The sequence below is a fragment of the Novosphingobium sp. ZW T3_23 genome, from assembly GCF_044987305.1.
GTDB lineage: Bacteria > Pseudomonadota > Alphaproteobacteria > Sphingomonadales > Sphingomonadaceae > Novosphingobium.
The window spans coordinates 1-57,671 of record NZ_JBJDRF010000024.1; the positions used below are offsets into that span (position 1 = coordinate 1).

A 57,671-nucleotide genomic window follows, 5' to 3' on the forward strand; every position below is an offset into this window, starting at 1 on the left:
GCGGGCGGGCCTGCTGGTCATTCCGATGGCCGTGCCGGTGCTCGTGTTCGGCGCCGGAAGCCTCGGCAGCGGGGGCGAAAGCGGGCTGGCGCTCACCGCTGCGGCGAGCCTGATCCTGCTTGCCATCGCCCCTTTCGCAGGCGGCGCGGCGGTCCGCGCAGCGAGAGGGTGAACTCGCGGGATTCTCGATCCCGGCGACGAAGAATGGGGTAGCCTGACGATATACGTCGTCCCGGACTTGATCCGGGACCGCTGGCCGGGAACAGCCCAACCCTCAGCAAGGCGCGGACCGGCAAGGTTGCGCCTAAAGAACTGGCAGCGGTCCCGGATCAAGTCCGGGACGACGTTTCAGGTGAGGCCCATTGCCCCCTTCATCGCCACGGCGGTTGGCGCAGCCGCGCCCCACCTCGCATAGTACCAACCCGATCCGGCCGGAAACGAGCCGGACGCCGGGGAGAGCGTCATGCAGGGTTATCGCCAACTGATCAACCGAGCCAGAAGCGAGACCGGCCTCGACGACTTCGGCGGTGATTCGTTTCGGGAAGGCCTCGAAATCCTGGTCGATTCGCTCGGGCGCGAGGCGCGGCTCAATGCACGGGGCGAGAGCGCGCTGGCGGAACGGATCGTGCTGCATCTCAGGCAAAGGCTGGAAATCGAGGACTGGTACAGGCGCCATCCGGAGATCGCGGAGGAGGAAATCCGCCAGCCGCTGTTCGGGGTCAGCCTGCCGCGCACCGGCTCTTCCGCACTCTCGTTCCTGCTCGCGAGCGATCCGGCGATCCGCTACCTCCGCGTCTGGGAGAGCAGCCGCCCCTCCCCGCCGCCCGGCACGGTCGCAGGGCCGGATCCGCGCCGGGGCGTCTCGGCCAGCAGCGCCGACGAAAGCCTCAAGGGCGGACACCGCACCCCCACCGGGATCGACGGCGCGATGGAATGCCAGGACCTCATGGCGCTCGATTTCAAAAGCCAGATCTTCCAGGCCTTCGCCCAGGTTCCCCGCTATTCCGACTGGCTGCTCCAGGCCGACCTTGCGGAGACCTACGCCTACCAGAAGCGCGTGCTGAAACTGCTTCAGTGGCGCCAGCCTACCCGGCCCTGGCGGCTCAAGGCGCCAAGCCACATGCTCTATCTGGACGCGCTGGTTTCCGCGTTTCCCGACGCCCGCTTCGTGATGACGCACCGCGATCCCAGCGAGGTGATCCTGTCGGTCGCCACCGTCTATGCCGACATCGTCGGCAAGTTCACCGACGCCATGGACCACGCCTATCTCGGCGATCTCAACCTGCGCATCTGGTCCGAGGCGATGCGCCGCGCCATCGCCTTCCGCGATGCGGGGAACGACCATCGGTTCCACGATATCCACTTCCGCGCCATGCACCGCGATCCGCTGGGGCAGGTGCGCGAACTCTATGCCTGGCTCGGCGAGTCGGTTTCTCCCGAATTCGCACGGGCGATGGCCGAGTGGTGGGCCGCGAACGAGGGCGGCGAGCGGCTGGCCAAGCCGGATCCCGCCCGGTTCGGCCTCGATCTCGCAAACGTGCGTGGGATGTTCGGGGACTATCTGGCCCGCATGGACCGCTGGGCGCCGTCCAGCGAAGCCGCATGACCCATTTACAGAAAAGCAGGTGATGACAGATGAGCGAAATAACCAGCGGCCCGGTGCAGTTCGACGCCGCGGCGCGAGAAGCGCAGACGATAGCGGGGGGCCCGCGCTATGCGCCGCTGCGCCTCGATGAAGTGAGCCCCGAGGGTCAGGAGCAGGTCGATGCGATTCGCGCCGCTTTCCAGATCCCCGAGAGCCGCCCCTTCCCCGATGTCAGCCTTATCACCCTGCGTCATCCCGGCATGTTCAAGGGCCAGATGGTGCTGGGTATCGAACTGGCGGCGAAGGGAGCGATCCCCGGCCGCGAACGGGAATTGATGATCCTGCGCCTGGCGCTTCTGGCAAGGGCGCCGTTCGAATGGTGCGAACATGTGGATATCGGCAAGGTCTTCGGCATCGGCAGCGAAGAGATCGATCGGGTTATCGCCGGTTCTTCCGCTCCTGGCTGGACCGACCACGAATCGGCCATGCTGCGCGCGGTCGAGGAACTCGTCGCGGATCACTGCATCAGCGATTCGACCTGGGATATCCTGGCGCGCACCTGGGATGAGAAGCAGATGCTCGAAGTTCCCATGCTGATCGGCGCCTATCTGATGACGGCGATGCAGCAGAATTCCCTGAAAATTCAACCGAAGGGCGGCTTCGATTATCGCTGATCCCGATCTGCGCGATTCGCCCGACGACATGCGCGGCGATTCGTCGGACTGAAAGCCGCTGATTCGTTTCCGAATCGAAAAGCCGCCGCCCCACGGGACCGGCGGCTTTTTGCTGCCTAGATATCACCCGTTTTCCTGCACGTTTCATCGGCGCCCTCAGCCGCCCCGCTTGTGGAAAAACCGGGCAAAAGCCGCGGATAACTGCGGCATAACTGGCGGAAATGCGGGGGAAAAAGTGGGCCGGGGCGGTTTCTCGCGCATAGCGTGAAATCGCCCCGGCCCAGTCGACAGGAAGGGCAGGACGGCGCCCCATGACAAGCGCCGGCCCTAGGTCCTTGGTGCAGACTTGACGGGCAAGACAAGCTGCGTAGACATAGCTAATGATAATCATTCTCAAATACAAGCCCATGGAGAACCAGGCATGTATCAGTACGTCGATCGCCCGCTGAATTCGCTCGACGAGGGCTGCCGTTTCCTCGTCTGGTCCATGCGCGCCTGGGTCACGACGCTGGCACGCCGGCAGTGCCCCGCCCAGGCTCTGGCACCCGCTTTCGCCAAGTGGCGGATGATCGGTGGCCTGCAACCTTTCCACCGCGCCATGCTGCTGTTCAACCGCGATGCGCTGGAGACTTTCGCCTTCTGCCCGATGGCATGCAGCCACGTATCGGAGCATGAAGCGGTGATTCTCGAACTCATCACCTCGCTGCGCGATCGCGGCCCCCAGCAGACGCGCGCCACGCTCGAACTGGTGGTCTCGGAAGACAGCGTGGGCGATGTGCTGGAAACGCTGTCCAAGCTAGGCGCGGCTATGGCGATCGCGGGAATCTTTCCTGGCGAGCCGGTCGAAGCGAAAAACCAGCGGCATTGAAAGATCGGCAGGGTCCGGGGGTAACCCCGGAACCCTCTTTCCTTCAGGCTCCGATCAGTTCGCGTCCGATCAGCATACGCCGGATTTCGTTCGTGCCCGCGCCGATATCCAGCAGCTTGGCATCGCGCAGATAGCGCTCGACCGGCCAGTCCCGGGTGTAACCGGCGCCGCCCAGCGCCTGCACGGCCTCTCCGGCGACGCGGAAGGCATTCTCGCTGGCCAGCAGGATCGCACCCGCCGCGTCGAAGCGGGTCGTACGCCCGGCATCACAAGCCCGCGCCACGGCATAGACATAGGCGCGGGCGGATTGCAGCGCCACGTACATGTCCGCCACTTTGGCCTGGATGAGCTGGAACGTGCCGATCGCCGCGCCGAACTGACGACGCTCGCGCACATAGGGGATCACGGTATCGAGGCAGGCCTGCATGATGCCGATCTGAAGCCCGGCGAGCACCACCCGCTCGTAGTCCAGCCCGCTCATCAGCACTTTCACGCCGCCGTTGAGCGGCCCCATCATGTTCTCCTCCGGCACGAAGCAATCGTCGAACACGAGTTCGCAGGTCGGCGAACCGCGCATGCCCATCTTGTCGATCTTCTGGCCGATCGAGAATCCCGGCATGTCCTTTTCGACGAGAAAGGCCGTGATGCCCTTCGAACCGGCCTCGGCATCGGTTCGGGCATAGACCACCAGCACGTCCGCACAGGCGCCGTTGGTGATCCAGAACTTGGTGCCGTTCAGCCGGAACCCACCCGCTACCGCTTCGGCCCGCAACTTCATGCCGACGACATCGGACCCTGCCCCCGCCTCCGACATGGCAAGGCTGCCGACGTGCTCGCCGGAAATCAGCCCGGGCAGATACTTGTCTTTCTGCGCGGCGCTGCCCCAGCGGCGGATCTGGTTGACGCAGAGATTGGAGTGGGCGCCGTAGGACAGTCCGACCGATGCCGAAGCCCGGCTAACCTCCTCCACTGCAATGACATGTTCTAGGTAGCCCAGCCCGATGCCGCCCCATTCCTCTTCCACGGTGATCCCATGCAGGCCGAGATCGCCCATCGCCGGCCAGAGTTCGCGCGGGAACCAGTCTTCCGCGTCCACTTTCGCGGCGATCGGCGCGATCTGTTCGTCGGCAAAGCGCGCGACGCTTTCGCGGATCATCTCGGCCGATTCGCCCAGCGCGAAGTCGAAGTCGGGGGTTGCCTTCATGCCCTTGCTCCCATTCTCTGTTGAACTGGCCCGCAGTTTCACCGGGTCGACAGCCGCTGCCCGGCCGTCCGTTCTTGATCCGCAAGGTAGTGCCCCCGTGTTCTTCAAACAAATTGAAACTTCCATCGCCATTGGATAAATTTTTCCAATGATAAAGCGCGCGCATGTTCGCCATTTCCTGGCCGTGGCCGATTCCGGCAGCTTCAAGCAGGCGGCGGCGCGGCTGCATGTCACCCAGCCCACGGTGTCCACCAGTATCGGCGAACTGGAGCGCCTGGTGGGTTCGCCGCTGTTCGTCCGCGATCGTCGCCATGTGCGGCTGACCGAAACCGGCGGCGCCTTCCTGCCCATCGCGCGCGACCTCGAAGCAGGCTTCCGCCGCGCCGACCAGTTCGGACGGCCGATGCCCGAGCAATGGCCCGGACTGAAGCTGGGCGTGATCCCGACCGTTTCCGGACCGATGCTGGAGCGGATCGCTCACGAACTGGCGCGGGATTTCGGGATCGAGCTGGTGGAAGGGCCGGACCGGGACTTGCGCGGGCAATTGGCGAGCGGGAAGATCCAGCTGGCGCTCACCCTGCTCGACGAGACTGAGGGCGACGACCAGGACGAGGCAGCCAGCCGTGTCCATCCCCTGCTGGACGAGCCTTACGTCCTGGTCATGCCGGAGAGCCACCGCTTCGCAAATGCTGCCGAAGTTGCGCCGCAGGACATCGCCGGCGATATCATGATCGCGCGGCGCTCCTGCGAGGTGCTGCAAAGAACCAGCCGGTTCTTCACGGATGCCGGCGTGCGACCGCGCTTTGCCTTGCGCAGCGAGAACGAGGACCGCTGCATGCGCATGGTATCGGCCGGGCTGGGAATTACGGTGGCGCCGCTGTCGCTGGCTCCGGCGAGGACGGCAACCGCCGATATCGTCGGATATGGACTGCGCCGCCGCCTGGGTCTGGTTCGGGGCCCGGCCTTTCCGGAAGAAACGGCGGAACGACTGACGGCGACGCTGGAGATCGTCACCGCCAGCCTTCCCTCCCTGGCCCTTCGGTCAGGCCATGTCCTTCCTAACCTGCCCTGAACCCCGACCTTTTTCCGCGAGTGGGGGCGCCCTTGCACAGGGTGTCCCTTTTTACTCCCGATGCAGGAAGTGCGCCCCCAACCGCCGCGCGGTCACGCGCCGGTCCGGCCCCGTTGGGAGGAGAGGCCGGACCGTCACGGTCGCACGTTTCGGTGTTGCCGTATGGGTAAAGAGATGACAGGTAACGATCAAACGCAATGAATATGACACGGCGTTGCAAAAATTAGCGCAGGTGGAATGATCCGAAATGCCCGCATTTTCGCGTTTCCTTCGTTATTTCATGGCGGTCGGCCGTCTCGGCTCGATCCGGAAGGCGGCCGACGAGCTCAACGTCTCTGCCTCCGCGATCGACCGGCAGATCCTTAACGTCGAGGCGGAACTCGGGCTGCCGCTGTTCGAACGCCTGCCCACCGGACTGCGACTAACCGCAGCGGGCGAGATGATGATGGCTTCCGGCGTCCAGTGGCAGCGGGGGATGACCAGCCTTCGCGGCCGGATGGAGGACTTGCGGGGGCTCAAGCGCGGCCATGTCGATATCGCCGTGATCGACGCGCTCGCCACGGGCCATATTCCCGCCGCGCTCTACGCGATCCAGGAGCGCTACCCCGGCATAACCCTGGGCGTGAAAGTGCTGGGCAACGATGCCGTTCGCCGCGCCGTGACCGATGGGGAAGTGGATTTCGGCATCCTGTTCGAGCCCCAATCCTATCGCGATCTCTCCGTGCGCGCCTTCACCGAAGTCGTGCTGGGCTTCGTTACTCCGCCCGGGCATCCCCTGGCCCACCTGCAAGAGGCACGCTTCTCTCGTTGCGTCGGGGAACCGATGATCGTTCCGGCCAGACCGCTGGCCGGCTACCAGCAGATCGCCGTGCTGGAAGGCGCGACGGACATTTCGCTCGACCGCAGGGTGAGTTCCGATAATATCCGGATGATAACCTCGCTGATCCTGCAAGGCGCCGGCGTGGGCGTGCTGACTTCGCTGGACGTGCAGACCGAGGTGCAGCGCGGCATCCTGGCCTTCACCCGCATTTCCGATTCGCTGCTGAGACCGATGACCCTCGCCCTCTGCACCGCTTCCGCGCGCGCGCCGTCCCACGCGGCTGCCCTCGTGCTGGGCGAGTTCGAGAATGGCTTTGCGGCACTTGGCCATTTCGCTTCAAAGACTTAGCCGACGTTCTGAAACCATCGAACCGGATCGGCGCATTCCCACGATTGCGGATTTCGCAAGAACGCGGTAACCGGGGCAGCTTCCTCCCCAGATTGCCGTCAGGATATGCTGCAAATGAGTGAAGCTTCCGAGCCTCAGCTCCACTTTCTCGAATATTACGAAGATTTCCTCGCCAAAGTGCGCCAGCTTTCCCGGCAGGTGCAGCAGGGCGCGTGGAAGCCGGATTTCATCATCGGCCTCGGTCGCGGCGGACTGGTCCCGGCGGTCTATATCTCGCACCAGCTATCGCTGCCGATGCTGTCGATCGATCATTCCTCCAAGATCCCCGGTTTCGCCGACGAGCTTCTGGCGAAAGTCGCCACGATGAGCGCCGAAGGCACGCGCATGCTGTTCGTGGACGACATCAACGATACCGGCGGCACCATCGAATATATCCGCGGCCAGCTCACCGAGAGCGGCTGCGACCATGGTAACCTGCGGTTCGCGGTGGTGATCAACAACAAGAGCTCCAAGGTCGAGGTCGACGTCTGGGCGGATGTGATCGACCGCGCGGAGGACAAGCGCTGGTTCGTGTTCCCATGGGAGTCGGTCGGCACGCGCGACAGCATCGTCGAGGAAGCGCTTTCGGTGCCGGAACGGCTGGCCTGAAGTAAGGGAAGAAGCAGGGGAGCATAGCCCCCCTGCACCCCCAGGAATGTCGATGTCACGCGGACCGACCGCGTCCTGCACCCATGGCGGCGTCGGAAGACAAACTGGCTGCGCCGCAGGGAGCGCGCATTGGATCGGTCGCGCACAAGGTCGACATTCCGAGGGTCTGGGGGATCATCCCCCAGGACTTCCTTTCACCTTCAAGACCTCCAACAACCCGGCATCATCCAGCTCCGCCAAATCAAGCATCGCCCGATAGGGATCACCCTTCAGCCCCAGCACCCACGCGAAGGCTGGCTCCGTCTTGGCACCTTGCCGCCGCGCGTTCATGACGGCCTCGCGCAAATCCTCGCCGCCCAACCGCAGCAGGCGCTTCTCTACCGAGAAATGCCGCCAGCCATCCTGCTCCCGCACCGGCCGCGCCTCCCCGAATATCTCGAACGGCACACCCGCCACGGAGAAGCTCGCGATCACCGGACGATCCGCCTTCTGCCCCAGTCCCTGCCACTGCCACTGCCACATCGCAAAGCCATCGAAGTCCCCACATCCTGCCCACAAGGCAGCAGCAAACGCATCGGCATCGGGGGCATGGCAGAGCACGTCGATATCGCTGCCGGGAACCGCGAGACCCAGCGGAAACGTCCCGGCGACGCGCGGATCGAAACGGGCGAGCCGCCGAAGAACGCCGCTGGCGTCCAGTGCCGCGCGCCAGTCGGGCCCGTTCAGCGATGCGTCTCCAGATAGGCATCCAGTCGATCGAGATGATCCGCCACGGCCTCGGCGGGCAGGAACGAGCCGGTGAAGCTGTTTCGCGCCAAAGTCGCCAGCGCATCCCGGCCAAGGCTCCGTGCCGAAGCGACGGCGCGATAGTTGTCCGCCACGTAGCCTCCGAAATAAGCCGGATCGTCGGAGTTGATCGTGGCCTTCAGGCCGTGCGCCAGCATGGCGTCGATGGGATGATCGGCCAGGTCGTCCACGACGCAGAGCTTATGGTTCGAAAGCGGACAGACGGTCAGCGTCATCTCCTCTCGCACCAGCCGTTCGACGAGCGCGGGGTCTTCCAGCGCGCGGTTGCCGTGGTCAATCCGGTGGACGCCGAGGAGGTCGAGCGCCTGGTGGACATATTCCGGCGGTCCTTCTTCTCCGGCATGGGCGGTGATGCGCAGGCCCTTTTCGCGCGCGGCGGCGAAGACGCGGGCGAATTTCTCCGGCGGATGCCCCACTTCCGACGAATCAAGCCCCACCGCCGCGATCCGGTCCAGCCACGGCTCGGCATCCGCGAGCGTGGCGAAGGCGGCCTGTTCCGGAAGGTGGCGCAGGAAAGAGAGGATCAGGCTGCTGGAGATGCCGTGCTCTGCCTGTGCGGCCTCCATCGCGGAAAGCAGGCCTTCGATCACTTCCGCGAACGGCACGCCGCGATCGGTATGGGTCTGGGGATCGAACATGAGTTCGGCATGGACCACTCCGTCCTCCGCCGCCCGCGCGAAATAGGCGGCGGCGAGGTCGTGGAAGTCCTGACGCTTCAGCAACACGTTGGCGCCCGCGTAGTAGATGTCCAGGAAGTCCTGGAGACTGGAGAAATCGTAGGCCGCGCGCACGTCTTCCACGGTAGCGAAGGGGATCGAAACGCCGTTGCGCTCCGCCAGTGCGAACATGAGTTCCGGCTCCAGGCTGCCCTCGATGTGAAGATGAAGCTCGGCCTTGGGAAGCCCGGCGATGAAGGTGTCGAGGTCGGTCATTTCATGTCCCTGTTCCAGGCGCAGCGGCCCAGCAGATAAGTGCGCGCCACGGCGCGGTCGTCCCCCAGCACCTGCAACGCAAAGAGGCGTTCCGCAAGATCGGCGTGGCGCGTCCTTCGCGCGAGAAGTGGCGTGGCCTGTGGATCGAGCACCAGGAAGTCGGCCTCCTGCCCCGGTTCCAGGCTACCCACACGGTCGCCGATGTGAAGCAGGTCGGCGCTACCGGCAGTCGCCAGCCAGAGCGCGCGGAAGGGATCCAGCGTAGTCCCCTTCGCCTGCGCCGCCTGATAGGCCAGGCCCTGGGTATGGAGCAACGAGAACGTCGTCCCCGCCCCGATGTCGGTCCCCAGGCCAAGGCGCAGGCCGTGCCGCTCTGCCTGTGCGAAATCGAAGCAGCCGGAGCCGAGAAACAGGTTGGAACTGGGGCACACCGCAATGCCCGCTCCGCTCTGCCCGAGACGCCCGCAGGCTCGATCGGGCAGGTGGATTCCATGCGCGAAGATCGATCGGTTGGTCACGAGGCCGAAGCGGTCGTAGACGTCGAGGTAGTCCGCCGCCTCGGGGAAGCGCGCCGCCACTTCCCCGCATTCGCGCAAGTTCTCGGCAAGGTGGGTGTGCATCAGGACATCGGGATGTTCGGCCAGCAGCACGCCCGCGTCCGCCAGTTGCGCATCCGAGGATGCCAGCGCGAAGCGGGGCGTGATCGCGTAGCCGAGCCGTCCGACACTACGCCAGCGCCGGATCAGCGCCTCGCTCTGCTCACGGCCGGAAGCCACCGTGTCTTTCAGGCCGTCCGGCCCCAGGTCCATCAGTACCTTGCCCGAGATGAGCCGCATGTCCCGGTGCAGGGCGGCCTCGAACAGAGCATCGACCGATTGAGCGTGGACCGTGGGGTAGACGAGCGCGCTGGTGGTGCCGTTCCGCAGCAGTTCGTCCAGGAAGAACGTGGCCACCGCATCGGCATGGGCCTTGTCTACGAAGGCCTTTTCCGCAGGGAAGATGTGCCGCTCCAGCCAGTCGAGCAGCTGCTCTCCATGCGCGGCGATGCGGTCGGTCTGCGGGTAGTGGACGTGGGCATCGACGAAGCCCGGCACGACGAGACCCGGCAGCGTCTCCACCGGAACCTGCGCGTATCGGCCGGACAGTTCGGCATAAGGCCCCCGCGCCGCGACCACGCCGTCCTCGATCACCAGCAACCCGTCGGGCTCATGCCGCACGGCTTCGGGATCGGTGCCGGGATCACGGGAGATGGAGAGGATTTCGGCGCGGAAGGCTTGGATCATCCATGCACCCTAAAGGGATGCCGATGCGAAGGCGAGTGCCGGGTGCCGCTCAGCCGCCGGCCAGCCAGGCGAAGCGGGCAACGAAGATCAGCGCCAGCACCAGCAGGAACCAGTCCTTCCGCGTGATCGTACCGCGCACCAGCTTGAGCAGGGCATGGGCGGTGATGCCGAAGGCAAGCCCGTTGGCGATCGAGAAGGTGAAGGGGATCATCGCCACGGTCAGGAACGCCGGGATCGCCGCCAGCGGGTCTTCCCACTGCACCTCGGCCAGCGGCAGCAGCATGAGGCCGCCGACCACGATCAAGGCCGGAGCCGTGGCCGCCAGCGGAATGACCTGCGCGTAAGGGGCCACGAACAGCGTGGCGAGGAACAGCAGCCCGGTCACCACCGCAGTCAACCCGGTGCGACCGCCTGCCTGCACCCCCGCCGCGCTTTCGACATAACTGGTGACCGTGCTCGTCCCCGCCATGGAGCCGACGATGGTGGCGGCGGCGTCCGTCACCAGGATGCGGTTGAGACGGGGAATCCTGCCCTCCGCGTCGATCAGTCCGGCGCGCTTAGTGACCGCGACGAGAGTGCCGATATTGTCGAACAGATCGACGAACAGGAACACGAAGAGGATCTCGAACAGTCCCAGCCCATGGCTGCCCGAAAGGCCGAACACGCCCGCAAGGTCCAGCTTGAAGGCGGTACCCGTCAGCGCATCCAGCGAATAGGGCTCGGGATGCACCGATACGAGGCCGCAGAGCCATCCCAGCGCGGTCGTGGCAAGGATGCCGATCAGCATCGCGCCGCGCACGTTCCACACGGAGAGCCCGCCGATCAGCACCAACCCGAACAGCGCCAGCGCGGCGCCGGGCGCCTTCAGGTTGCCGAGGCCGACGATGGTTGCCGGGTCGGCCACGACGATGCCCGCGCTCTTCAGCCCCACGAAGCCGATGAACAGACCGATGCCGCCTGCCACGGCCGCGAACAGGTATTGCGGTATCGACGAAATGATCAGCTGGCGCACGCCGGTAACGGTCAGTGCCAGGAAAGCCACGCCGGACAGGAACACGCAGCCCAGTGCCACCGGCCAGGGAACGCCCATCTGCTGGACGACGGTGAAGCTGAAATAGGCGTTAAGCCCCATGCCCGGCGCCAGCGCGAGCGGGACATTGGCGACGAGGCCCATCAGGATCGAGGCGAAGGCGGCCGCGAAACATGTGGCCGCCGCCACCGATGCCACCGGCATGCCCGCGGCGCCGAGGATCGCCGGGTTCACCAGCACGATATAGGCCATCGTCAGGAAGGTGGTCGTGCCCGCCAGCACCTCGGTGCGAACATCGGTGCCGCGCGCGCTCAGGGCGAAGCGGCGTTCCAGCAGACCTGCGCCGATGGAATCGGCGGACGGATTGTCACTGTGCATCGGCCGGCCGCCCTTTTTGATCCCGCGCGATCCGGCGCGACGACCATCATGCCCGTGCGCGAAGAGGCCGACAAGTCGCCTGTCAGGTCTCCGCCACCCACTCCCGGCGCAAGGCCGGTCCGGCCAGGCTCATCAGCAGCGCGGCCAGCAAGTAGAGCCCCAGGGCGAACAGCATGGAGAAGCGCAGGGACTCGGTGCCGTAGAACGGGGAAAGCGCTTTCGACAGCGCCCCCAGGGCATAGATGCCGCCGCCGAGCCCGATCAGGTTGTTGATGAGCAGGAACAAGGCCGATGCCGTCGCGCGGGCCGGTGGGGCGACGAGGTGCTGGATCGCGCTCGTGACCGGGCCCAGCCAGACGTAGGCGAGCGCCTGCGGCAGCAGGAACAGCAGGAAGGCCAGCGGCACGTTGGAGGTCCATATGCCGCCGGCGAAAAGCGGAACGGCGACGACGTAGGCCAGCGCGGGAACCCGTCCGTACCAGGCGCGGTCGGCTTTGCCGAGGCGGTCCGCCAAGAGGCCGCCCATGAGCACGCCCACCGTCCCGCCGATCAGCAGCACCGCGCCGATGAACCACGATGTCTCGACGAGATCGAGGCCGAAGCTGCGCTGGAGCAGGCTCGGCAACCAGAAGGCAAGGCCGTAGCCCAGCATCGAACTGGAGGCGGCGCCGAAACTCAGCAGCCAGAACGCGCGCTTGCCGGCCAGCAGCGCCGCAACTTCGCGGAAACGGACCGCGGGGGCGGTCGTAATGGGGCGGGGCTTATCCCTGACCACCAGCTTGAACAGCGGCGCGATCAGCAATCCGGCAAGGCCCACGGCGACGAAGGCCGCGCGCCAGTCCACGCGCGCGGCGACATAGCCGCCCGCCAGCACGCCCGCCGCCGAGCCGAGCGGAATGCCCAGCGAGTAGACGGAAAGCGCGAATGCGCGCCGCTCGCTGGGGAAATGGTCGCCGATCACGGCATAGGACGGCGCCACGCCGCCCGCCTCTCCCACCCCGACGCCCAGCCGGGCGAGGAAAATGTGCCAGAACCCCGTCGCCGCGCCGCAAAGCGCGGTGAACAGGCTCCAGACCACCAGCGAGACGGTGATGACCCAGGAACGGCTGGTCCGGTCCGCCAGCCAGGCGAGAGGCACGCCGAGCGTGGAATAGAGGATCGCGAAAGCCAGCCCGCCCAGCATCCCCATCTGCGCGTCGTCGAGCCCAAGCTCCTGCTGGATCGGCGCGGCCAGGATCGCGAGGATCTGGCGGTCCACGAAATTGAAGATGTAGACCAGCAGCAGCATTGCCAGCACCAGCCTGGGTGAAGCGCTGCGGGCTGTGTTTTCGTGGCTCATCGCGTTAATCTCTTTCGTCGTCCCGGACTTGATCCGGGACCGCTGGCGGTCTTTAGGCAGGCGGGAGCAGCAGAGCACCTTGCCGAGAAGTGGGCTGTTCACCGACAGCGGTCCCGGATCAAGTCCGGGACGACGGTATGTGTTCGCGCAGGAACGCCGAGATCGCGCCCAGCGCGGGCAGTTCGTCCAAAAGCGGCGCATGGCCCACGCGGGGCACCTCCACGGCTGCGAAGGCGCCCGAATGGCGCGCCGCCATCTCCCGCACGGTCTCGACGGAAAGGAGGTCGGACAAGGCTCCACGCACGACCAGCACCGGCGCCGCATCGAGCAAGTCCCACAAGGGCCAGAGGTCGGCCGGCACCGTCTGCGGCGCGTCCCCGTCGATGCTTTTCGCGATCGCCGGATCGTAAGCGAAGGAAATGGTGCCATCGGCGTTCTCCCGGCAGGTCCGCCGCGCGAAGGCCAACCACTCGGCATCTCCGAAGTCCGGGAATGCCGCCGCGTTGATCGCCTGGCACCGCGCAGCGGCGTCCCGCCAGCTGGCCATCGTCGCTCCCGGCCCGACATAGCCCTGGATGCGCTCCAGCCCCGCCGGATCGAGCACCGGGCCGATGTCGTTGAACACGAAGCCGCTGGCGAGGTCGGCCCTGAGCGCGTTCATCACCATAGCCATGAGCCCGCCCATCGAGGTTCCGATCAGGCAGGCCCGCGCAATGCCCAGGCCGTCCAGCAAGGCCAGCATGTCCTGCGCGTAGACATCGGGTCGGTACTGCGTGGGGTCGGGGTCCCAGGCGGACAGTCCCCGTCCCCGCTGGTCCGGCACAAGGAGCCGATAACGCCCGGCGAGATGCGCCGCGAGCGGTTCGAAATCGGCGGCGTTGCGGGTGAGCCCATGCATCATCAGCAGCACCGGCGCCCCGGCCTCCCGCGCCGGATATTCGCGCGCGGACAGGTCCAGCCTCCCGCAGGCGCTGCGATAGCTATGGAGGCGATATTCCATGGCGGGTATTGTCCTTTCGCCGCTAGACGGGCGGTTGATGGGCCTCGCCTTCCCCCGGCGAAGCCCATCCGGCGTGATCAGAATTCCAGCGTGCCGGTGACGAAGACCTGACGCGGATTGCCGTAAAACGCGGTCAGCGTACCCTCCTTGCCGAGCGTCGGGATCAATCCGCCGCTGGGACTGCGCAGGATCTCACCCGTCACCGGATCAGCTCCGATGAAGGTATAGCCGGAGGTCTTGTATTCCTTGTTGAGGATGTTCTTGCCGTGGACGCCCAGGCTCCAGCGGCCGCCCGGCGCGGTGTAGACCAGGCTGGCGTCGAGCAGGGCATAGGCCTTCTGGTCGATGTAGGGGTTGGGCACTTCGAACTGATAGGTCTTGCTGCGGTAGGACAGCGTGGTGTTGAACGAGACATCGCCCTCGCCCACCGGCGTGTTGTAGGACAGCGTCGCGCTGCCATTCCATTTCGGGGTGTTCTGCACCTTGCGGAAATCGGCCACGTCCACCGGTCCCTGCCCCGGAATCTGGGTGATGTATTCCTTGTAGCGGGCGTTGATATAGCCCAGCGATCCCGAGAGGTTCACGCGGTCCCCGGATGTGGCAAGGTTCTGCGCAAGGCGCGCATTGGCCTCGAACTCCACGCCGTCGATCTTGACCTTGCCGGCATTGGTGATGACGCCGCAGAAGCTGGGGACGCCGGCGATAGTGCAGCCCGACGATCCGGGGATCTGCACGTCCTTGTAGTCCATGTGGAAGGCCGCCAGCGCCACGTAGAGCCCGCCGTCGAACAGGTTGCCCTTGTAGCCGATCTCGTAGCTATCGACCGTTTCCGGATCGAAGCTGAGGTAATCGGCCACCTCGCTGTCTTCGCGAATGCCGTCTCCGTTGAGGTCGGGCGCGTTGACGCCGACACCGCGCGGGTCGAAGCCGCCGCCCTTGAAGCCTTGCGAGAAGCTGGCGTAAAGGTTGTGATCCGGCGTCGGCTTGAAGCTCAGCGAGGCGCGCGGCGTGAACTTCTTGAACACCGCCTTGCCAGAGAAGTCCGTGCTCGGCGCGCCCGACGGCACGCCCTGGCCGCCGAATACCGGCGAACCGCCGCCGAGATAGTTCTGGCGCAGGATCTGCGCCTTGCGCTCGTCCCAGGTATAGCGGCCACCCACCGCCAGGCTGAGCTGCTCGGTGAAGTCGAAAGTGAAATCTCCGAAGATCGCCCAGGTGCTGGTGTCCACGTCGGCCTGGGTGAAGGCGGTGAGGCCGTTGACGGCGGTAAAGAGGCGCACGTCGAAGGCCGTGTCGGCCTTGGCGCCCAGATAGTAGGCCCCGATCATGCCCTGGAGCCAGCTGCCGTTGTCATAGAGTAGCTGGAATTCCTGGCTGACCTGCTCGTTGTTGTAGAAGGCCGGCACATCGACATCGACGGCGGGCAGCGCGTCGAAATCGATAGGCGATGCGCTCTTGTCCTTGCGCCAGGCGCTGATCGAGCGGAACGTCAGGGCGTCCGTTAGCTCGGCGCTGGCATTGATCGCGAAGCCATAGGCCTTCACGTCCTGCCGGGGGTCGATGAGGCCGCCCTGGCTGTCGAACACGTCGTCCAGCACCGGCGTGCCGGAGACCATGCCGGGGATCAGGCGGTGGCCGCCGCGCGTGTTCGACTTGTCCCGCGTGTAGTCGCCGGAGATGCGGATCAGCGCCGGCTGGCCATTGCCGCCGATCTCCACGGTGCCGCGCCCGGCCCAGATGTCCTTGTTGTAGTTGTCCTCGCCGGTGGTCAGGTTCTTGCCGAATCCCCCGCGCGACAGGCGCGCCACCGAGCCGCCGACGCGCAGAAGGTCGCTGATCGGGGTGGAGACGGTCAGCACGCCGTCGGCCTGGTCGTAAGTGCCGTAAGTGCCGCGCAGCTTGAGCGCGAAATGATCGGGCAGTTCGCGGGTAACGTATTTCACGGCGCCGCCGATGGTATTGCGGCCGTAGAGCGTACCCTGCGGGCCGCGCAGCACCTCGATGCGCTCCACGTCGTAGATGTCGAGCACGGCGGCCTGCGGGCGGTTCAGATAGACGTCGTCAAGATAGATGCCCACGCCCTGTTCGAAGCCCGATACCGGATCCTGCTGGCCGATGCCGCGAATGAAGGCGGAGAGCGTGGAGTTGGTCCCACGCGAGACTTCCAGCGTGACGTTGGGCGTGGACTGGGCGATGTCAGTGATGTCAAGAGCGCCGGACTTGGCGAGCTGGTCGCCGCTGAAGCTGGTGACGGCGATCGGCACGTCCACCAGGCGCTCCTCGCGGCGGCGGGCGGTGACGACGATCTCGCCGGTGCTCACCTCCTCGTTCGCGGACGGTTGAGACGCGGTCGACGGCGACGATCCGCCCTGCTGCTCCTGCGCGAAAGCCGGTGCCGAGGCGCCGATAATTCCGGCCCCGAAGGCCGCCGCCAGCGCAAGACAGCTTACGCCCCTGCCACCGATACCCATGCTGCGAAAACGCGCCTTCTGCATCAGATACTCCCATCACACTCTTCTGGTGTTGCCCCTCAATTATCGAAACATGAACCACCTTTCAATATTGAAGGTTTGCCACGGCACCGATCTGGGTCTAGCTGTGACTTTGTGACCACAGACGACGCGCCTCATCAGGGAAAGCCGCAGGAACCGGCGATTTCGGCTAAAGTGCCGCGCACGGAGCGCGGACGGCGCACCTTGCGCAAGCTGCTCGACGCCGCCGCCATCGAATTCGGGGAGAACGGTTTCCACGAGGCCTCGATCACCGGGATCACCCGGCGCGCCGGCACCGCGCTCGGCAGCTTCTACACCTACTTCGATTCCAAGGACGAAATCTTCCGCGCGCTGGTGGACGACCTCAGCGGCAAAGTGCGCGAGGCCGCGCGCGAGGCTCTTCGCGAGCCCCTTCCCGCGCTGGAAACCGAACAGGCCGCACTCGCCGCGTTCCTGCGCTTCGCCCGCGAGCACAAGGAAATTTACCGCATCATCGACGAGTGCGAATTCGTCGATCCGGCCAGCTTTCGCATCCACTACGAATCGACCGCGCGCCGCATCCGCGAACGCCTTGCGGAAGGCGCCCGCAAAGGCGAGTTGCGCGAGGGATTGGGCGAGGCCCATGCCTGGGCGATCATGGGCATGAACGTGTTCCTGGGCCTGCGCTACGCCGTCTGGTCGAACGAGGGGACGCCCGAGAGCCTTGCCGAACTGGCGAATTCCATCCTGCGCGAAGGCATTGCCGTGCGGGACGGGGATGGGGACAAGGACTGACCTCTCTCCCTCCACTCGTCATCCTGAACCAAGTTCAGGATGACGAGTGCATTACGCTAAGCAATTTCGAGTCCCCAGCGTTAATCTTTGCCATCCGCCAGTCCCCTTGCGGGACATCGCGCAGAGCGCTCTGGCCATCGCGGCGACCATGCGCGATGTCAGGCTTGTAAACGCCGCCTAACCGACAGGACACCTCTCCCGTGAATGCCCGCCTCCTGCTCGCCTCCGGTGCGCTTGCGATTGCCGTGATCGTCGGCGTCTTTGCGCTGTCTTCGTCGAAGCCGGCCGCGCCGATCGCGCAGGTCGCTCCAGCTCAGACCAAGGCGCCGGTTCCCACTGCAAAGCCAGCGGCACCGCCCAAGGACGAGCCTTTCGTCATCAAGCGCATCCTCCCGATCGAGGGCGCCATCAAGTACGGCGACTGGCACTGGGACGATGCGCAAGTCCCCGCCGGTCCGATCGTCGTGACCGTGGACCTCGACGCGCGGGTGCTCTCGGTGTTCAGGGGCGGCTACGAGATCGGCGCCACCGCCGTCCTACTCGGCACCGAGGACAAGCCCACCCCGCTCGGCGTCTTCCCGATCACGCAGAAGGACAAGGACCACGTCTCCAACATCTACACCGGCGCGCCGATGCCCTTCATGCAGCGGCTGACCAACGACGGCATCACTCTCCACGGCTCGGACGTGGCGCTAGGCTATGCCAGCCACGGCTGCGTCGGCATGCCGGTGAACTTCGCCGCCAAGCTCTTCGCCACGACGAAGCTGGGCGACAAGGTCTATATCACACGCGGCAAGCAGGTGGGCCTGGGGGATAGCCTCACTGGGGGGTAGAGCGCCCCGTCATCCCCGACACCCTCGTCGTCCCGGACTTGATCCGGGACCGCTGGCCATGAACGGCCCAACCCTCGGCAGGGCGCTGACCGGCTAGGTTGCGCCTAAAGAACGGCCAGCGGTCCCGGATCACGTCCGGGACGACGACCCCTCCATCCTCGCTTGTCCATAGCCCTTGCGCAGTCCACCACAATGCCCGAAGACCCCGCCACGATGACCGAAACCAGCCTCTATGACCGCATCGGCGGCGCCGCGACGATCGACGCCCTGGTCGACAGCTTCTACGCCCGCATGGACCAGCTGGACGAAGCCCGCACCATTCGCGCCATGCACCCGCAGGATCTCGCCCCGCTGGGCCAGGTTCTGAAGGACTACCTTTCGGAATGGCTCGGCGGCCCGGCGCTGTTCTCGCCGGTGCGTGGCCATCCCCGGATGCGCCAGCGCCACATGCGCGTGCCGATCGACTCCGCCGCGCGCGACGCCTGGCTGCTGTGCATGCGCGGCGCCCTGGATGAAACGGTGGCGGACGAACAGGCGCGCGCCGCCATCGACGAGTCCATGGCCCGCCTGGCCGACTGGATGCGCAACGTGCCCGACAAGGAAGGGCCCGATATGGAACCCGCAGAAACCACGATTAGCCAGAACTAATCGGCGCCGGGGCCAATCCCCTTCGCCTTTCCTGCGGCTTCCGGCCTAGAATGACGGCCTGAAATTCCGATAATACAGGAGAGCACGTGATGAGTGGTATCGTCGTCCAGAACATCGAGCGGGCCGACCCCGCGGTGATCGACGGCCTCGCCAAGTGCGGCGTCGCAACCGTCCATGAAGCCCAGGGCCGCACCGGCCTTCTCGCCAGCTACATGACCCCGATCTATCGCGGCGCCCGCATCGCCGGTTCGGCCGTGACCATCAGCGCGGCTCCGGGCGACAACTGGATGGTCCATGTCGCCATCGAACAGCTCAAGGAGGGCGACGTGCTTCTCCTGGCGCCGACCAGCCCTTGCGAAGACGGCTATTTCGGCGATCTCCTCGCCACCAGCGCCATCGCGCGCGGCTGCCGGGGCCTGATCATCGACGCCGGCGTGCGCGACGTGCGCGACCTGACCGAGATGGAATTCCCCGTCTGGTCCAAGGCGATCTACGCACAGGGCACCGTCAAGAACACGCTCGGCTCGGTGAACGTACCGGTCGTCTGCGCCAATGCCGCCGTGAACCCCGGCGACGTGATCGTGGCCGACGATGACGGCGTGGTCGTGGTGCCGCGCGAAAAGGCCGCCGAAGTGCTCGCCGCCGCGCAGGCCCGCGAAGCCAACGAAGGCGAAAAGCGCGAGAAGCTGGCTGCCGGCGTGCTCGGTCTCGACATGTACAAGATGCGCGAGCGCCTCGAAAAGGAAGGCCTCAAGTATGTCTGAGCGGATCACCTCGTGGCACGCGGCCCCGAGCAAGCCGCTCTACACCCCGCCCGCAGGCGCGGTCGATGCGCATTGCCACGTCTTCGGCCCGATGGCGCAGTTCCCGTTCAGCGCCAAGGCCAAGTACCTCCCCGAGGACGCCGGGCCGGACAAGCTCTTCGCTTTGCGCGATCACCTGGGCTTCGCCCGTAACGTGATCGTGCAGGCGAGTTGCCACGGCACCGACAATGCCGCGACGCTCGATGCCATCGCCAAGTCCGACGGAAAGGCACGCGGCGTGGCGGTGGTCGATCCGGCGATCTCGGACGCCGACCTCGCGGCCCTGCATGAAGGCGGCATTCGCGGCATCCGCTTCAACTTCCTCAAGCGCCTTGTCGACGATGCGCCGAAAGACAAGTTCCTCGAAGTCGCCGGTCGCCTGCCCGAGGGCTGGCACGTCGTGATCTACTTCGAAGCCGACATCCTCGACGAAATGCGCGCCTTCATCGACGCGATTCCCGTGCCGGTCGTCATCGACCACATGGGCCGCCCGGACGTGACCCAGGGACCGGACGGCGTGGACATGAAGGCGTTCCGCGCCCTGCTCGATTCGCGCGAGGACATCTGGTTCAAGGCCACTTGCCCCGACCGTCTCGATCCTACCAACGATCCGTGGGACAAGTTCGCCGAAGCCGTTGCGCCGCTGGTGGCGGACTATCCGGACCGCGTGATCTGGGGCACCGACTGGCCGCACCCGAACATGCAGGACAACATTCCTGACGACGGCCACCTCGTCGACATGATCCCCCGCATCGCGCCCACGGAAGCGCTTCAGCAGAAGCTGCTCGTGACCAATCCGATGCGGCTTTACTGGCCGGAAGAGCTTTAAGTCTAAGGGAAAATGCAGGGGCCATCGCCCCTGCACCCCCGAATTTCCCGGCGCGCCCCGCACTCGCGGTTGGCGCGCCGATTGCGTCGGGAGACATCATAAAGCCTGCGGCGCAAAGAGCGCACGACGTGTCTGCGCGCGCAAGGTAGACATTCCGAGGGTCCGGGGGATCATCCCCCGGGTCTTCCCCTTCTTACTTCAGCCTCTCAGCGTGCCATCCAATATGCTCGGCCATGAACGTCGAGATGAAGTAGTACGAGTGATCGTACCCATCCTGCATCCGGATCGTCGCCGGCTGCCCAGCCTTGGCACAGGCCTCTTCCAGCAGATGCGTCTTGAGCTGTCCTTCGAGGAAACCGTCCGCCTTACCCTGATCCACCAGCAGGTCCGGCAGACGCGCACCATCCTGGATCAGCGCGCAGGCGTCGTATTCCCGCCATGCCGCCTTGTCCGTGCCGATATAGCCTGTCAGCGCCTTCTCCCCCCAGGGGCAGTTCAGAGGCGAGACGATCGGCGCGAAGGCGCTGACCGAGCGGAACCGCGAGGGATCGCGAAGGGCCATCGTCAGCGCACCGTGGCCGCCCATCGAATGGCCGGTGATGCCCTGCCGCGCCATGTCGGCGGGGAAATGCTCGGCGATCACGGCGGGCAGTTCGATCTCCAGGTAGGAGCGCATGCGGAAGTTCGCCTTCCACGGTGCCTCGGTGGCATCGACGTAGAAACCCGCGCCCTTGCCGAAGTCGTAGGCTTCGTCGTCCGGCACATCGTCGCCCCGGGGGGAAGTGTCGGGCGCGACGAGGATCACGCCGTGCTCGGCGCAGGCGCGGCGGAACTCGCCCTTTTCGGTGACGTTGGCGTGGGTGCAGGTGAGGCCCGAGAGGAACCACAGCACCGGCAGCTTCGCGCCCGCTTCATGCTCGGGCACGAAGACCGAGAAGGTCATCTCCGTGCCCGTCTCGGCGGAGGCGTGAGTATGGACACCCTGCACGCCCCCGAACGCCTTGTTGGTCGAAACCGTCTCCATCAGAAGACGACGACCGAGCGGATCGACTTGCCTTCGTGCATCAGGTCGAAGGCGGTGTTGATCTCTTCCAGGCCCATGACGTGGGTGATCATGGGGTCGATCTCGATCTTGCCGGTCATGTACATGTCGACGATCTTGGGCACGTCGGTACGGCCCTTGGCGCCGCCGAACGCGGTGCCGCGCCAGTTACGGCCGGTGACGAGCTGGAACGGGCGCGTCTCGATGGTCTTGCCCGCTTCGGCCACGCCGATCACGATCGAGGTGCCCCAGCCGCGATGGCAGGCTTCCAGCGCGGTGCGCATCACTTCGGTGTTGCCGGTCGCGTCGAAAGTGTAGTCCGCGCCGCCGTCGGTCATCAACACGATCTTGGCGACCACGTCCTCGCGGCTCATGCCCTTGGTGTTGAGGAAGTTCGTCATACCGAAGCGGCGGCCCCATTCCTCGCGGTCGGGGTTAATGTCGACGCCGATGATCTTGTTGGCACCGGCAAGGCGCGCGCCCTGGATCACGTTGAGGCCGATGCCGCCGAGACCGAAGACCACGACATTGTCGCCCACTTGCACCTTGGCGGTGTTGATCACGGCGCCGACGCCGGTGGTGACGCCGCAACCGATGTAGCACGAGGACTGGAACGGCGCGTCCTCACGGATCTTGGCGACGGCGATTTCCGGCAGCACGGTGAAGTTCGAGAAGGTCGAGCAACCCATGTAGTGGTAGATCGGCTGGCCCTTGTAGGAAAAGCGCGTGGTGCCGTCCGGCATCAGGCCCTTGCCCTGCGTGGCGCGGATCGCGGTGCAGAGGTTGGTCTTGCCCGACAGGCACGACTTACACTGGCGGCACTCCGGGGTGTAGAGCGGGATCACGTGATCGCCCGGCACCACCGAGGTTACGCCCGCACCCACTTCGCGCACGATGCCCGCGCCTTCGTGGCCGAGCACGCTGGGGAAGATCCCCTCGCTGTCGAAGCCGTCCAGCGTGTAGGCATCGGTGTGGCAGATGCCGGTCGCCATGATCTCGACCAGAACCTCGCCCGCCTTGGGGCCTTCCAGATCCAGTTCGACGATTTCTAGCGGCTTCTTGGCCTCGAAGGCGACGGCGGCGCGGGTCTTCATCGGTATGCTCCTTGAATGTCTTGCGCGCTTTGTAAAACCGGACGGTGCTGTGATAAAGCGCTCGTTCTGAAAAGGATTATCACCGTACGGGGACAATGATGCTGGGCCAGTGGGATGGTATCGAGGAATTCGTGATGGTGGCCCGCCACGGCAGCTTCACCCTGGCGGCGGAGGCCTATGGCGCCTCGGTCACGCATATGAGCCGAGCTCTGGCGCGACTGGAAGCCCGGCTTCAGGTCCAGCTGATGCTGCGCACCACGCGCACGCTGCGGCTGACGGAAACCGGGCAGATATTCCTGGAAACCTGCCGCCGCCTGATCGAAGAGCGCGACGAGGCCATCGCCGCGATCACTTCTCAAGGCGAGCCGCGCGGGCACTTGCGAGTCACCTGCTCCTACGCGCTGGGCGAGAAGTTCGTGGCGCCGCTGGTCCGCGAACTGTCGCAGGCGTTTCCGGCGATCTCGGTAACGCTGGACCTCGACAATTCGCTCGTGGACCTCATCGCCGAAGGATACGATCTCGCCATCCGCACGGGCCATCTGGAGGATTCAAGGCTGGTGGCGACGCGTGTCGCCAGCCGGGCACTGGTGACGCTGGCCTCTCCCGCCTACCTGGATGCGCGGGGAAGACCGTCCGATATAGCGGAACTGTCGCGCCACGAATGCCTCACAGGTTCGGCGGCGCAGTGGCATTTCCGAGGCGGCCGAAGCTTTCGCCCGCAGGGCCGCTGGCGGTGCAACAGCGGCAACGCCCTGCTGGAAGCGGCGCTATCCGACATGGGCATCTGCCAGTTGCCGGCGTTCTATCTGGGCGACCACGTCTCCGCCGGACGGCTTGAACCGGTATTGGCCGCGTTGGCACCGGAGGAGGAGCCGATCTGGGCGGTCTATCCGCAGCGACGACATCTTTCGCCCAAAGTGGGCGCGCTGGTGGCGCACTTGCGGGCGCAGCTTCCGATGCGGTTGGCCAAGGCTAGTGCTCAGGCGTAAGCGATGTGAACCGAGGGTTGTAATTCGAGGGGTGTGTTTCGTCGTCCCGGACTTGATCCGGGACCGCTGGCCTTGCCACGCCCAATCCTCGGCGGGGCGCGTTTCTGAAAGCTAGCGCCTAAAGAATTGCCAGCGGTCCCGGATCAGGTCCGGGACGACGTTCTCCTCTACGCTATCTTCTGCATTATCTTCTGCGCCATCTTCTACGACGTCGGCCGCCCTACCCGATCACCAGCGGCGGCGTGCCGTCTTCTTCTACATCGTCGTTGGCATGCTCCACCGGATCGTCGATCGTCGGCGCGGGCACGCGGAAGTAGCCGAGCCGCTCCGCGCGATCGCCGATCTGCTGGCTCGACGTCAGGCTGATGAGCCAGGGCGAAGCGAGCAGGCCCAAAGTCAGCGGCGACAGCCAGAGCGCGGTTATCGGATCGATGAACACCGTGGCAGCGAAAAGCAGACCGAGCGCGATATGCTCCTTGAGGTCCGGCAGCACCTCGCGCACCGAAATGCGGCGCGCGTCGCGGTCCTGGGTGTTCCAATGGACGGGGATGCCCAGCGCCAGACCGACGAGCGCCTTGACCTGCATGACCATCGTCACCGGCGCGAGCAGGATCGCCAGCGGCACTTCCAGCGCGACGGAGCGCAGGACGCCGCCAAACCCGCCGAAGCTGCGGCGGCGCTTGCCGTCGGCCAGAACCCAGATCGTGCCCATCGCCTTGGGGCCGAACAGCAGCAGCACCGTGAGCCAGAGCACGCTCGGCGGCGTCACCACGCCCAGCAGCTGCCCACCCTTGCTAGCCGCAGCCTGCGCGATCGAGGTCAGCAGCAGCAGCAGCCAGCCCGGCGAGGTCAGATAGGCCGAGGCACCGATCAGCAGGTGCAGGCGGCTTGCCCAGTGCAGGCCCGAGGCGTCGAGCAGGCGCAAGTGCTGGAGATTGCCTTGCATCCAGCGCCGGTCGCGGATCGCGTGGTCGACGATGGTGGGCGGGAATTCCTCGTAGCTGCCGTCGATCATGACCATGTGGACGGCCCAGCCCCGGCGGCGGAGCAGCGCGGATTCGAGCATGTCGTGGCTGAGGATGTGCCCGCCGAACGGCGGCTTGCCCGGAAGCTCGGGAAGCCCGCAGGCCTCCGCGAAGGCTCGGGTGCGCACGATCGCGTTGTGCCCCCAGAAGTTCGATTCCGCACCCGACCACCAGAGCAGGCCCGCCGAGGCGATCGGCCCGTAGGCGTCACTGGCGAAGCGCATCCAGCGCTGGAACACCGTGTGGGCATTGATGATCATCGGCACGGTCTGGAGCAGGCCGATCGAGGGGCGCTCCTCCATGATCGCCGCCATGCCGACGATGGCGTCGCCGCTCATCAGCGAATCCGCGTCGAGGATCAGCATGTTCTCGTAGGCCCCGCCGAAGCGCTGGACCCATTCCGCGATATTGCCGGGCTTGCGCGCGATGTTCTTCTCGCGGCGGCGGTAATAGACGTTGATCGGCGCCTCTACTGCGATCTCGCGCCAGGCTGCTTCCTCGCGCTTGCCGTGGAAGGCGTTGGAATCGCTAAGCACGAAGAAGTCGATCCACTCGGCCGCGCCTGACGCCGCGATCGAGTTGGTCATGGCGCGCACGCGGCCGAACGTCGCTTCCACGCTCTCGTTGTAGACCGGCATGAGCACCGCCGTGCGATGGCGCAGCGAAGAGGCCGGGCTGGGGATCGCGGTAAAGCCGGGATGCTTGCCGCTGATGAGCTGGAGAAAGCCTATCATCGACGTCACGAAGCCGAAGGAAATCCAGCAGAACAGCGGCACGAAGAACAGCAGCAGGATCACGTCGATCACGCCGAGGCCGTCGCGCGACAGGGCAAAGCGCACTTCGCTGGAGGCGGCCAGGCCGATCGTGGCCGTCAGCGCGATCAGCAGCAGGCGTTTCACCAGCATGCCATGCGGGCTGGTGGCGACGGCGATCGTGCCGGGCGCGATGCCGTCCAGATCCTGGATCGGCATCGCCAGCGGCGCTTCCGCCGGAAGCGGGTTGAGGGCGCGGTTCATGGCTGAACTCCCTGGATTACCGTCTCACTGAGCGCCTGCTCGCCCCCCGACTTGCTTGTGCGCTTCAGATATAGCCTGAATTCCGGAGCAGGGACAGCCGATGGCAGCACGTCCAGCGTCACGCGCCAGCGGCCCTCCTGTCCCGCCACCGGATAGGCGGCGGCATGCAGCAGGGCCTTGGGCGGCAGGTTGGTGGCTGCGGTTACGCCGCTGTCGCGTGTCAGGCCCTTGAGCGTGGGGCCTTCGAAATCGAACACGAACTTGCGCGCGTCCTGCGCACCGGGTGTATCCCCCGGACGGCCTGCCCGCCCCTGCCAGCTGTCGACACAGCGCGCCGTGGTGCCAACCGTGGGATCCTGCGAAGTCCAGTTCAGGCGATAGGAAAACTCGCGGTTTTGCCCTGCCTTCGCCGGCTGATCGGAGACCCAGAAGGCGGCGATGTTGTCCTGCGTCTCCGCATCCGTGGGCATGCGATAGAGCATCACCGTGCCCGCGCCCCAGTCTCCCTGCGGCTCGACCCATAGCGAGGGGCGGCGGTCGTAATAGGCGCCATCATCCTGGTAATGATCGAAGGCCTGATCGCGCTGGAGCAGCCCGAAGCCCTTCACATGATCCGCGCGCAATGCATTGGTACGGTTCACCGAAGGGTTGGTAAGAGGCACCCAGATCCGCTCACCGCTTCCGGACCAGAGGGCAAGCCCGTCCGAATCGTGAATTTCGGGGCGCCAGTCGCCGCGCTTGGCGGAATCCGACTGGTCGTACCAGAACATGCTGGTGATCGGCGCGGCGCCCAGGCGTTCGATGTCGCGGCGGAAGAACAGCGCGGCGCGCACGTCCTGCGTCACCCCGGCCCCCGCGCCGGATGCCGTCTTGCGGCAATCGAAGGCATAGGCTCCGGTCAGGCTGGGTCCGTCGAGCAGGGCGTGGATGCGGACGTGATCCGCGCCCAGGTTCTCGATCCAGAACTCGGTGAAGGAGGGGAACTCCTCCGCCTTGGGCAGCGCGGTGTCCACCGCGATGCCTCTTGCCGAAAGCCCGTACTGGTCGCGCGAGCCGGATGCCCGGAAATAGGATGCTCCGAGATAAGCCATCCAGTCGGATCGCTGGTCGGCGGTCATCACCCGGAAGCCCGCCGGGTCCGCCGCCTTGCCGCCCACGAACAGCCCCCGCGCGTCGAGAAGCTCACGCGCGCTGCCGTTCTCCACGAGGTGAAGCTTGACGGCGTGAGGCGATGTTCCCTTTGCGGCCGGGAACAGGCGGACATTGCCGCCCAGCGCCTGTGCCTGCCCGTAAGTCAACTTGCCCACGGCATCGAAGTCGGCCACGGCGCGGGGAGAGACACCGGGCGCGGCCCAGGGGCTGGCGGCCAGCGCGCGGGCCTGTTGAACCAGACTGTCCCAGGAGAACGGCCTCGCCGCTGCAAATTTCGGCTGCACGGCTGCCTCCGCCAGGCGCGGAAAGGCCGCAACGCCGGCCATCAAAGCCAGAATACCGGCAAACTGGCGGCGGGCGAACGTTCCCTGGGCGGGGAACAAATCGGCCTCTTGCCGCGCTTCTGGGCTGGAGCCCCTCATGTTCTTCTGGTTCATGCGGTCAATACGCATGGACGAAACCAAAGTTTCGTTCCTGCGTAACAACGGTCCTTCTATGGAGAGACGATCATCTGGCAGGCGGGGTACGCCAGCCGATGATGACTTCGTCGCCGGGCTTCAAATCGTTGGCCACGACTTCGGTGCGCTTGCCGTCGCCCGCGCCGATGGAGACATAGACCCGGCGCGGCTCGCCGTCCGGGGAAACGAGGTAGATGCGCGCCCTGCTGCGATCAGCCGAGTTTTCCGGCTCAAAAGTGAGAGCGGCATCGGGGACCAGCATCACGCCCTTGCGCGGCGGCAGCACGATCTCGACCGTGGCGGCCATGCCGGGCCGGACCGTTTCGGCCGGGTTTTCCAGAGTGAACGCCGCCCGGCGAGAGCCCGGCGCATCTGCCCGGTCCACCAGCACACGCGCGAGCGTTGCCTGCTGAACATCGTCCGGCATTGCGTCCAGCCTTATGCGGGCGACGGTGCCGGCGCCGATTTCGGCATTGCCCGCCTTAGCGAGGGGTACTTCGACCTCCAGCGTCTCGTCGCTGGCCGCAAGGGTGAACAGGCGCATGCCCGCCCGCACCCGCTGGCCGTTGCGAATGTTGCGATCGACCACGAAGCCCGCGAAGGGTGCGCGGACCACGGCTGCCGCCAGTGTTTCGCTGTCGGCCTTCAGACTGCTGCGGGCGGCGGAAAGGCGGGCCTGCGCGGCGGAAACCTCCCGCGTGGCGCGATCGACGGCGCTGCGGGCGGATTCCAGTTCGTTGATCGCCGGAACCCGGTGCCCGGAACGGCGCCAGACATCCTCGAACCGGCCGAGCCGCGCGGCGGCCTCATCACGCGATGCCTGGGCGGCGGCGACGTCGGCCTCGGCGGCGGAAACCAGCGACCGATCGGCGGCAAGGGTGCTGCGCAGCGGCTCCGCATCGATCGTGGCCAGAACCTGGCCTTCCTCCACCCGACCGCCGGCAGGAACGCCCTCTGCCGACACCGTGCCGTCAAGCGCCGCCGCAAGCACCACCTCGCCGCTGCCGTGAACCGTGCCGCGCTCGGAAATGAGAGGGGTAACGTCTCCGCGTTCGACAAGGGCCGTGTAGTAGGGGGAATCCGTGCCGCTCACGAACCGCACCAGCAGCAGGACCGCCGCCACCGCCGCCACCGCCAGCAGCAGCAGGCTCAGCAGGTGACTTCGCCCACGCCGCCGTCCGGACCCGAGGAAAGTATCGAGCGCGCCCGATTCCGGTTCAGTCACAGGTAGCAGCCCCCATCGGCGGATCGAGATCGGCGGAGGACCAGCCCGCGCCCTCCTGCTTGCGCAGGCGAACGAGCGCTGCCGTGCGGTCCGCCTTCAGGTTCACGCGAGCCTCGTCCGCAGCCAGCGCCGCCGCTTCCGCGACATAGAGCGTGGCGAAATCCCCGAAGCCCGCCTTGTAGGCGGCGCGCGCATCGGCCACCGCACGCTTGGCCTGTGTCGCCGTTGCCTCGATCGCAGCCTCGCGGGCATCGAAAGTGGCAAGCGACTGGCGTGTCGAGGCGATTTCCGCCTGCGCGCCCTGTTCGGCCTTGGCCAGCTTCTGCAAGGCATCGCGCAAGGCGGGGGCGGTTGCCGGATCCTCGGGCGTGGCGCGGGCGGCGTCGAGCTGTTCCTGCGTTACCTTCTGGTGCGCCAGGCTGGATTCCAGCCGGCTGCGCAGGGCCAGCAGATCGGCGCGATGGAGCGGGGCGTCAGCAGCGGTGGCGATCTGCGCATCGGGCGAAACGGCTGGAACTTCCGCCTTTTCGCCCAGCGCCGTCAGCAGGTCGGTATCGGTCATCCCCGTCAGCGCGGCGAGATTGCCACGCGCGGCATCGAAGCGGGCGCGCGTGGCGGAAACGTCAGCGTCGACGACACCCGCCATGCTGTTGCCCAAACCGCCATCGATGGCGGTTACCAGCCCGGCCTGACGGCGGAACTCGGCGATCACCGCATTGTCGCGAAACTGGTCCAGCCGCTCGGTCCGCAGAACGAGGATCTGCTGGAGACGGCGCACCTGCACATAGGCCAGCGCCACCTCGGTCGCGCGATCGGCGCGGGCCTGCGCATAGGCATAGGCCCAGGCCATGCGCGCGGCGTCGCGTTCCGGCGCCTCGTCCCGGCCGACCAGCGCGCGGACTTTGCCCGTGATCCCCCGCGAAGCGGAGGCATCGGTTTCCTCCTGCTGATGCAGCCGCGCGGCACGGCAAGCCAGATCGTTGTCCGCCGCAAGCCCGCGCTCCACGAGATTGGCCAGCAGCGGATCGCCGGCCGTCTTCCACCAGTCTCCGTCCTGCGGCGCTGCCACCGGCGGCGCGATCATCAGGTTGGCGGGAGCCTCGGGCGCCCTGGACGTGGCACACCCGGCCAGCGCAAGAGTGAGCCCGGTGGCTGACGCCAGCACGAAGGGGCCGCGTGCGCGGAGGAGGACAATAGGATTTCGCACAAGGGCTGCGATAGCAGCAAAGCGCGCAGAGGCAATCGTGCTGCGCATGCGAAGACCCCAAGTTCTTGCCCGAGAGGCGAAAAACCCCTCCTTGCTTCCGTCGAGGGCGGCATCCCATGCCGAGCGCCGGTTGCCATCCATGTCCCCTCATCCCCTCCCGTGCATCTCGCTCGAACGGAGCCGAAACGCGCGGGGAGGTGAAGGGTTGTCGGAAAGAAAGAAAAGAGAAACGCAGGGGCCATCGCCCCTGCACCCCGTTACTGTCCAGGTCAGGTGCTACCTACCCGTTACGCGCCCACGATTGCATCGGGAGACATAATGGCTGCGCCGCAGGGAGCGCACTGCCGATGGGCCGCGCGCAAAGTCGACATTCCGAGGGTCTGGGGGATCATCCCCCAGGACTCCTTAAACCGGCAACCCCACATAGTTCTCTGCGATGACCCGCCGCGCATGTTCACTCGACGCGATGTAGTCCAGCTCCGCAAGCTGCATCCGGCGCTCGAACGGACCGTCTTCCGGGAAACGGTGCATCAGCTTGGTCAGCGACCAGCTGAAGCGCTCCGCGGCCCAGACGCGGCGCAGGGCCTTTGTCGAATAGGCGGGAATGGCGTCGTTGTCGGCCTTCTTGAAGAAGGCGGCGAGCGCTTCGTGCGCATAGTAGACGTCGCTGGCAGCGAGGTTCAGGCCCTTCGCGCCGGTCGGCGGCACGATGTGCGCCGCGTCGCCGCAGAGCAGCAGGCTGCCGTGGCGCATCGGCTCGAACACGAAGGAGCGCAGCGGTGCGATCGACTTCTCGATGGAGGGGCCGCGCGTGATATGGGCGGCGGCATCGGGCCCGAGGCGGATCGAGAGTTCGTCCCAGATGCGGTCGTCGCTCCAGTCTTCCAGCTTCTCGGTCAGCGGCACGTCGATGTAGTAGCGGCTGCGCGTGTGGCTGCGCTGCGAGGCGAGCGCGAAGCCGCGTTCGTGGTGGGCATAGATCAGTTCGTGGTTGCAGGGCGGCACGTCGGCCAGGATGCCCAGCCAGCCGAAGGGATAGACGCGCTCGAAGGTCTGGCCGACGCTGGCCGGGATCGCTGCACGCGAAGGGCCGTGGAAACCGTCGCAGCCGACGATGAAGCGGGCGTCGATGCGGTGTTCGGCGCCGTCCTTGTGGTAGGTAAGGTAAGGTGCGTCGCTTTCGATGTCGTGGAGGGCGACATCGCTCGCCTGGTAGATCACCTCAAGCCCGCGTTCCTCGCTGGCTTCCATCAGGTCGCGCGTGAGCTCGGTCTGGCCGTAGACCATGACCTGCTTGCCGGTCAGCGCCTTGATGTCGATGCGGATCAGACGCTCGCCATCGGCCAGGTTGAAGCCGTCGTGCGGCAGGCCCTCTTCCTTCATGCGGGCATCGAGCCCGAGGCGCTCCATCAGCGCGACGGTGCCCTGCTCCAGCACGCCGGCACGGATGCGCGAAAGAACGTAATCGCCGGTCTGGCGCTCGACGACGACACATTCGATACCCTCGGCCCGCAGCAGGTGCCCGAGGAGGAGACCGGCCGGACCGGCACCGATGATGGCTACTTGCGTGCGCATTTTCGCATTCTCCCAATTCCAACCTGCGGGCTCGCACTTCGACCTTGTGGCCGACTTGTCGGGGGAGCCTCGCTTCGCCATCGGGATTGACACTGCGCGCGGTCTGGCGGAATGCACCGGAAGGCCATTCTTCAGGTACTTTCGAGACACGCCTCATGCTTGCCCGCCCCGTCCCGTCCTATGTCCTCTACGGCGAGGATATTCCCGACAGCTCTGCGGAATTCGGGCATATCGAGACGATCGCCGCGCGAAGTTCCTTGCATGACTGGGAAATCGCACCGCATCGCCATGTCCGGGGCGTGCAGGTCATGCTGGTATCGAAGGGACAGGTGACGCTCACCATCGACGATACCACCGAAACGCTCGAAGCGCCCTGTCACATCGTGGTTCCGGCCGGCAGCATTCACGGCTTCCGCTTCCGGCCGGAGACCCTGGGCTACGTGCTGATGCTCAGCAGCGGCTTCGCGGAACGGCGCAGCGGGTTGGGCGACCCATTGCTCCATGCCGCCACCCATGGCCGCTTCGCGCCGACGCCGATGGAATTACTGGAGCGGGTCGAATTTCTCTGCGCCGAGATGCTCGCCATCCCGCAGGACTGGCGGCGCCCGAACGCGCTGTTCCTGTCCATGGCGGAGGCGCTGCTGCGTTCACTGCTGCCGGAGGAGGAAACGGCGGACGAAGGCAGCGGCGACCAGCGTATCTCGCACTTGCGCCATCTGGTCGAACTGCACTTTCGCGACCAGTTGCCGGTAAGCTGGTATGCCGAGCGGCTGGGCATGACCGCACGCACCCTCACCCGCCTGTGCCGCGCCCGGCTGGACTGCTCGCCGCAGGAACTGCTCCACGCCCGGCTGGCGCTGGAAGCGCAGCGGCTGCTCTGCTTCGCCAATGCCAGCGTCGTGCAGGTTTCGAACGAACTGGGCTTTTCGGACCCTTCGTATTTCTCGCGGTTCTACCTGCGGATGACGGGGCACCGGCCGCATCTGGACAAATCCACCCATGCGCATGGGGACTAGAAGAAGGAAAAGCAGGGGAACATAGCCCCCCTGCATCCCCGATACTGTATAGGTCACGCCCAGCCTATCCGTCCTGCGCCCCCGGCTGCGTCGGGAGACTAATGGCTGCGCCGCAGGGAGCGCAAAACCTCAATCCGCGCGCAAGCTCGACATTCCGAGGGTCTGGGGGATCATCCCCCAGGACTTCCTCTTCTTACTTCGCCAAAACAACCGGCCCGATCAGCCCCGAAGGCCGAAGCGGCGCATCCGCCCGGTAGGTCGGCATAGCCGTCCAGGTGATCTTCTGCACTCCCGAATTCGGCTGAATCTGGGCATCGCCCACCAGGCGATTGACCCACAAGTTCGCCACTTTCACCTCGATGGTATTGGCGCCGCTCTTCACGGCCTTGCCGATGTCGATCCGATAAGGCGCATGCCACGCTGCACCGACCGGCTTTCCGTTCACCGTGACTTCCGCCAGATCGCCCACCTGCCCGAGATCGAGCCAGAGCGGCTGCCCGGCCCTCGCCCCCTTTGGCAGAGTGAAGCTGCGCGAATAGGTCGCCTCGCCGGAGAAGTATTTCACGCCCGCATCCGCGTTGCGTTCGAGCGGGGCCAGTTTCGCCATCTCGATCGACGCGGGGGCGCCTCGGTCGGCCTGGAACTTCACTGTCCAGCCTTCGTCGAGCGAGGCCAGCGTCTGTACCGGCTTGGTCGGCAGTGCCAGGTTCTGCTTCGTGGCCGCCTTGCGGAACACCACGAAGACCGCATCGCCTTCGACCAACGAGAGCGGCACGATGGTCTGGCCGTTCTCGATGCGGTAGCTTACCGGCTCGCTGGTTCCGGTTTCGGGGTGCCAGAGTTCAGGCACCTTGCCGGTGACGCGGAAGCGCGCCTCGATGCTCTGCGGACCTTGCGGGTTGGAGAGGTAGTAGATTTCACCCTGCCCATCGCGGCGGTGGACGAAGGGAATCTTCGCGCCTGCTGCCGCGGCGGTGAAGGTGAAGTCGGGAGCGACGCCCATGGCCTTCAGCGCGCCCTCCACGTCCTTGCCCGCGATCACCCGGCCCTTTCCGACCACTGCGTCACCGCTGCCCGGCCAGAGCTTCACGACCAGAGCAGACCATTCGCCGGTCTGCCCTGCCATCATCCCCCCCATCATACTGGGCGTCGACACCGGCGCCTCGCCGATCACTGTCGCGCCACCTTCGACCAGCGCCGCCAGCTTCTTCAGCGCCCCCAGCGTCATGCGCTGCGAGGAGCCGCCGAGATAGATCGCCCGGTACCGCGCACCGCTGGGCGCGGCGACCTCGTTGCCGTCGTTGGAGAGCAGGCCGGTCAGGGCGTCGTAGCTGAGGAAATCGTAGGCGTGCGATACCGGCGCATCGGCCACCGGCTTGTCGCCATAGAGCCCGGTCAGGGGCGCTTCCTCGCCGTAGAAATAGGCCACGTCCGCCACGTTCCGCCCCGCCTGGAGCAGCAGCGACGAGCGCGAGATATAGTCCACCCAGGGCTTTGCCATCTCGCCCCAGCTTTCCATCCGGTTGAAATACTGGCCGAAGATGAAGAGCGAGAGGCCCGGCTTCTTGTCGTCCACCGGCACATGGACCGAGGTATGGACCACGGGCCGGTTGACGCCGCTCACGAACTCCATGTCGATGAAGCGCTTCAAGTCCTTGGGCGCGAAAGCCCAGGGCGACATCGAGGCGGTCATCGATTCCGCCGCGACAAGGTTCTGCCCATAGAGATGCGCGACCGAGGCCGCGCCCTTCATGTCGGCGATCAGCGTCTGGCGCGGGCCTTCCTCGCGGAAGGTCCACATGGCGGCCATCGGTATGTCCGTGTGGCTGCGCATGGACATGTCGTCGCCCAGCATCGGTCGCTTGTCTTCAAGCGCCTCGCCATAGACCTTGAGGCCGTTCTCATGCGCGACCTTCGCGACCGTGCCGTAGTGCTCGCTCGCCAGCAGGTCGGCCAAGGTGCGGCGGTAGTCGTAGAGGAACTTGTCCGTCTCCGCCCGGGTGCCGACCAGCACGCCGGTGAGCGCGGGTAGCCAGGGCCGCGCATCGTAGCCGCGCAGGCGCTGGAACTGCTCCAGCATCCGGGGCGTCCAGTTCGCCTCGCCCACCTCGATCGAGTCGGTCAGCAAGGCGCGCACGCCGCGCTGGCCGACCATGTCCGGTCCGGCAGCTTCCTTGTACATACCGATATAGTGGTCGAGGTAGCGGCGCACCGCGTCGCCATCGAACTTGTCCACCTCAAGCCCGGTCGCTTCCGGCGGCGCGGGGTGGTTGGTGGTGCCCAGCAGCGAATAGCCCATGCGCAGCACCCGCCAGCGCTGCCCCTTGGAGAGCGCCGGGGCCTGCCAGTCGAGCGTGCCGTCGGCCCTGAGCTTGCCGGTCAGGTCGATGACGCTGGCAGGCGCGATGCCGGTGGCGCCATCCTTCGGCTCCTCCAGCGCGTAGTAGTCGCGGCTCATGACGAAGCCGGCCTTGCTTTCGAAGCGATCGACTTTAGCGCCTGGATCGAGCGCGAAAGTGCCGACGATCAGCGGCTTCTTCGCCATCGCGGCGCCGACACCGTCGAACAGACCATCCATGACGATGCCCGGTACCGGCGCGCCGAGCCCGCCATCGGGCTTACGCGAATTGAGCACCAGCCGGAAATGCGCGGCGGTAACGGCGGGGAAGCTGACGGTGGTCGGCACCGCGCCCAGCGTCAGCGGAGCGATCTGCGTCCAGACCTTGCCGTCCGCACTCGATTCCAGCACGGCGGTGAAGGCAGCACCGGCGAAGGGCACCACGACGCCGGGCACGAAGACCGTTGCGGAGGCGACCCTGGCGGGTTTCGCATAGTCGAGCCGCAAGCTGGGGGCCTCGCCTTGCTTGCGCGCCAGCGTCACGCCCTCGCCCAGGTCGCCGTCCGAGAGCTTGCCAAGGGACAGCACATTGCCAAGGCCATCGACCGCGCGGGCGGGCGCCCGAGCGGGCTCCACCTGCTCGGGGAAGGCGAAGACGCCGACCTCGCCGTAATGCGAAGGTCCGGGAGGAGCCGGGTGACCGGAGATCATTTCCTCGATGGACAGCGGCGCGCCGAGCGTCTGGTAAGGTCCAGTGGTCCAGGGCGGGGCAGCCAGCTTTCCGCTCAGGCGCTGCCCGCCGGCTAGCGTGGTTTCCGACCAGACCAGCTTCTTCAGCCCGTCCTGCGGCTTAACCCAGGGGCCGCCGGTTTCGGACCAGCCGGGCGAGGCGGCAATGGCCAGTTCCAGCCCCTGCCGGTCGGCCTCATGCGCGGCGAAGCGGAAGGCGTCCTTCCACTCGGGCGTCATGTAGACGAGGCGCTTGTCCACCACTTGCGGCGTCTGGAGATTGGCATCGAAGTTCTGGAGCCCGCCGATGCCGACGCGCTTCATCCAGGCCATGTCCTTGGCGATGCCGTCCTTGGAAATGTTGCCGTTCATCCAGTGCCACCAGACGCGCGGGCGCGCGGAATTGGGCGGATCCCTGAACTGTTCTTCGAGCGGGGCGGTGGCGCTATCAGCGGTGGAGGCAGGCGCCTGCTCCTGCGCGATAGCGGGAACGGCAACGAGTGCGGTGGCGACGCACAGCAGAGTACGCAGCGTAAGGATCGGCATAGTCCCTCCCGGATCCAATGGTTATGGTCTTGTCTTCTTGCGCCGGTCACCGAAACCGAATGGTTTTGGCGGCAGGCGATGCCGGGAGGGCTTTTGCCCTTCCCGGCGGCAGTTCAGGTATCGAAAAGGATCAGACGATCCCGGCGCCGAGGCCGACGGCCTTGCGTTCCTGGGCCTTGCGGTCGCGCCAGCGGCTTTCGCGGTAGACGGCCAGCACGTCTGCCGCACCGCCCGCTTCCACGCGCGCCTTGGCGAGGATCGGGCTGACATCGACATTGTAGGCCCGGCGCAGGGCCTGGAAGGCCATCATCGTGTCGTTGGCTTCCTGCGAAAGATGCAGCGCCTCGCGGTCCACCAGCAGCGCCTTGGCATAGCAGGATCCGATGGCTTCGGCGGAAGACAGCATGGATTCGATCGGATCGGTCACGTTGTGCGACTGGTCGATCATGTAGCTGGGCTTGAAGCCGTCTCGCGGGGCCAGTTCGGCCTCGACCAGTTCGTTGAACACCAGGAACAGCTGGTGCGGATTGATCGAACCCGAATCGAGATCGTCGTCGCCGTACTTGCTGTCGTTGAAGTGGAAGCCGCCCAGCTTGCCGAAGCGGTGGAGGCGGGCGACGATCTGCTCGATGTTCACGTTGGGCGCATGGTGGCCGAGATCGACGAGGCACTTGGCCTTGGGGCCGAGTTCCTGCGCGGCGAGGATCGAGGAACCCCAGTCGCTGATCACGGTGGAATAGAACGCCGGTTCAAACATCTTGTGTTCGAGCAGCATGCGCCAGTCATCCGGCAGCGCGGCATAGACCTGCGCAGCGGCATCAAGATAGCGGTCGAGGCTGCGGCCAAGATCCTGCTGGCCGGGGAAGTTGGTGCCGTCACCTACCCATACAGTGAGGTCGGTGGAGCCGAGCTGCCGGCCGATCTCGATGCATTCGATGTTGTGCTCGACAGCCTGCTGGCGCGTCGCCTCGATGGTCGAGGAGAGCGAGCCGGTGGCGTAAGTGTGTGCCTGGTCCTTCTGGTCCTGGAAGGTGTTGGAGTTCACCGCATCGAAGCCCAGGCCGAGGCTGGCGGCCTCTTCGCGCAGGGCCTTGTAGTCGCTCACCTTGTCCCAGGGGAAGTGCGGCGAGACGCGCGGCGTCAGGCGCGAAAGCTGGTTGATGACGGCGCAGTCTTCCAGCTTCTCGTGGATGGTGGTCGGCTCGCCCGCGATGGGGAACTTGGCGAAACGGGTGCCGCCCCGGCCCGCGCCCCACGAAGGGACGGCGACCGAGAAGGCGGCGACCTTGTCCTTGATCGCGTCGATGGCGATACCCGAACGCTCCAGCTTGCGGCCGAGCGAGGCGTATTCGTCCTCCAGCGCATCCGCGGCGCGGGCATTGGCTTCGGCGATCAGCTCATCGGAAATCGGCAGTCTGCTCATTCTTCTATCCTCTTGCCCGTTCGGGGGAGCGCACCGGTTCGCGCCCTCCCCCGACATATATCTCTTAGCGCGTGAACGCCTGTGCGTTACCCGCATCGACATTGATCATGTTGCCGGTGGATTTCGCCGACTGGTCGCCGGCCAGGAAATAGACCGCCTCGGCAATGTCCGAAGGCAGGACGTCGCGCTTCAGCATGGAGCGCTGGCGGTAGTGCTCTTCCAGTTCCTTGCCGGTGTCGATGCCATGGGCGCCCGCGCGCTCCTTGCGCCAGTCGCCGTCCCAGATCTTGCTGCCCTTGATGACGGCATCGGGGTTGACGACGTTGACGCGGATGCCGTGCGGCGCGCCTTCCAGCGCCAAGCAGCGCGCAAGGTGGTTCGCCGCCGCCTTGGCCGAAGCATAGGCCGAGGCATTGGTGGCGGCAGCCACGCCGTTCTTCGATCCGATGAAGACGACCGAGGTACCGCCCTGCTCTTTCATGCCCTTCAGCAGCGGCCAGGCGGCGCGGCTGGTGAGGAAGTAACCCTGCGCCAGCACATCGTAATTGCGGTTCCACAGTTCGATCGTGGTTTCCTCGATCGGGGCCGATGAAGCGATGCCGGCATTGGCGACGAGGATGTCGAGCCCGCCGAACTCCCGCGCGGCCGTGGCGAAGGCTTCGGAGACTTGCGCTTCGTCGGTCACGTCGCAGACGGCGGCGCGGACCACGTCCTTGCCGAACTGCTTGGCGAAACCGGCGCGTACTTCCTCGACGGCATCGGCGTCGCGATCGGCCAGCAGCACGCAGGCGCCGTCCGCCATCAGGCGCGCGGCGGTGGCGGCACCGATGCCGCCCGCACCGCCGGTGACGAGCGCCACGCGGCCGACCAGCGGCTTCGGCGCAGGCATGCGCTGGAGCTTGGCTTCCTCAAGCAGCCAGTATTCGATGTCGAACGCTTCCTGCTCGTCGAGTGCGATGTAGTCGCCGATGGCTTCCGCGCCGCGCATCACATTGATGGCGTTGCCGTAGAATTCCCCTGCAAGGCGCGCGGTGGTCTTATCGGTGGCGAAGGTGATGCGGCCCACGCCCGGCACCAGCACGACCACCGGGTTGGCATCACGCATCGCGGGCGAATTCGGACGCTTGCAGCGCTCGTAATAGGCGGCATACATGTCGCGATAGTCCGAGACCTTCTGCGCCAGATAGGCATCGTCCTGGAGGCGCGAGGGATCGAGGGTCAGGGGAGCGATCTTGGTGCGCAGGAAGTGATCGGGGCAGGACGTGCCCAGCCCGGCCAGACGCTCGAACTCGGCCGAGTTCACGAATTCCAGCGCTTCGGCGTCGTCCGAAAAATGGCCGACCTTACGCCGTGCCCCAGTCATCTGACTGCGCAGGCGCGGCATAAGGTCGGCAGCAATGGCGGTTCGGTCCGAGGAGGAGGAGTGGACTTCGCCGCCGAAAGCGGGCTTTTCGGCGAGTTTCGCGTTGAGATACTTGGCGGCGTCGGCGATCAACTCGACGGTGTGCTCGTAGCAGGACTTCGCCGTATCGGCCCAGCAGATGATCCCGTGGCCCGCCAGCATGACGCCCTCGACACCGGGGTTCGCGGCCACGAAATCGCGCAGCTGCACGCCCAGCGTATAGCCCGGGCGCTTCCAGCCGAGCCAGCCGATCTTGCCGCCCCAGATCGCCTGCGTCGCTGCTTCGCCGCCCGAACTGGCCGCGAGCGCGATGATCGCGTCGGGGTGGACGTGGTCGACATGGGCGAAGGGCAACAGCGAGTGCAGCGGGGTATCGATCGAGGCGGCGCGGCCGTTGAGGTTGAACGTGCAGTGCGGCAGGTAGCCCACCATCTTGTCGTCGTCTTCAGGCCCGGCGTAGTGCGCCTCGAGGCCGAGCAGCTTTTCCTGGTAGAGCGTGGCGAAACCGTCGAGCTTCATCGAACCGATGTCGCCGCCCGAACCCTTGACCCACAGCACTTCCACCTCGCCGCCGGTCAGCGGATCCACTTCCGTCAGCTTGGCCGAAGTATTGCCCCCGCCGAAGTTGGTGACGGTGAGGTCCGAGCCGAGCAGGTTGGAGCGGTAGAGCAGCAGCTGTTCGGGCGAAAGCGAGGCGGCCAGCGAATCGTCCCAGCGGCTGGTGGGGACGGCAAAAGGTATCGCAGCCGGGCGGGAAGCGGTCATGGTATCCATAGTCATCCTCTACCAATTCGTGCTTGCATGAGCAATCTGTTTCGCTACAAAACGATCACGTTCGATCGCCGAAGTCAATCATAATTGGTCAGAGCGTCTTGGGATTTGAGGATGGTTGAAAGAGCCATGACGGGTACGGGTACATTCATAGTCGTCGATATCGGCAAGACTCTCAGCAAGTTGACGCTGTGGACGCGCGGCGGCCGCATGCTCGATCGGCAGGTGCGTCCCAACAGCCCTTGCGAACAGGAGGGCCTACGCTGCCTCGACGTTACGGGGATCGGCCAATGGCTGCGCGCAACCCTGCGCGGCTGGTCGGGCCATCCGGTTGAGGCGATCGTTCCGGTGGCGCACGGCGCCGGCTTCGCGGCGCTTGGTGAGGACGGCCTGCTGTTCCCACCGCTCGACTACGAACAGGCCATCCCCGAAGACGTGATGGCGGACTACCGCCGCGAGCGTGACGCCTTCACCCTCACCGGCTCTCCCGCCCTGCCGGACGGCCTCAACCTGGGCACCCAGGTCTACTGGATGAGCCGCCTTCATCCCGAGAAAATGGCCGGGGCCACGCTGGTGCCCTGGGCGCAGTACTGGGCCTGGTTCCTCTCCGGCCAGGCTGCCAGCGAAGTGACCAGCCTGGGCTGCCATACCGACCTGTGGCGCCCGGCCGATGCGCGCTTCTCTCCGATGGCCGAGCGTTTCGGTTGGGCGGAACGGTTCGCGCCCATCGTCAAGGCGAGCGATGCCGTGGGCACCCTGCGCCCCGAGCTTGCGGCCGAAACCGGGCTTCCCGCCACGGCACAAGTCCTTGCGGGATTGCACGATTCCAACGCCGCGCTGCTCGCGGCGCGCGGTTTTACTGAGATCGCGCGGCAGGAGGCGACGATCCTGTCCACCGGCACCTGGTTCATCGCCATGCGCCTCGCCGCCGAAACATTCTCCATCGCCTCGCTGCCCGAGGCGCGCGACACGCTGGTCAATGTCGATGCCTATGGCTGGCCGGTGCCGTCGGCCCGCTTCATGGGCGGGCGAGAGATCGAATCGGTGATCCAGCTCGATACCCGCCGCGTCGATATCAGGCCGGACCAGCCCCGGCTGATGGAAGAAGTCCCCGGACTGCTGCGCCGCCGCACCATGATGATGCCGACGCTTGCTCCCGGTTTCGGACCGTTCCCGGACGGCGAAGCGCGCTGGGTCAACGCACCCGTGGAATGGCAGGGAACCTGGTACGCCCGCCGCGCCGCGATCTGCCTCTATGCCGCGATGGTGGCCGATACTTCGCTGGACCTGATCGGATCGAAGCAGCGCCTGCTGATCGAAGGCCGCTTCGCCGAAGCCGAAGTCTTCGTTCGCGCGCTGGCCGCGCTGAGGCCGGAAACCGAAGTCTACGTCGCCAACGCGCATAACGACGTCTCGTTCGGGGCGCTGCGCCTCATCAACCCGCTGCTGCAAGCACAGGGCGGCCTGCGCCGGGTGGAGCCGCTGGAGGGCGACCTCGCGGGCTATCGGACGCTGTGGCAGGATTCCGTCGCGAAGGCCTTCGCATGATCACTGCATCGATCCCCGACTTCCGCGAAGCCGCCCGCCGCAAGCTGCCACGCTTCCTGTTCGAATATATCGACGGCGGCTCCTATGCCGAAGCGACGCTGCGCCGCAACGTCTCCGACCTTGCCGATCTTGCCTTGCGCCAGCGGGTGCTGCGCGACGTTTCGCAACTGGACCTCTCGACCGAGCTGTTCGGCCAGAAGCTGGCCCTGCCGGTCGCTCTCGCTCCGATCGGCCTGGCGGGGCTGAATGCCCGACGCGGCGAGTGCCAGGCGGTACGCGCGGCGGACAAGGCGGGCGTCCCCTTCACGCTCTCCACCGTCGGCGCCTGCACCATCGGGGAAGTGGCCAGGGCGGCTGCCAAGCCGTTCTGGTTCCAGCTCTACATGATCCGCGACCGCGCCTTCATGAAAGACCTGCTGGCCAAGGCAGTTGAAGCCGGCTGCTCCACGCTGGTGTTCACCGTGGACATGCCGGTGCCCGGCAGCCGCTACCGCGACTATCACACGGGCCTTGCCGGAACCGGCGGGTTCAAGGGCGCGGCCTGGCGCTTCGCCCAGGCCGCCGCGCGGCCCGCATGGGCCTGGGACGTGGGCATCCATGGCCGCCCGCATACGCTGGGGAACGTCGCTCCGGTGCTCTTGGGCAAGACCGGGATCGAGGACTTCTTCGCCTGGATGCGGAACAACTTCGACCCCTCGATCAACTGGCGCGACCTCGATTTCATCCGCTCGGAATGGAAGGGGCCGCTCGTCATCAAGGGCATTCTCGACCCGGAGGACGCCAAGGAAGCCGCCGCGCTCGGTGCCGATGGGCTGGTCGTGTCCAACCATGGCGGGCGCCAGCTCGACGGCGTGCTCTCCAGCGCCCGCGCCTTGCCGCCGATCGCCGATGCGGTGGGCGATCGCATGACGGTGCTGGCAGACGGCGGCATCCGCTCCGGCCTCGACGTGGTGCGGATGCTGGCGCTGGGCGCCAAGGGCGTCCTGCTCGGCCGGGCCTGGGCCTGGGCGCTGGCCGCGGGCGGCGAAGCGGGCGTCACCAAGATGCTGAAACTGATCGAGGCCGAGATGCGCGTCGCCATGGCGCTCACCGGCACCACGAAAATCGCAGAGATCGACAGAACGATCCTGGCGGGAGGGACCATAAAATGACGCAAGTTCAGGGAGGGGAGGAAAACTGGCGGAATACCATTCTGGCCGGCCTCGCCAATTACATCGATGCCGGCTCGATCGTCGCCGGTTCCGCCGCGCTCGCGCTGTGGCAGGAGAGCTATCATCTCTCCAACGACTTCGTCGGCCTGATCGCCGCTTTCGGCCCCAATGCCATCGGCGCGGGCGTGGGGGCGCTGATCGGCGGCTGGCTCTGCGACAAGCTCGGCCGCAAGAAGATCTACCAGTGGGATATGCTGATCTACGCAGCGGGCATGTCGATGCTGGTCTTCGCGGTGGCGCCGTGGATGATCGTCGTCGGCTTCCTGATCGTCGGCCTCGCGGTGGGCGCGGACATTCCGGCAAGCTGGTCGCTGATCGCGGAGCAGGCGCCGGACGACAAGCGCGGCAAGCATTCGGGCGTGGCGCAGGCGCTGTGGTACCTCGGCCCGGTGGTGGTGCTGCTGATGAGCCTGGCGCTGACCTCGCTCGGCGTGCTGGGCGCGCGGATCGTCTTCGCACACCTGGTGGTGATCGCGCTGGGCCTTACCCTGCTGCGCTCCAGGATGAAGGAGTCCGAACGCTGGGTGGAGGCCCAGAAGTCGGACGTGAAGCGCCCGCCCGTGTCCAGCCTGTTCAAGGGCAAGTACCTGACATCGATCCTCGGACTCGTGGGCATGTACGGGTTCTGGAACCTCTGGGCCGGCACCAACGGGTTCTTCTTCCCCTACATCCTGCGCACCATGGGCGCGGCCACCCAGGCGCAGAGCGTCGCCATCCAGGCGGTATCGTTCTTCGTGGCGATGATCTCCGTCACTTTCGTGTTCATGCGCCTGTCCGACAAGGTGAACCAGCGCACGCTGTTCATCATCTCGGCAGTGATCCAGGTGGCGGGCATGATGTTGCTGGCGGTATTCCCGCTGACGATCCCGGTGGCGCTGCTCTACGTCTTCCTGCTCCAGTTCGGCGGCGGCTTCGGGGCGCAGAGCTTCTTCCAGCTCTGGAGTTCGGAGATGTTCCCGACGATGCTGCGCTCCACCGCGCAGGGCGTCTGCTTCGCGATCGTGCGCATCTCGCTGGGCGTTTTCAGCTTCTTCGTGCCCATGCTCAACGCCACGGGCTTTACGAACCTGGCCTGGATTCTTACCGGGTTCCTTGTCATCAGCGGGATCATCGGCGCACTCTGGGCGCCGCGCAACGAGGGCAAGTCGCTCGAACAGCTCGAAGCGGAGCAGGCCGATCCCGGTCTGTCCCCTCAGAAGGAAGCACAAGTCGCATGCACGCCGAGGAACGCGAACGCCTGATACTCGAGGCCGTCGCCGACACGGGCTTCGTGAGCTACCGTGCTCTCGAAGCCCAGCTCGACGCCTCGCCCGCCACGATCCGGCGCGACTTGACGCGGCTGGAGGAATCCGGCCGCATCCAGCGCGTCCACGGCGGCGCCAAGCTGCCCGAAGAGGAAAAACCCGACAGACAGCAGGGTCTGGCCGGCACGCCGTTCGAGCAGTCGATCACCCAGAACCTGCCCGCCAAGCAGGCGATCGGCCGCGCCGCCGCCAGGCTGTGCGGCCCCGGCGAGGGGATCATGATCGACGGTGGGAGCACCACCCTCCAGATGTGCCCCTATCTCGACGGGCTGGACGTGCAGGTGCTCACCAACTCGCTGCACATCGTCCATGCCTTGCTGCCGCAGACGGGAACCCGCGTGCTGCTGCCCTCGGGCACGGTCTTCCGCGAACAGAACATCGTCCTTGCCCCGGCGGGCGAGGATTCGATGCCGCGCTTCCATGCTCCCAAGCTGTTCATGGGCGCCGCGGCGGTAGGCCCGCAGGGGGTGATGCAGCAGGACGTCATCCTCGTCGCCGCAGAGCGCCGGTTCATGGACCGGGCCGAGGAAGTGGTGCTGCTGGTGGACAGTTCGAAGTTTCGCTCCTCCTCCGGCGCCATCGTCTGCGGGCTGAATGAAGTGGACACGATCGTCACCGACGCCGGCATTCCGCAGGACATGGCCGCGCGGTTGCAGGAACTCGGCGTCAAGTTGATCGTCGTCTAGGCTTCCGGTCGATCGGCTGCGGAAAGAGCGTCCAGCATCGCTTCGGCCAGAGGGGAAAGCCGGCGCTCGGCCAGACGGAGCACGCCGACGCTGCGTTCGAACACGGCCTCCTGGATCGCGATCGCCCGGATCGATCCATCCGAGGCACCATCCATCGCGACCGTGCGCGGCAGCACCGTCACGCGATCGGTTTCGCGCACGATGGCGCGGGTGGTGAGCAGCGAGTCGCAGCGGATCGTGGTGCGCGGCACCGAGACGCCGGCAGCGATGAACAGGGCATCGACCTGCCTGCGGAACGCGCCCCGCGCCTCCGGCAAGACCCAGGGATAGTGCTCCACGTCGCGAAGCGAGACGCGATCCCCGAGGTCGGCATGGCGCGGCCCCACGATTAGCGCGAAGGGATCGCGCGCGCAGGTCACTTCCGCCATGTCTTCGGGAACGTTCTGGATGCGCGTGGTGACGAAGGCCAGCTCGATCTCGCCCTTGCGCAGCATGTCGAGCAATTGCTCGTCCGGCCGCTCCACCGCGCTCAGGGCGAAGTCGCCCACGGCCTCCTCCACCCGCATGATTGCACCCGGCAACAGGGTGAGCAAGGCACCGGGCGTACCGCCGATGCGCAGCGGCCCGGCGATATGGTGGCGCGCGTGAACCACGTCGCTCACTGCATCGGACAGCAGGCGCGCCATCGCCTCCGCCGGCCGGCGCAGCACCTCACCTTCGCGCGTGAGCACGATTCCCCCCCGCCGCCGCTCGAACAGGGTGACGCCCAGGCGCCGTTCCAGCAAGGCGATGGTGTTGGACACCGAGGGCTGCGCCAGATTGAGCGCCCGCGCCGCCGCGCTGATCGAGCCGGTTTCGCAGACCACGCGAAACGTCATCAGCGCACGGGGATCGATCGCGGGAAGCCGTGCGAGCGGTGGGGTGGGATTGTCCGTCATGTCGAAGTTTCTCCCCACGTATCGCTTTTCACGCCATGCCCGTCGCCAAACACCACGTCATCCTGAACTTGTTTCAGGATCCATTTTGCCAAACAGGCTGCCGTTCGTGTCGAGAAATGGATCCTGAAACAAGTTCAGGATGACGATTCTAGAACGGCCAATGAAGCCCTCTACAGCTGCCGTTTCTCAAGCTTACGCGCGAGGGTGCGACGGTGAAGGCCGAGGCGACGTGCGGCTTCGGAGATGTTGAACTCGCACTCCACGAGGGTGCGGTGGATATATTCCCACTCCAGCGTCTTGATCGAGCTGCGCCGCCCGTCGACGGGAACGCTGGCGTCGCCCTCCCCGCTGGTGAACGCCGCCTCGATATCGTCGGTGTTGGAGGGCTTGGCCAGATAGTGCGAGGCGCCGAGCTTGATCGCCTCTACGGCGGTGGCGATGGAGGCATAGCCGGTGAGCACCACGATCCGCGTCTCGGGCGAACGCGCGTGGAGCGACTGCACCACCGCCAGCCCCGATGAGGCGCCCAGCTTCAGGTCGATCACGGCATATTCGAAGGCCTCAACTCCGCTCAGGGCCTCGACCTCGTCGGGACTGGCGGCGGAGCTGACGCGGTAACCGCGCCGCTCGAACGAGCGCCTCAGGGTGCGCGCGAAGGTGGGATCGTCCTCCACGATCAGCAGGCTGGCTCCGTCTGGATCGATCACTGCTGCTTCTGTCATGGCGCCCCGGCTGAATCCTCGCCCTTTCTGGGCTCGAACGCCAGTGTAGCAAGGGGAATCGCAAGTTGCACCCTTGCCCCGCCCTCCGCCAGGTTGTCTACCGCCACTTTGCCGCCGAGCTTCCGGAGTACGTTGACGACCAGGAACAGCCCCAGCCCGCCACCGTCGCGGCCCTTGGTGGACGCGTAGGGCTGGCCGACGCGCGGCAGCATGTCGGGCGCGAAGCCGGGACCGCGATCGCTGACGGTGAGCACCAGCCGGCCGTGCTCCACCCGCGCTTCGATGACGACGAGGCCGGGGGAAACCTCCACCGCGTTGTCGATCACGTTGCCGATCACCTGCCTCAGGCCGGGATCCGAGACGATCGAGCGATCCTCCACGATACGATCGATGAATCGCAGTTCCCCCGGCATGCGGGCGCGCCACTCCTCCAGGATCTCGCCCAGGAAGCCGCGCAGGGTGGTGACGGCCGGGTCGATGCCGCGAATTTCGCCCGCGGACATCAGGATGCCGCTGACGATGTTCTTGCAGCGCGCCAGTTCGCGGCGCACGTCGGCAAGGTCGGCGGCGAGGTCGGGATCGTCGGCAATGCCCGGCTGCCGCGCCCAGTCCCCGAGGATGACCGAGATCGACGACAGCGGCGTGCCCAGTTCGTGCGCCGCGCCCGAAGCAAGCAGGCCCATGCGGATGATGTGGTCTTCCTCCACCGCCTGCTGGCGCAGCGCGGCGAGCTTGGCGTCGCTCTCGCGCCGGGTGAAATCGAGCCGCGCCACGAAGACGATCAGCAGCACCGCCGCCAGCACGAAGCAGAATAGGCTGCCGTAGATATAGAGTTCGAACGGATGCTGCGCATAGCGTGCCGGCAGTTGCAGCGGCACGTAGAAATAGGTCAGCAGCAGCATGCAGAGGCAGGCATTGATCGCGACCAGCGAACTCCAGCGAAGATCGAGGATCACTGCCGCGATCACGATCTGGAGCAGGAACAGGAACGTGAAGGGATTGGTCGCGCCGCCGCTGTGGTAGAGCTGCCAGCACAGGGCGATCACGTCCACCATCAGGGCGGAGAACAGCTCGCCCTGGCTGAAATCGCGCCGTCTCAGCACCACGCTGGCCGAAGCGAGGTTGACGACGATCAGGAGCAACGGCGCCAGCAGCAGCGGCGCCAGCTCCAGCTTCACGCCGAGCCCCTGTGATACGATCACAATTGTGGCAAGCTGGCCGAATACCGCTGTCCAGCGTAACTGGGTGAGCAGCACCACATTGGCCCGGCTCGCCGATCCGCCCGGCAATCCGTGTGGTGCGAAAAGCTCTATCAGGCGATCCATCGCCCCCGCCGCCAGACGAAGATCAGCGCCATGGCCGACATCGCCGCCATGGCGAACCAGGTCAGCGCATAACTCAGGTGGCTGTCGGGAAAGTGGATCTGGGTGAGGCCCGGCACGGGCCGAAGGCCCTGCACCGGCGCCGACTGCTCCACCTGGGCATCGACGAAGGCGGGAGCTACCGGGCCAATGCCCCGCGCCATGGCCAGCGCCTTGACGTCACGCGAATACCAGCGGTCGGCGCCGGGCTGGTTCGATTGAAGAATGCTGCCGCCCGGTTCGGTCGGCCGAAGCAGTCCGGTCACGACCACAGGCCCGGCGGGCGCGGTCGCGGCGGCCTGCGCCCGCTTGGTGCCTGCCGGCACGAAGCCGCGATTGATCCAGACCTGCCGTCCTTCGGCCGTCCTGATCGGCGTCATCGTCCAATAGCCGGTACCCAGGTTGGTCGCGGCACGAACCAACGACGTGGCCTCGGCCAGGTAAGTCCCGGAAATCCGCACGCGCAGATAATTGAGGTCGCTTGCGCCCTCTCCGATCAGCCGGGCATCCTCCGGCACCGCGACGGGCGCCGCGTGGACCCGCGCCTCTACGCGGGCGATCAGCGCGTGTTTCCACTGCATCCGCTGCACCTGCCAAAGGCCCAGCGCCAGGAAGGCGACCAGCGCCACCAGCAGAAACGCGGCGAGCCCCCAGGGCCGCCGCGCTTCCGTTCGATCCGTTTCTGTCCGCATTGGGTCGGTCAGTTTCGTCTCTTTTCCCAAGTCCCGATCAGGGCAGTTCGCCCATCTCGTGGCTCGTCATCGGCATCATGTTGTGGTTCAGGTGGTACATCACCCAAAGCGAGCCGGAAAGCGTGATCACGAGAATGACGATCGTAAAGATCAGGGCCATGACGGTCCAGCCGTTCTCGGACTTCGTGTTCATGTGCAGGAAGTAGATCATGTGAACCACGATCTGCACCGCTGCGAAGGCCATGATCACCAGGGCCGTGGTCGACTTGTCGGCGATCGCCCCGGTCATCACCAGCCAGAACGGAATGGCGGTGAGAACGACCGAGAGAACGAAGCCGATCACGTAGTCGCGAAGCGACCCGTGGCTGCCGTGATCGTCGTCGAGGTGGTGGTTGGGGTGAACGTGGTCGCTCATCACAGCATTCCCATGAGATAGACGAAGGTGAAGACGCCGATCCAGATCACGTCCAGGAAGTGCCAGAACAGCGAAAGGCACATCAGGCGGCGCTTGTTGGCCGGGATCAGGCCCTTCTTGCCGATCTGGACGACCAGCGTGAACAGCCAGATCAGGCCGAAGGTGACGTGGAGGCCGTGGGTGCCCACCAGCGAGAAGAACGCGGTGAGGAAGCCCGAGCGCATCGGCGTCGCGCCTTCGTGGATCAGGTGGCTGAACTCATAGAGTTCGATGAAGAGGAACGCGCCGCCGAACACGGCGGTGACCAGCAGCCAGAGCTGCGTGGCACCCTTGTTGTTCTTCTCCATGGCCAGCATCGAGAAGCCGTAGGTGATCGACGAGAACAGCAGCATGGCCGTGTTCAGCGCGACCAGCGGCAGGTCGAAGAGATCCTTCGGCCCCGGCCCGGCGGCAAAACTGCCACCGAGCACGCCGTAGGCGGCGAAGAGCATCGCGAAGATGAGGCAGTCGCTCATCAGGTACATCCAGAAGCCCAGCATGGTGCTGCCGCCTTCGGGATGGTCGTGCTCGTCCAGGTCGTAGAACGCGGCCTGGAGTTCAGGCTGGCTCAGCTTCATTTCAGCAGTGGCAGTCATCGATCAGGCTCCTGCCGCTGCAAGCTTGCGCGTGCGTTCGGCCTCGGTCGCTTCGACCGTCTCGACCGGGATGTGGTAGTCGCGCTTGTAGTTGAAGGTATGGAAGATGGCGTAGCCGAGGATCCCGACGAACGAGACCGCCGCAAGCCACCAGATGTACCAGATCATCGCGAAACCGAGGGCGACCGACAGGCCGGCCAGGATCAGGCCCGTTCCGGTGCCCTTGGGCATGTGGATCGGACGGTAGCCGGAGGTCGGACGCTCCACGCCGCAGCGCTTCATGTCGTCCCAGGCATCGATGTCGTGGACGATCGGCGTGAAGGCGAAGTTGTACTCCGGCGGCGGCGACGAGGTCGACCATTCCAGGGTACGGCCGTTCCACGGATCGCCCGTCTCGTCCTTCAGTTCCTCGCGCTTCCAGATCGACACCGCGAACTGGATGAGCATGGCACCGATGCCGCCCGCGATCATCGCCGCGCCGAACCCGGCGATGACGAAGAAGATCTGCAGCGACGGATCGTCGAACACGCGCATGCGGCGGGTAACGCCCATCAGGCCGAGGATGTAGAGCGGCATGAAGGCGAACCAGAAGCCCGGAACCCAGAGCCAGAAGCTGACCTTGCCCCAGAATTCATTGAGGCGGAAGCCGAAGGCCTTGGGCCACCAGAAGTTGATCGCAGCGAAGATGCCGAACAGCACGCCGCCGATGATGACGTTGTGGAAGTGGGCGATCAGGAACAGCGAGTTATGCAGCACGAAGTCGGCAGGCGGCACCGCAAGGAGCACGCCGGTCATGCCGCCGATCGTGAACGTCAGCATGAAGGCGATCGTCCACATCATCGGCAGTTCGAACCGGATGCGGCCACGATACATCGTGAACAGCCAGTTGAACAGCTTCGCGCCGGTCGGGATCGAGATCACCATCGTGGTGATGCCGAAGAACGAGTTGACGCTCGCGCCCGAACCCATGGTGAAGAAGTGGTGCAGCCAGACGAGGTACGAGAGGATGGTGATGACCAGCGTCGCGTAGACCATCGACGAGTAGCCGAACAGGCGCTTGCCGCTGAAGGTCGAGGTGACTTCCGAGAAGACGCCGAACAGCGGCAGGATGAGGATGTAGACCTCTGGGTGGCCCCAGATCCAGATCAGGTTGACGTACATCATCGGCGATCCGCCGAAGTCGTTCGTGAAGAAGTTGAAGCCGAGGTAGCGGTCGACCGTGAGCATCGTCATCACTGCCGTCAGCACCGGGAAGGCGGCGACGATCAGGATGTTGGTGCAGAGCGAGGTCCAGGTGAAGATCGGCATGCGCATCATGGTCATGCCCGGCGCGCGCATCTTGACGATGGTCGCGATCAGGTTGACGCCCGAAAGCAATGTACCGACACCCGCGATCTGCAGGGCCCAGATGTAGTAGTCGACGCCGACCCACGGGCTGTACGCCAGGTTCGACAGCGGCGGATAGGCCAGCCAGCCGGTCTGCGCGAACTCACCGATGAACAGCGAGGCCATGACCAGCACCGCGCCCGCCGTCGTCATCCAGAAGCTGAAGTTGTTCAGGAACGGGAAGCTGACGTCGCGCGCGCCGATCTGCAGCGGCACGATGTAGTTCATCAGGCCGGTGACGAAGGGCATCGCCACGAAGAAGATCATGATCACACCGTGGGCGGTGAAGATCTGGTCGTAGTGGTGGGCGTTGAGGTAGCCCTCGTTGCCGTTGAAGGCGATCGCCTGCTGGATACGCATCATGACCGCGTCGGCGAAGCCGCGCAGGAACATGATCAGGCCCAGGATCATGTACATGATCCCGATCTTCTTGTGGTCCACGCTGGTGAACCACTCCTTCCAGAGATAGCCCCAGAGCTTGAAATAGGTCAGCCCGGCCACAAGCGCCGCGCCGCCGAGGGCGACGACGACGAACGTGGCGAGCACGATCGGTTCCTGTGGCATGGCGTCCCACCACAGGCGGCCCAATAACGGGCTCCAGTGAGAATGGTCTACAACTTCCATTGTTCTATCAGTTCCGGGAAATCTGAGAGGAGTGCGCGGCGTCGTTGACGGCTACCGGCTCGGTCTTCGGTTTCGCGAGCGCCTGCTCGCCCTTGCCGAAGAGCGGCAGCGACTGCGGTGCAGCCATGCCGGCACCGGTCAGCGAACGCAGGTTGTCCGGCGCCTTCACCGTATTGTCGGGCGCGGCGCCCGGCATCTGGCGGCAGAGCGCGCGAACCCAGGCCAGCTCGCGCTGGACGGCGGCGTTCGGATTGGCATTGGCCTTGGCGACGACGTCGCGGCCATGCTTGTCGTAGGCGAGCATCTCGACATTGCGGATGCCGGCCTTGCCCAGGCCGCCGCGCGCGTCGAGCGCCATCATTTCGCTCATGCACATCTTGCCGGGCTCGACGCACATGTCGACGATCGCGTCATAGAGATCGGGCGAGACAGCGGCGAAGCGGATGACCGGTACCTTCTCGCTCGGCTTTTCGAGCTGGAGATAGGCGGCGCGGTCGAGAGTGCCGCCGTCCTTGTTGCCCTTCACGTCGGCCGTCCACTTGGCGAAGTCCGCATCGGTGACGGCGTGCGTGGCGAAGCGCATGTTGGAGAAGCCGGCGCCGGAGTAGTTGGCCGAGAAGCCGACAGTCTCGATCGGCTTGTTGATCACGGCGTGCAGGCGGGTTTCCATGCCCGGCATCGCGTAGATCTGGCCGGCCATGGCGGGCACGTAGAACGAGTTCATCACGCTCGACGAGGTGATCTTGAAGTGGAGCGGACGGCCGGTCGGCACGACCAGCTCGTTGACGGTGGCCACGCCCTGCTCGGGATAGATGAACAGCCACTTCCAGTCGAGCGCGACGACTTCGACTTCCAGCGGCTTGGCACTGGCGGCGACAGGCGTCGCCGCGTCGATGCGGCCAAGGGTGCGGTAGGGATCGAGAAGGTGAGTCGTGACCCAGGTCAGGGCGCCGAGGCAGATGATGATGAGAAGCGGCGCGGTCCAGATCAGCAGTTCGAGCTGGGTAGAGTGATCCCAGTCGGGCTGGTAGACGGCCTCCTTGTTGGACGCGCGGTAACGCCACGCGAAAAGACACGTCGCGGCCATGACCGGAACGATGATGAGCAGCATCAGCAGCGTGGAGATGACGACAAGGTCACCCTGCTGACGCGCGACATCCCCGGCCGGGTTGAGCACGACGGTGTTGCAAGCGGAAAGCGCGCCAGTCAGGGACAAGGCGGCAAGGACTTTGGCGAGCGCGGTCAGCTGCCGCGGCTTCGGTCTGGACTCGGGTGGGCGCATGGGAGGAGCGCCTAGGCCCATGCCGCGAGTGCGAACATAGGACATTTTGTCCAATCCCCTTGAAGGCCGGCAATGACGATACGCCCCCCTATATGTAGCCGGGCGTCTCGCGCGCCCGCCTTGATTCGTCCGCGTCCGGCAGGCTTTCCAGGGCCCGCCGCCCACGGACCCGAAACGAAGGCCGCAGAATCGAAATGACCAGCATCCCCCAGCCCCGCGAAGCCCTGGGACTGCCGACGTTCAAGGAGCATCACCAGCCCTCGCCGGGTGAAATCGCCATCGGCGTGATCATCGGCCGAACCTCGGAGTTCTTCGACTTCTTCGTATACGCCATCGCCTCGGTGCTGGTGTTCCCGAAGCTGTTCTTCCCCTTCGTGGACGCGCTGACCGGCACCATCTACTCGTTCGCCGTCTTCGCGCTGGCCTTCATCGCCCGTCCGGTCGGCTCGCTGGTCTTCATGGCGCTCGACCGCGCCTATGGCCGCGGCACCAAGCTGACGATCGCGCTGTTCATGCTCGGCGGCTCCACCGCGGCGATCGCGTTCCTGCCTTCCTACGAATCGGCCGGAAGCACCGCGATCATCCTGCTCTGCCTGTTCCGCCTGGGCCAGGGCTTCGCCCTTGGCGGCACCTGGGACGGCCTGGCCTCGCTGCTCGCGCTCAATGCGCCCGAGCACAAGCGCGGCTGGTACGCCATGATCCCGCAGCTCGGCGCGCCGTTCGGCCTGATCGTCGCCTCCACGCTCTTCGCCTTCATGATTGCCGCCCTGCCCGCCGAGGACTTCCTTGACTGGGGCTGGCGCTATCCGTTCTTCGTGGCCTTCGCGATCAACGTCGTCGCGCTGTTCGCGCGTCTGCGCATCGTCGTCACCGAGGAGTTCGAAAACCTCTTCGCCAGCCGCGACCTTCAGCCGGTCAGCGTCGGCGCGACGCTTCGCACCGAGTGGAAGACCATCGTTCTGGGCGCCTTCGCCCCGCTCGCCAGCTTCGCGCTGTTCCACATGGTCACCGTGTTCCCGCTTTCGTGGGTCTTCCTGTTCACCCCCGATTCGCCGATCGGCTTCCTGTTGATCGAAGCGCTGGCCGCTGCGTTCGGCGTGGTTGCCGTGATCGCATCGGGTCGGATCGCCGACAAGTTCGGCCGCCGCAACCTGCTTGGCTCCTGCGCCGTCGCCATCGCCGTGTTCTCGGGCTTCGCCCCGCAGCTCCTCGATGCCGGCCCGGCGGGCGAGATCGCCTTCATGATCGTGGGCTTCATCCTGCTCGGCCTCGCCTTCGGCCAGTCCTCCGGCGTCGTCGCCTCGGGCTTCGCCAGCGAACACCGCTACACCGGCTCGGCGCTCACGAGCGACCTTGCCTGGCTGTTCGGCGCCGGTTTCGCACCGCTGGCGGCGCTGCTGCTGTCCAGCAACTGGGGCCTGATCGCCTCGGGCGGCTACCTGCTCTCGGGCGCGATCGCCACGCTGGTGGCACTCTACCTGAACAAGGGTCTGGCCAGCCGAAACTGATCGGTAGCACCCATCAGGTTTCAAATCGGGAAAGGGGCGCTGCGGCGCCCCTTTTTGCGTTACACCATCTCATAACTTCTAGAGAATCGTTGTTATTCAATGTCATGATCAATGACTGAACTCTTGTTCAAATAACGCCATGCCGTAGTTTGATGAAAATGAAGGCATTTCATTTGACAAGACCCTGCCTCCAAAAGCACCCAAGTAGGTAACAAGAGCAAAGACATCGGAGGGAGAGTTCATGCGTGCGTTCAAGCAGCTTATGCTGTGTTCGGCGGGCCTGTCGGGTATCTGCGGCATCGGGATAGGCGCCCCGGCCCTGGCGCAAACGGCACCTGCGGCCGACGCCGGATCTGCGAGCGAAGCCAACGTGATCATCGTCCAGGCACGCCGCCGCGATGAAGACGTGCAGGACGTTCCCGCCGTGATCGATACCGTCACCGCCGACGAGATCGGCAAGCTCAACCTTCGCGACTTCCGGGAAGTCTCGACCCTGGCGCCGGGTCTCCAGCTCGACACCAATGCCAACGGCATCGGCGGCAACGCCAAGCTGCGCGGCGTCAACTTCGACGTGAACGCCAGCGGCAACAACCCGACCGTCGAATTCTATATGAACGACGCCCCGATCACCGCCGGCATCGTGCTCCAGCAGATGTACGACATCGGCCAGATCGAAGTGCAGCGTGGTCCCCAGGGCACGCTGCGCGGTCGCGCCTCGCCCTCGGGCTCCATCACCGTCACCACCAGGAAGCCCGACCTCTATTCGCTGGGCGGCGTCATCGACATGACCGCCAACGACATCGGCACCCAGAACATCAAGGGCGCGCTGAACATCCCGGTGATTGAAGGCATCGCCGCGATTCGCGCCGCCGGCGTGTGGGACGAAAACGAGGTGGATCGCGTCCGTTCGATCTACACCAACCGCGATCCTTGGGCCCGCACCAAGAGCGGCCGTCTTTCGGCGCTCGTGACCCCGACCGACTGGCTGCGCTTCGAAGGCACGTACCAGCGCCTCGACCGCGACCAGCGCAGCTACGATCAGATCGCCTCGTTCTCGGAAGTGAACCCGGATGCTCCCGCGAGCCCGGTCTACATCTCATCGAAGGACCGCCTCTCGAACTACGAGCAGCCCCGTATCGTCAAGCAGGTGTTCGACGTCTACAACTGGCGCGCGGAAGCCGCCCAGTGGGGCCAGCGCCTGATCTACCAGGGCCAGTATTACAAGCAGAAGATCTACTCGACCGAGAACTTCGACCGTGGCAACCGCTTCGCGGGCGACATTCTCCAGGAGACCAACACGCGCTCCACCTCCAAGTCGCATGAAATCCGCCTGCAGAACGAAGAACGCCTGTTCGACATGGTCGACTATGTCGTCGGCTTCTTCGACAGCCGCAACCAGCCGCACACCGATCTCACCAACCCCACCGCCGTGGCCCTGCCGGCCGCGCTCGGCGGCGGTCTGGCGCAAGTGGTGCAGACGCCGATCACCAGCCAGGGCAAGACCCACGAGCAGTCGATCTTCGGCAACCTCACCGTCCATATCGGCGATGCCACCGAAGTCTCGGGCGGCGTCCGCCACATCGACTATCAGGACCAGAGCCAGCTGATCGTCAACGGCGCCACGATCGCCAACAACGCCCAGAAGGCCAAGAAGTGGATCTACAGCGGATCCATCAAGCACAACTTCACCCCGGACCTGATGATCTACGCCGCCACCGGCAGTTCGTGGCGTCCCGGCATCAACGTGGTGGGTGACTTCAACATCACGCCGTCCCCGCTGGAAAACTCGTTCCTGCGCTTGCCGGCCGAGACTTCGGAATCGTATGAGATCGGCCTGAAGTCCACGCTGATGGACGGGCGCCTGCGCTTCAACCTCACCGGCTACCACCAGAAGTTCAAGAACTACCCCTACCGCGTGCCGGGATCGGGCGTGTTCTATGTCAACACGGTGGCCCTGCGGAACGCGAGCGGCGCGGTCACCGGGCTGGCCCAGCAGGTCAACAACTTCAACTTCGTGGGCGCCGTGCCGGTCGAAGTGAACGGTGTGGAAGGCGACGTTTCGTTCGACATCACGCCGATGTGGAAGTTCAACGCCTCGGCCAGCTACTCGCTGGGCAAGATCAAGAACGGCACGATCCCGTGCAACGATCTCAACGGCGACGGCGTCCCTGACGCGACCACCAACGCACCCAGCCTGGCAGAATTGCAGGCCGCCGTCGGCGCCGACAATATCGCCGCATGCCAGGTGAACCAGCGCGCTTCCTTCATGGCGCCCTTCTCCGCCACCCTCCAGAGCGAGTACTCGTTCCCCGCGTTCGGAGACACGGATGCCTATGTGCGCGGTCTCATGACCTACACCGGCAAGTCGCAGGGCGACCCCGGCAATGCCTGGGACGATGTGAGCGACTATGCCCTGGTCAACCTTTTCGCGGGCCTGCGTGCGCAGGACGGCGCCTGGGAAATCGGGTTCTACGCCAAGAACGTGTTCGAGACGACCAAGACCCTCACCCGCACCAACCCGCTGTTCACGGCCTATCAGCAGCTGGGCTTCGGCGGTATCCAGAATGGCGCGCCGGTGTTCACCGGACCGACCGCCGCAACCTACACCAGCACCTACAACGGCGTGACCGTTACGGCGCCGCGTGAGTTCGGCATCAACGTGCGCTACGCTTTCGGCTCGCGCTGATCGGGTTAGCCGGACAGGAAAAGGGGGCGGCAAGGATCACCTTGCCGCCCCCTTTCTCGTTTGCCTGTCGTGCCCGTCAGGTCTGCTGCCAACTGCCGCCGAGCGCCCGGAACAGGTCCACTTGCGCGAAAGCCACCGCGCGGGTCGCCGCCGCATAGTCGGCCTCGGACTGGGCCAGGGTACGCTGCGCATCGAGCACGTCGAGCGAATCGATCTGCCCCCTGCTCTCGCGCGCCAGACTGACGTTTGCCGCCCGTTCCGCCGCCTCGCGCGCCGAGCCGAGCCGCTCCTTGCGCAGCAGGGCATTGCGATAAGCCGAAAGCGCGGTTTCGGTCTCTTCCAGCGCGCGCAGCACGGTGCCGTCGAAGCTGGCGAGATTGGCCTTGGCATCGGCCTTGGCGCCGCCGATCCGCGCGCGGATGGCTTCCTGGTTGGGGAAGGCCCACGAGATCATCGGCCCGAGCAGCCAGCGCAGCGGCCCTCCACCGAACACGTCGGTCACGCCCACGGCGGTCGTGCCCACCGAACCGCCCAGCGTGATCTTGGGATAGAGGTCTGCCGTTGCCACGCCCACGCGTGCCGTATCCGCCGCAAGCCGGCGTTCGGCCGCCTTCACGTCGGGGCGGCGCGCCAGCAGAGTAGCGCCGTCACCCACCGGGATCGGCTTGCTGACGTCCGGCGTGGTCGTGCGGGTGCGCGCCGCTTCGGGCAGGTCCTGCGGGGTTCGGCCCGTCAGGGTGGCGAGACGGAAAAGCGCCGCGTCGCGGGCAGCCTGGAGGCTGGGGATAGCCGCCGCCTGCTGCTCGCGAAGCTGGGTCACCCGAATCACGTCGAGCTTCTGGTTGAGCCCCCGCTCGAACCGGGCATTGGTGATCCGCGTCGAACGGTCGAGCAGATCGACGGTCCGCTGGGCGACACCCAGCTGGTCGGCGGCGCTGGTGGCATCGACATAGGCCCGCACGGTGTCGGCCACCACCGTTACCCGCACCGCGTCGGCATCCTCCTGCGCGGCAGCGAGATCGGCGCGCGAAGCCTCGATCCCGCGCGAGACGCGGCCGAACAGGTCGAGTTCGTAACTCACTGCAAGCTGACCGTCGACCCGGCGCCCTTCCCGGTCGAAACCGGGAAGAACCTGCGCCTCGGAAACGCGACCATAGGTGCCGGTGGCGCTGATGTCGGTCTGCGGCAGGCGGTCCGAACGCGAGCCGCGCAAGCTGGCGCGGGCCTTTTCGATCCGCGCGACCGCTACCCGCACATCGGTATTGGCGGCCAGCGCATCGGCGACGAGACCATCGAGC

The 57,671-nt window shown here is 65.8% G+C and carries 46 protein-coding genes and 1 pseudogene (1 of these 47 running past the window's edge); 20 read left to right on the forward strand and 27 right to left on the reverse strand.

The features are described 5' to 3' along the window. The 4 genes and pseudogenes from ACI3K3_RS13455 to ACI3K3_RS13470 all read left to right on the forward strand — a co-directional run. Positions 1–172: pseudogene (locus ACI3K3_RS13455) on the forward strand (heme ABC transporter permease CcmB); the annotation flags it as partial. 291 nt (positions 173–463) lie between these two features. After that, the gene (locus ACI3K3_RS13460; protein ID WP_404914460.1) at positions 464–1,606 is read left to right on the forward strand and encodes a sulfotransferase family protein; all 1,143 of its coding nucleotides are present in this window, start codon (positions 464–466) and stop codon (positions 1,604–1,606) included. A gap of 29 nt (positions 1,607–1,635) precedes the next feature. Further along, positions 1,636–2,259, forward strand: coding sequence for a carboxymuconolactone decarboxylase family protein (locus ACI3K3_RS13465; protein ID WP_404914462.1), 624 nt, complete (start codon positions 1,636–1,638; stop codon positions 2,257–2,259). A gap of 421 nt (positions 2,260–2,680) precedes the next feature. After that, positions 2,681–3,127 (forward strand): hypothetical protein, encoded by a 447-nt coding sequence (locus ACI3K3_RS13470; protein ID WP_132261730.1) that lies wholly within the window; start codon positions 2,681–2,683, stop codon positions 3,125–3,127. A 43-nt stretch (positions 3,128–3,170) separates the two neighbouring features. Here the strand turns inward: ACI3K3_RS13470 and ACI3K3_RS13475 are convergent, their stop codons facing one another. Further along, complete coding sequence (locus ACI3K3_RS13475) at positions 3,171–4,331, reverse strand: isovaleryl-CoA dehydrogenase (RefSeq protein ID WP_404914464.1); 1,161 nt, start codon at positions 4,329–4,331, stop codon at positions 3,171–3,173. A gap of 148 nt (positions 4,332–4,479) precedes the next feature. On the opposite strand from ACI3K3_RS13475, the gene ACI3K3_RS13480 reads away from it, so the two are divergent. The 3 genes from ACI3K3_RS13480 to ACI3K3_RS13490 all read left to right on the forward strand — a co-directional run bounded on the left by ACI3K3_RS13480 (position 4,480) and on the right by ACI3K3_RS13490 (position 7,219). Continuing rightward, a complete protein-coding gene (locus tag ACI3K3_RS13480; RefSeq protein ID WP_404914467.1) occupies positions 4,480–5,403 on the forward strand; it encodes a LysR family transcriptional regulator in 924 nt (307 codons plus the stop codon). A 247-nt stretch (positions 5,404–5,650) separates the two neighbouring features. Beyond that, entirely contained in the window at positions 5,651–6,571 is a 921-nt protein-coding gene (locus ACI3K3_RS13485) for a LysR family transcriptional regulator (protein WP_404914469.1), read from the forward strand. Positions 6,572–6,685: 114 nt separating this feature from the next. Continuing rightward, positions 6,686–7,219 carry a phosphoribosyltransferase gene (locus ACI3K3_RS13490; protein ID WP_404914471.1) on the forward strand — a complete coding sequence of 178 codons (534 nt, stop codon included), beginning with the start codon at positions 6,686–6,688 and terminating at the stop codon, positions 7,217–7,219. A 174-nt stretch (positions 7,220–7,393) separates the two neighbouring features. Here the strand turns inward: ACI3K3_RS13490 and ACI3K3_RS13495 are convergent, their stop codons facing one another. The 7 genes from ACI3K3_RS13495 to ACI3K3_RS13525 form a co-directional block, all read right to left on the reverse strand. Beyond that, positions 7,394–7,945, reverse strand: a complete 552-nt coding sequence (locus ACI3K3_RS13495) for a DUF4269 domain-containing protein (protein ID WP_404914566.1) — start codon at positions 7,943–7,945, stop codon at positions 7,394–7,396. Next, positions 7,942–8,958: an adenosine deaminase gene (locus ACI3K3_RS13500; RefSeq protein WP_404914473.1), complete on the reverse strand. Its 1,017-nt coding sequence runs from the start codon at positions 8,956–8,958 to the stop codon at positions 7,942–7,944. Before ACI3K3_RS13500 ends, ACI3K3_RS13495 begins: the two co-directional genes overlap by 4 nt. Further along, positions 8,955–10,241, reverse strand: a complete 1,287-nt coding sequence (gene guaD, locus ACI3K3_RS13505; RefSeq protein WP_404914475.1) for a guanine deaminase — start codon at positions 10,239–10,241, stop codon at positions 8,955–8,957. Before guaD ends, ACI3K3_RS13500 begins: the two co-directional genes overlap by 4 nt. A 49-nt stretch (positions 10,242–10,290) precedes the next feature. Next, entirely contained in the window at positions 10,291–11,649 is a 1,359-nt protein-coding gene (locus ACI3K3_RS13510; protein WP_404914477.1) for an NCS2 family permease, read from the reverse strand. Positions 11,650–11,731: 82 nt separating this feature from the next. After that, complete coding sequence (locus ACI3K3_RS13515) at positions 11,732–12,988, reverse strand: spinster family MFS transporter (RefSeq protein WP_404914479.1); 1,257 nt, start codon at positions 12,986–12,988, stop codon at positions 11,732–11,734. 118 nt (positions 12,989–13,106) lie between these two features. After that, positions 13,107–13,988 (reverse strand): alpha/beta fold hydrolase, encoded by an 882-nt coding sequence (locus ACI3K3_RS13520; RefSeq protein ID WP_404914481.1) that lies wholly within the window; start codon positions 13,986–13,988, stop codon positions 13,107–13,109. 77 nt (positions 13,989–14,065) lie between these two features. Beyond that, entirely contained in the window at positions 14,066–16,483 is a 2,418-nt protein-coding gene (locus tag ACI3K3_RS13525) for a TonB-dependent receptor (protein WP_404914483.1), read from the reverse strand. A gap of 111 nt (positions 16,484–16,594) precedes the next feature. Between ACI3K3_RS13525 and ACI3K3_RS13530 the strand changes: the two genes are divergently transcribed. From ACI3K3_RS13530 to ACI3K3_RS13550, 5 genes are all read left to right on the forward strand, one after another. Beyond that, positions 16,595–17,254, forward strand: a complete 660-nt coding sequence (locus ACI3K3_RS13530; protein ID WP_404914485.1) for a TetR/AcrR family transcriptional regulator — start codon at positions 16,595–16,597, stop codon at positions 17,252–17,254. Positions 17,255–17,454: 200 nt separating this feature from the next. Further along, entirely contained in the window at positions 17,455–18,087 is a 633-nt protein-coding gene (locus ACI3K3_RS13535) for a L,D-transpeptidase family protein (protein ID WP_404914487.1), read from the forward strand. A 192-nt stretch (positions 18,088–18,279) separates the two neighbouring features. Further along, on the forward strand, positions 18,280–18,735 hold the full coding sequence (locus ACI3K3_RS13540; protein ID WP_404914489.1) for a group II truncated hemoglobin: 456 nt from the start codon (positions 18,280–18,282) through the stop codon (positions 18,733–18,735). 89 nt (positions 18,736–18,824) lie between these two features. Further along, the gene (gene ligK / locus ACI3K3_RS13545) at positions 18,825–19,499 is read left to right on the forward strand and encodes a 4-carboxy-4-hydroxy-2-oxoadipate aldolase/oxaloacetate decarboxylase (protein ID WP_404914491.1); all 675 of its coding nucleotides are present in this window, start codon (positions 18,825–18,827) and stop codon (positions 19,497–19,499) included. Continuing rightward, positions 19,492–20,367: an amidohydrolase family protein gene (locus ACI3K3_RS13550; protein WP_404914493.1), complete on the forward strand. Its 876-nt coding sequence runs from the start codon at positions 19,492–19,494 to the stop codon at positions 20,365–20,367. Before ligK ends, ACI3K3_RS13550 begins: the two co-directional genes overlap by 8 nt. A gap of 193 nt (positions 20,368–20,560) precedes the next feature. Here ACI3K3_RS13550 and fghA read toward each other — a convergent pair whose 3' ends face one another. Together fghA and ACI3K3_RS13560 are read right to left on the reverse strand one after the other, a co-directional pair. Next, entirely contained in the window at positions 20,561–21,391 is an 831-nt protein-coding gene (fghA, locus tag ACI3K3_RS13555; protein ID WP_404914495.1) for an S-formylglutathione hydrolase, read from the reverse strand. Further along, positions 21,391–22,503, reverse strand: coding sequence for an S-(hydroxymethyl)glutathione dehydrogenase/class III alcohol dehydrogenase (locus ACI3K3_RS13560; protein ID WP_404914497.1), 1,113 nt, complete (start codon positions 22,501–22,503; stop codon positions 21,391–21,393). The genes fghA and ACI3K3_RS13560 overlap by 1 nt, the downstream gene beginning before the upstream one ends. A gap of 95 nt (positions 22,504–22,598) precedes the next feature. Here ACI3K3_RS13560 and ACI3K3_RS13565 point away from each other — a divergent pair, with 95 nt between their 5' ends. Then, positions 22,599–23,492, forward strand: coding sequence for a LysR substrate-binding domain-containing protein (locus tag ACI3K3_RS13565; protein ID WP_404914499.1), 894 nt, complete (start codon positions 22,599–22,601; stop codon positions 23,490–23,492). 220 nt (positions 23,493–23,712) lie between these two features. Here ACI3K3_RS13565 and mdoH read toward each other — a convergent pair whose 3' ends face one another. The 5 genes from mdoH to pobA form a co-directional block, all read right to left on the reverse strand. Continuing rightward, positions 23,713–25,533 (reverse strand): glucans biosynthesis glucosyltransferase MdoH, encoded by a 1,821-nt coding sequence (gene mdoH, locus ACI3K3_RS13570; RefSeq protein WP_404914501.1) that lies wholly within the window; start codon positions 25,531–25,533, stop codon positions 23,713–23,715. Then, on the reverse strand, positions 25,530–27,137 hold the full coding sequence (locus tag ACI3K3_RS13575) for a glucan biosynthesis protein (RefSeq protein WP_404914503.1): 1,608 nt from the start codon (positions 27,135–27,137) through the stop codon (positions 25,530–25,532). The genes mdoH and ACI3K3_RS13575 overlap by 4 nt, the downstream gene beginning before the upstream one ends. A 55-nt stretch (positions 27,138–27,192) precedes the next feature. Next, a complete protein-coding gene (locus ACI3K3_RS13580; protein ID WP_404914505.1) occupies positions 27,193–28,368 on the reverse strand; it encodes an efflux RND transporter periplasmic adaptor subunit in 1,176 nt (391 codons plus the stop codon). Next, complete coding sequence (locus tag ACI3K3_RS13585) at positions 28,361–29,575, reverse strand: TolC family protein (RefSeq protein WP_404914507.1); 1,215 nt, start codon at positions 29,573–29,575, stop codon at positions 28,361–28,363. The genes ACI3K3_RS13580 and ACI3K3_RS13585 overlap by 8 nt, the downstream gene beginning before the upstream one ends. A gap of 405 nt (positions 29,576–29,980) precedes the next feature. Continuing rightward, the gene (gene pobA, locus ACI3K3_RS13590) at positions 29,981–31,150 is read right to left on the reverse strand and encodes a 4-hydroxybenzoate 3-monooxygenase (protein ID WP_404914509.1); all 1,170 of its coding nucleotides are present in this window, start codon (positions 31,148–31,150) and stop codon (positions 29,981–29,983) included. Between the two features lie 155 nt (positions 31,151–31,305). On the opposite strand from pobA, the gene ACI3K3_RS13595 reads away from it, so the two are divergent. After that, positions 31,306–32,166: a helix-turn-helix domain-containing protein gene (locus tag ACI3K3_RS13595; RefSeq protein WP_404914511.1), complete on the forward strand. Its 861-nt coding sequence runs from the start codon at positions 31,306–31,308 to the stop codon at positions 32,164–32,166. Positions 32,167–32,359: 193 nt separating this feature from the next. Here ACI3K3_RS13595 and ACI3K3_RS13600 read toward each other — a convergent pair whose 3' ends face one another. The 3 genes from ACI3K3_RS13600 to ACI3K3_RS13610 form a co-directional block, all read right to left on the reverse strand. Then, the gene (locus ACI3K3_RS13600) at positions 32,360–35,779 is read right to left on the reverse strand and encodes a glycosyl hydrolase (protein WP_404914513.1); all 3,420 of its coding nucleotides are present in this window, start codon (positions 35,777–35,779) and stop codon (positions 32,360–32,362) included. 130 nt (positions 35,780–35,909) lie between these two features. Then, the gene (rhaI, locus tag ACI3K3_RS13605; RefSeq protein ID WP_404914515.1) at positions 35,910–37,202 is read right to left on the reverse strand and encodes an L-rhamnose catabolism isomerase; all 1,293 of its coding nucleotides are present in this window, start codon (positions 37,200–37,202) and stop codon (positions 35,910–35,912) included. A gap of 64 nt (positions 37,203–37,266) precedes the next feature. Then, positions 37,267–39,378 carry a bifunctional rhamnulose-1-phosphate aldolase/short-chain dehydrogenase gene (locus tag ACI3K3_RS13610; protein WP_404914517.1) on the reverse strand — a complete coding sequence of 704 codons (2,112 nt, stop codon included), beginning with the start codon at positions 39,376–39,378 and terminating at the stop codon, positions 37,267–37,269. Between the two features lie 126 nt (positions 39,379–39,504). Here ACI3K3_RS13610 and ACI3K3_RS13615 point away from each other — a divergent pair, with 126 nt between their 5' ends. From ACI3K3_RS13615 to ACI3K3_RS13630, 4 genes are read left to right on the forward strand one after another with little or no spacing between them, the layout of a single operon-like run. After that, positions 39,505–40,923, forward strand: a complete 1,419-nt coding sequence (locus ACI3K3_RS13615) for an FGGY-family carbohydrate kinase (RefSeq protein ID WP_404914519.1) — start codon at positions 39,505–39,507, stop codon at positions 40,921–40,923. Then, positions 40,920–42,074, forward strand: coding sequence for an FMN-dependent L-lactate dehydrogenase LldD (gene lldD / locus ACI3K3_RS13620; RefSeq protein WP_404914521.1), 1,155 nt, complete (start codon positions 40,920–40,922; stop codon positions 42,072–42,074). Before ACI3K3_RS13615 ends, lldD begins: the two co-directional genes overlap by 4 nt. Further along, on the forward strand, positions 42,071–43,375 hold the full coding sequence (locus tag ACI3K3_RS13625; RefSeq protein WP_404914523.1) for an MFS transporter: 1,305 nt from the start codon (positions 42,071–42,073) through the stop codon (positions 43,373–43,375). The genes lldD and ACI3K3_RS13625 overlap by 4 nt, the downstream gene beginning before the upstream one ends. Then, positions 43,348–44,124: a DeoR/GlpR family DNA-binding transcription regulator gene (locus ACI3K3_RS13630; protein ID WP_404914524.1), complete on the forward strand. Its 777-nt coding sequence runs from the start codon at positions 43,348–43,350 to the stop codon at positions 44,122–44,124. Before ACI3K3_RS13625 ends, ACI3K3_RS13630 begins: the two co-directional genes overlap by 28 nt. Here the strand turns inward: ACI3K3_RS13630 and ACI3K3_RS13635 are convergent. The 8 genes from ACI3K3_RS13635 to cyoA all read right to left on the reverse strand — a co-directional run bounded on the left by ACI3K3_RS13635 (position 44,121) and on the right by cyoA (position 52,179). Then, positions 44,121–45,062: a LysR family transcriptional regulator gene (locus ACI3K3_RS13635; protein WP_404914525.1), complete on the reverse strand. Its 942-nt coding sequence runs from the start codon at positions 45,060–45,062 to the stop codon at positions 44,121–44,123. The genes ACI3K3_RS13630 and ACI3K3_RS13635 overlap by 4 nt on opposite strands. A 170-nt stretch (positions 45,063–45,232) precedes the next feature. Further along, the gene (locus ACI3K3_RS13640) at positions 45,233–45,784 is read right to left on the reverse strand and encodes a response regulator transcription factor (RefSeq protein ID WP_404914527.1); all 552 of its coding nucleotides are present in this window, start codon (positions 45,782–45,784) and stop codon (positions 45,233–45,235) included. After that, positions 45,781–47,109: an ATP-binding protein gene (locus ACI3K3_RS13645; RefSeq protein ID WP_404914529.1), complete on the reverse strand. Its 1,329-nt coding sequence runs from the start codon at positions 47,107–47,109 to the stop codon at positions 45,781–45,783. Before ACI3K3_RS13645 ends, ACI3K3_RS13640 begins: the two co-directional genes overlap by 4 nt. Further along, the gene (locus ACI3K3_RS13650; protein WP_404914531.1) at positions 47,097–47,837 is read right to left on the reverse strand and encodes an SURF1 family protein; all 741 of its coding nucleotides are present in this window, start codon (positions 47,835–47,837) and stop codon (positions 47,097–47,099) included. The genes ACI3K3_RS13645 and ACI3K3_RS13650 overlap by 13 nt, the downstream gene beginning before the upstream one ends. Before the next feature lie 37 nt (positions 47,838–47,874). Further along, positions 47,875–48,252: a cytochrome o ubiquinol oxidase subunit IV gene (cyoD, locus tag ACI3K3_RS13655; protein WP_404914533.1), complete on the reverse strand. Its 378-nt coding sequence runs from the start codon at positions 48,250–48,252 to the stop codon at positions 47,875–47,877. Beyond that, positions 48,252–48,869: a cytochrome o ubiquinol oxidase subunit III gene (cyoC, locus tag ACI3K3_RS13660; RefSeq protein WP_404914568.1), complete on the reverse strand. Its 618-nt coding sequence runs from the start codon at positions 48,867–48,869 to the stop codon at positions 48,252–48,254. Before cyoC ends, cyoD begins: the two co-directional genes overlap by 1 nt. 21 nt (positions 48,870–48,890) lie before the next feature. Continuing rightward, a complete protein-coding gene (gene cyoB, locus ACI3K3_RS13665; RefSeq protein ID WP_313433796.1) occupies positions 48,891–50,897 on the reverse strand; it encodes a cytochrome o ubiquinol oxidase subunit I in 2,007 nt (668 codons plus the stop codon). A gap of 7 nt (positions 50,898–50,904) precedes the next feature. Further along, positions 50,905–52,179, reverse strand: a complete 1,275-nt coding sequence (gene cyoA / locus ACI3K3_RS13670; RefSeq protein ID WP_404914536.1) for a ubiquinol oxidase subunit II — start codon at positions 52,177–52,179, stop codon at positions 50,905–50,907. A gap of 194 nt (positions 52,180–52,373) precedes the next feature. On the opposite strand from cyoA, the gene ACI3K3_RS13675 reads away from it, so the two are divergent. Together ACI3K3_RS13675 and ACI3K3_RS13680 are read left to right on the forward strand one after the other, a co-directional pair. After that, complete coding sequence (locus ACI3K3_RS13675; protein WP_404914538.1) at positions 52,374–53,687, forward strand: MFS transporter; 1,314 nt, start codon at positions 52,374–52,376, stop codon at positions 53,685–53,687. Positions 53,688–53,949: 262 nt separating this feature from the next. Next, entirely contained in the window at positions 53,950–56,373 is a 2,424-nt protein-coding gene (locus ACI3K3_RS13680) for a TonB-dependent receptor (RefSeq protein ID WP_404914570.1), read from the forward strand. Between the two features lie 76 nt (positions 56,374–56,449). On the opposite strand, the gene ACI3K3_RS13685 is transcribed toward ACI3K3_RS13680, so the two are convergent. Next, a protein-coding gene (locus tag ACI3K3_RS13685; protein WP_404914540.1) for an efflux transporter outer membrane subunit crosses the window boundary here: on the reverse strand, positions 56,450–57,671 show its 3' portion. The gene runs 188 nt beyond the window's last position; only the last 1,222 of its 1,410 coding nucleotides appear in the window; the start codon falls outside the window, past its right edge — the gene reads right to left on this strand; it ends in the stop codon at positions 56,450–56,452.

Excerpts from the sequence above, each read along its gene's own strand:
- ACI3K3_RS13460 (WP_404914460.1), top strand. The coding sequence starts at position 464 with ATGCAGGGTTATCGCCAACTGATCAACCGAGCCAGAAGCGAGACCGGC.
- ACI3K3_RS13465 (WP_404914462.1), top strand. The coding sequence starts at position 1,636 with ATGAGCGAAATAACCAGCGGCCCGGTGCAGTTCGACGCCGCGGCGCGA.
- ACI3K3_RS13470 (WP_132261730.1), top strand. The coding sequence starts at position 2,681 with ATGTATCAGTACGTCGATCGCCCGCTGAATTCGCTCGACGAGGGCTGC.
- ACI3K3_RS13475 (WP_404914464.1), bottom strand. The coding sequence starts at position 4,331 with ATGAAGGCAACCCCCGACTTCGACTTCGCGCTGGGCGAATCGGCCGAG.
- ACI3K3_RS13480 (WP_404914467.1), top strand. The coding sequence starts at position 4,480 with ATGATAAAGCGCGCGCATGTTCGCCATTTCCTGGCCGTGGCCGATTCC.
- ACI3K3_RS13485 (WP_404914469.1), top strand. The coding sequence starts at position 5,651 with ATGCCCGCATTTTCGCGTTTCCTTCGTTATTTCATGGCGGTCGGCCGT.
- ACI3K3_RS13490 (WP_404914471.1), top strand. The coding sequence starts at position 6,686 with ATGAGTGAAGCTTCCGAGCCTCAGCTCCACTTTCTCGAATATTACGAA.
- ACI3K3_RS13500 (WP_404914473.1), bottom strand. The coding sequence starts at position 8,958 with ATGACCGACCTCGACACCTTCATCGCCGGGCTTCCCAAGGCCGAGCTT.
- guaD (WP_404914475.1), bottom strand. The coding sequence starts at position 10,241 with ATGATCCAAGCCTTCCGCGCCGAAATCCTCTCCATCTCCCGTGATCCC.
- ACI3K3_RS13510 (WP_404914477.1), bottom strand. The coding sequence starts at position 11,649 with ATGCACAGTGACAATCCGTCCGCCGATTCCATCGGCGCAGGTCTGCTG.
- ACI3K3_RS13515 (WP_404914479.1), bottom strand. The coding sequence starts at position 12,988 with ATGAGCCACGAAAACACAGCCCGCAGCGCTTCACCCAGGCTGGTGCTG.
- ACI3K3_RS13520 (WP_404914481.1), bottom strand. The coding sequence starts at position 13,988 with ATGGAATATCGCCTCCATAGCTATCGCAGCGCCTGCGGGAGGCTGGAC.
- ACI3K3_RS13525 (WP_404914483.1), bottom strand. The coding sequence starts at position 16,483 with ATGCAGAAGGCGCGTTTTCGCAGCATGGGTATCGGTGGCAGGGGCGTA.
- ACI3K3_RS13540 (WP_404914489.1), top strand. The coding sequence starts at position 18,280 with ATGCCCGAAGACCCCGCCACGATGACCGAAACCAGCCTCTATGACCGC.
- ligK (WP_404914491.1), top strand. The coding sequence starts at position 18,825 with ATGAGTGGTATCGTCGTCCAGAACATCGAGCGGGCCGACCCCGCGGTG.
- ACI3K3_RS13550 (WP_404914493.1), top strand. The coding sequence starts at position 19,492 with ATGTCTGAGCGGATCACCTCGTGGCACGCGGCCCCGAGCAAGCCGCTC.
- fghA (WP_404914495.1), bottom strand. The coding sequence starts at position 21,391 with ATGGAGACGGTTTCGACCAACAAGGCGTTCGGGGGCGTGCAGGGTGTC.
- ACI3K3_RS13560 (WP_404914497.1), bottom strand. The coding sequence starts at position 22,503 with ATGAAGACCCGCGCCGCCGTCGCCTTCGAGGCCAAGAAGCCGCTAGAA.
- ACI3K3_RS13565 (WP_404914499.1), top strand. The coding sequence starts at position 22,599 with ATGATGCTGGGCCAGTGGGATGGTATCGAGGAATTCGTGATGGTGGCC.
- mdoH (WP_404914501.1), bottom strand. The coding sequence starts at position 25,533 with ATGAACCGCGCCCTCAACCCGCTTCCGGCGGAAGCGCCGCTGGCGATG.
- ACI3K3_RS13575 (WP_404914503.1), bottom strand. The coding sequence starts at position 27,137 with ATGCGTATTGACCGCATGAACCAGAAGAACATGAGGGGCTCCAGCCCA.
- pobA (WP_404914509.1), bottom strand. The coding sequence starts at position 31,150 with ATGCGCACGCAAGTAGCCATCATCGGTGCCGGTCCGGCCGGTCTCCTC.
- ACI3K3_RS13595 (WP_404914511.1), top strand. The coding sequence starts at position 31,306 with ATGCTTGCCCGCCCCGTCCCGTCCTATGTCCTCTACGGCGAGGATATT.
- ACI3K3_RS13600 (WP_404914513.1), bottom strand. The coding sequence starts at position 35,779 with ATGCCGATCCTTACGCTGCGTACTCTGCTGTGCGTCGCCACCGCACTC.
- rhaI (WP_404914515.1), bottom strand. The coding sequence starts at position 37,202 with ATGAGCAGACTGCCGATTTCCGATGAGCTGATCGCCGAAGCCAATGCC.
- ACI3K3_RS13610 (WP_404914517.1), bottom strand. The coding sequence starts at position 39,378 with ATGGATACCATGACCGCTTCCCGCCCGGCTGCGATACCTTTTGCCGTC.
- ACI3K3_RS13615 (WP_404914519.1), top strand. The coding sequence starts at position 39,505 with ATGACGGGTACGGGTACATTCATAGTCGTCGATATCGGCAAGACTCTC.
- lldD (WP_404914521.1), top strand. The coding sequence starts at position 40,920 with ATGATCACTGCATCGATCCCCGACTTCCGCGAAGCCGCCCGCCGCAAG.
- ACI3K3_RS13625 (WP_404914523.1), top strand. The coding sequence starts at position 42,071 with ATGACGCAAGTTCAGGGAGGGGAGGAAAACTGGCGGAATACCATTCTG.
- ACI3K3_RS13630 (WP_404914524.1), top strand. The coding sequence starts at position 43,348 with ATGCACGCCGAGGAACGCGAACGCCTGATACTCGAGGCCGTCGCCGAC.
- ACI3K3_RS13635 (WP_404914525.1), bottom strand. The coding sequence starts at position 45,062 with ATGACGGACAATCCCACCCCACCGCTCGCACGGCTTCCCGCGATCGAT.
- ACI3K3_RS13640 (WP_404914527.1), bottom strand. The coding sequence starts at position 45,784 with ATGACAGAAGCAGCAGTGATCGATCCAGACGGAGCCAGCCTGCTGATC.
- ACI3K3_RS13645 (WP_404914529.1), bottom strand. The coding sequence starts at position 47,109 with ATGGATCGCCTGATAGAGCTTTTCGCACCACACGGATTGCCGGGCGGA.
- ACI3K3_RS13650 (WP_404914531.1), bottom strand. The coding sequence starts at position 47,837 with ATGCGGACAGAAACGGATCGAACGGAAGCGCGGCGGCCCTGGGGGCTC.
- cyoD (WP_404914533.1), bottom strand. The coding sequence starts at position 48,252 with ATGAGCGACCACGTTCACCCCAACCACCACCTCGACGACGATCACGGC.
- cyoC (WP_404914568.1), bottom strand. The coding sequence starts at position 48,869 with ATGAAGCTGAGCCAGCCTGAACTCCAGGCCGCGTTCTACGACCTGGAC.
- cyoB (WP_313433796.1), bottom strand. The coding sequence starts at position 50,897 with ATGGAAGTTGTAGACCATTCTCACTGGAGCCCGTTATTGGGCCGCCTG.
- cyoA (WP_404914536.1), bottom strand. The coding sequence starts at position 52,179 with ATGCGCCCACCCGAGTCCAGACCGAAGCCGCGGCAGCTGACCGCGCTC.
- ACI3K3_RS13675 (WP_404914538.1), top strand. The coding sequence starts at position 52,374 with ATGACCAGCATCCCCCAGCCCCGCGAAGCCCTGGGACTGCCGACGTTC.
- ACI3K3_RS13680 (WP_404914570.1), top strand. The coding sequence starts at position 53,950 with ATGCTGTGTTCGGCGGGCCTGTCGGGTATCTGCGGCATCGGGATAGGC.